This is a genomic window from Caballeronia sp. LjRoot29 (assembly GCF_964252755.1).
Classification (GTDB): domain Bacteria; phylum Pseudomonadota; class Gammaproteobacteria; order Burkholderiales; family Burkholderiaceae; genus Caballeronia.
Genome location: NZ_CAXUPU020000015.1, coordinates 57672 through 114284 on the forward strand (window position 1 = coordinate 57672; position 56613 = coordinate 114284).

54 protein-coding genes, 1 pseudogene and 1 riboswitch (1 of these 56 cut by a window edge) are annotated in these 56613 nt (G+C 60.1%); of the genes and pseudogenes, 17 read left to right on the plus strand and 38 right to left on the minus strand.

The window, feature by feature from the left end; genetic code table 11:
- Positions 1-10, minus strand: the start of a protein-coding gene (locus tag ACSQ83_RS17935) for a hypothetical protein (protein ID WP_436229063.1). Its footprint begins 137 nt before the window's first position; only the first 10 of its 147 coding nucleotides appear in the window; its start codon is at positions 8-10; the stop codon falls past the left edge of the window.
- Between the two features lie 46 nt (positions 11-56).
- Positions 57-146, minus strand: a riboswitch (adenosylcobalamin (AdoCbl) riboswitch).
- 208 nt (positions 147-354) lie between these two features.
- The gene (locus tag ACSQ83_RS17940) at positions 355-1371 is read right to left on the minus strand and encodes a porin (protein WP_436229064.1); all 1017 of its coding nucleotides are present in this window, start codon (positions 1369-1371) and stop codon (positions 355-357) included.
- Positions 1372-1740: 369 nt separating this feature from the next.
- On the opposite strand from ACSQ83_RS17940, the gene ACSQ83_RS17945 reads away from it, so the two are divergent.
- Positions 1741-2955, plus strand: a complete 1215-nt coding sequence (locus ACSQ83_RS17945; RefSeq protein ID WP_436229065.1) for a winged helix-turn-helix domain-containing protein — start codon at positions 1741-1743, stop codon at positions 2953-2955.
- Between the two features lie 14 nt (positions 2956-2969).
- Here ACSQ83_RS17945 and ACSQ83_RS17950 read toward each other — a convergent pair whose 3' ends face one another.
- The 15 genes from ACSQ83_RS17950 to phnG all read right to left on the minus strand — a co-directional run bounded on the left by ACSQ83_RS17950 (position 2970) and on the right by phnG (position 17024).
- The gene (locus ACSQ83_RS17950) at positions 2970-3857 is read right to left on the minus strand and encodes a LysR family transcriptional regulator (RefSeq protein WP_436229066.1); all 888 of its coding nucleotides are present in this window, start codon (positions 3855-3857) and stop codon (positions 2970-2972) included.
- 98 nt (positions 3858-3955) lie between these two features.
- Complete coding sequence (locus ACSQ83_RS17955; protein WP_436229067.1) at positions 3956-4756, minus strand: HpcH/HpaI aldolase/citrate lyase family protein; 801 nt, start codon at positions 4754-4756, stop codon at positions 3956-3958.
- Positions 4753-6129, minus strand: coding sequence for an MmgE/PrpD family protein (locus ACSQ83_RS17960; protein ID WP_436229068.1), 1377 nt, complete (start codon positions 6127-6129; stop codon positions 4753-4755). Before ACSQ83_RS17960 ends, ACSQ83_RS17955 begins: the two co-directional genes overlap by 4 nt.
- Before the next feature lie 21 nt (positions 6130-6150).
- A complete protein-coding gene (locus tag ACSQ83_RS17965; RefSeq protein ID WP_436229069.1) occupies positions 6151-7329 on the minus strand; it encodes a CaiB/BaiF CoA transferase family protein in 1179 nt (392 codons plus the stop codon).
- 3 nt (positions 7330-7332) lie between these two features.
- Complete coding sequence (locus ACSQ83_RS17970) at positions 7333-8496, minus strand: acyl-CoA dehydrogenase family protein (protein WP_436229070.1); 1164 nt, start codon at positions 8494-8496, stop codon at positions 7333-7335.
- Between the two features lie 28 nt (positions 8497-8524).
- The gene (locus ACSQ83_RS17975; protein WP_436229126.1) at positions 8525-9394 is read right to left on the minus strand and encodes an FAS1-like dehydratase domain-containing protein; all 870 of its coding nucleotides are present in this window, start codon (positions 9392-9394) and stop codon (positions 8525-8527) included.
- Between the two features lie 265 nt (positions 9395-9659).
- A complete protein-coding gene (locus ACSQ83_RS17980; protein WP_436229071.1) occupies positions 9660-10661 on the minus strand; it encodes an aldo/keto reductase in 1002 nt (333 codons plus the stop codon).
- A gap of 25 nt (positions 10662-10686) precedes the next feature.
- Positions 10687-10899, minus strand: coding sequence for a hypothetical protein (locus ACSQ83_RS17985; protein ID WP_436229072.1), 213 nt, complete (start codon positions 10897-10899; stop codon positions 10687-10689).
- Between the two features lie 196 nt (positions 10900-11095).
- Positions 11096-12229, minus strand: a complete 1134-nt coding sequence (locus tag ACSQ83_RS17990; RefSeq protein WP_436229073.1) for an alpha-D-ribose 1-methylphosphonate 5-triphosphate diphosphatase — start codon at positions 12227-12229, stop codon at positions 11096-11098.
- On the minus strand, positions 12223-13035 hold the full coding sequence (phnL, locus tag ACSQ83_RS17995; RefSeq protein WP_436229074.1) for a phosphonate C-P lyase system protein PhnL: 813 nt from the start codon (positions 13033-13035) through the stop codon (positions 12223-12225). The genes ACSQ83_RS17990 and phnL overlap by 7 nt, the downstream gene beginning before the upstream one ends.
- Positions 13036-13044: 9 nt before the next feature.
- Entirely contained in the window at positions 13045-13833 is a 789-nt protein-coding gene (gene phnK / locus ACSQ83_RS18000) for a phosphonate C-P lyase system protein PhnK (protein WP_436229075.1), read from the minus strand.
- Entirely contained in the window at positions 13830-14699 is an 870-nt protein-coding gene (locus ACSQ83_RS18005; protein ID WP_436229076.1) for an alpha-D-ribose 1-methylphosphonate 5-phosphate C-P-lyase PhnJ, read from the minus strand. The genes phnK and ACSQ83_RS18005 overlap by 4 nt, the downstream gene beginning before the upstream one ends.
- Positions 14696-15859, minus strand: a complete 1164-nt coding sequence (locus tag ACSQ83_RS18010) for a carbon-phosphorus lyase complex subunit PhnI (RefSeq protein ID WP_436229077.1) — start codon at positions 15857-15859, stop codon at positions 14696-14698. Before ACSQ83_RS18010 ends, ACSQ83_RS18005 begins: the two co-directional genes overlap by 4 nt.
- Positions 15859-16524 carry a phosphonate C-P lyase system protein PhnH gene (gene phnH, locus ACSQ83_RS18015; RefSeq protein WP_436229078.1) on the minus strand — a complete coding sequence of 222 codons (666 nt, stop codon included), beginning with the start codon at positions 16522-16524 and terminating at the stop codon, positions 15859-15861. The genes ACSQ83_RS18010 and phnH overlap by 1 nt, the downstream gene beginning before the upstream one ends.
- Positions 16524-17024 carry a phosphonate C-P lyase system protein PhnG gene (gene phnG, locus ACSQ83_RS18020; RefSeq protein ID WP_436229079.1) on the minus strand — a complete coding sequence of 167 codons (501 nt, stop codon included), beginning with the start codon at positions 17022-17024 and terminating at the stop codon, positions 16524-16526. Before phnG ends, phnH begins: the two co-directional genes overlap by 1 nt.
- A 217-nt stretch (positions 17025-17241) precedes the next feature.
- Here phnG and phnF point away from each other — a divergent pair, with 217 nt between their 5' ends.
- Genes phnF through phnN form a run of 3 tightly spaced genes read left to right on the plus strand, consistent with a single transcriptional unit; the run spans position 17242 to position 19309 of the window.
- Positions 17242-18000 carry a phosphonate metabolism transcriptional regulator PhnF gene (phnF, locus tag ACSQ83_RS18025; protein ID WP_414953267.1) on the plus strand — a complete coding sequence of 253 codons (759 nt, stop codon included), beginning with the start codon at positions 17242-17244 and terminating at the stop codon, positions 17998-18000.
- Positions 17997-18758 (plus strand): DUF1045 domain-containing protein, encoded by a 762-nt coding sequence (locus ACSQ83_RS18030; RefSeq protein WP_436229080.1) that lies wholly within the window; start codon positions 17997-17999, stop codon positions 18756-18758. Before phnF ends, ACSQ83_RS18030 begins: the two co-directional genes overlap by 4 nt.
- Complete coding sequence (gene phnN / locus ACSQ83_RS18035; RefSeq protein WP_436229081.1) at positions 18755-19309, plus strand: phosphonate metabolism protein/1,5-bisphosphokinase (PRPP-forming) PhnN; 555 nt, start codon at positions 18755-18757, stop codon at positions 19307-19309. The genes ACSQ83_RS18030 and phnN overlap by 4 nt, the downstream gene beginning before the upstream one ends.
- Positions 19310-19354: 45 nt before the next feature.
- Here phnN and phnE read toward each other — a convergent pair whose 3' ends face one another.
- The 3 genes from phnE to phnC all read right to left on the minus strand — a co-directional run bounded on the left by phnE (position 19355) and on the right by phnC (position 22120).
- Positions 19355-20089 (minus strand): phosphonate ABC transporter, permease protein PhnE, encoded by a 735-nt coding sequence (gene phnE, locus ACSQ83_RS18040; protein WP_436229127.1) that lies wholly within the window; start codon positions 20087-20089, stop codon positions 19355-19357.
- A gap of 95 nt (positions 20090-20184) precedes the next feature.
- On the minus strand, positions 20185-21156 hold the full coding sequence (gene phnD, locus ACSQ83_RS18045; RefSeq protein ID WP_436229082.1) for a phosphonate ABC transporter substrate-binding protein: 972 nt from the start codon (positions 21154-21156) through the stop codon (positions 20185-20187).
- Between the two features lie 64 nt (positions 21157-21220).
- Positions 21221-22120 (minus strand): phosphonate ABC transporter ATP-binding protein, encoded by a 900-nt coding sequence (gene phnC / locus ACSQ83_RS18050; RefSeq protein ID WP_436229083.1) that lies wholly within the window; start codon positions 22118-22120, stop codon positions 21221-21223.
- A gap of 544 nt (positions 22121-22664) precedes the next feature.
- Here phnC and ACSQ83_RS18055 point away from each other — a divergent pair.
- From ACSQ83_RS18055 to ACSQ83_RS18075, 5 genes are all read left to right on the plus strand, one after another.
- Positions 22665-25010: an EAL domain-containing protein gene (locus ACSQ83_RS18055; protein WP_436229084.1), complete on the plus strand. Its 2346-nt coding sequence runs from the start codon at positions 22665-22667 to the stop codon at positions 25008-25010.
- Positions 25011-25045: 35 nt separating this feature from the next.
- Positions 25046-25474: a hypothetical protein gene (locus ACSQ83_RS18060; RefSeq protein ID WP_436229085.1), complete on the plus strand. Its 429-nt coding sequence runs from the start codon at positions 25046-25048 to the stop codon at positions 25472-25474.
- Positions 25475-25513: 39 nt separating this feature from the next.
- A complete protein-coding gene (locus tag ACSQ83_RS18065; RefSeq protein WP_436229128.1) occupies positions 25514-26254 on the plus strand; it encodes a hypothetical protein in 741 nt (246 codons plus the stop codon).
- Positions 26255-26653: 399 nt separating this feature from the next.
- Positions 26654-27526: a hypothetical protein gene (locus ACSQ83_RS18070; RefSeq protein ID WP_436229129.1), complete on the plus strand. Its 873-nt coding sequence runs from the start codon at positions 26654-26656 to the stop codon at positions 27524-27526.
- A gap of 111 nt (positions 27527-27637) precedes the next feature.
- A complete protein-coding gene (locus ACSQ83_RS18075) occupies positions 27638-28030 on the plus strand; it encodes a hypothetical protein (RefSeq protein ID WP_436229086.1) in 393 nt (130 codons plus the stop codon).
- Between the two features lie 32 nt (positions 28031-28062).
- Here ACSQ83_RS18075 and ACSQ83_RS18080 read toward each other — a convergent pair whose 3' ends face one another.
- Entirely contained in the window at positions 28063-29484 is a 1422-nt protein-coding gene (locus tag ACSQ83_RS18080) for a purine-cytosine permease family protein (protein WP_436229087.1), read from the minus strand.
- A gap of 359 nt (positions 29485-29843) precedes the next feature.
- The gene (locus ACSQ83_RS18085) at positions 29844-31403 is read right to left on the minus strand and encodes a methyl-accepting chemotaxis protein (protein ID WP_436229088.1); all 1560 of its coding nucleotides are present in this window, start codon (positions 31401-31403) and stop codon (positions 29844-29846) included.
- Between the two features lie 253 nt (positions 31404-31656).
- Between ACSQ83_RS18085 and bluB the strand changes: the two genes are divergently transcribed.
- Entirely contained in the window at positions 31657-32325 is a 669-nt protein-coding gene (gene bluB, locus ACSQ83_RS18090; RefSeq protein ID WP_436229089.1) for a 5,6-dimethylbenzimidazole synthase, read from the plus strand.
- Positions 32326-32342: 17 nt separating this feature from the next.
- On the opposite strand, the gene ACSQ83_RS18095 is transcribed toward bluB, so the two are convergent.
- Complete coding sequence (locus tag ACSQ83_RS18095) at positions 32343-33893, minus strand: methyl-accepting chemotaxis protein (protein ID WP_436229090.1); 1551 nt, start codon at positions 33891-33893, stop codon at positions 32343-32345.
- Between the two features lie 453 nt (positions 33894-34346).
- Between ACSQ83_RS18095 and garL the strand changes: the two genes are divergently transcribed.
- Positions 34347-35141 (plus strand): 2-dehydro-3-deoxyglucarate aldolase, encoded by a 795-nt coding sequence (gene garL / locus ACSQ83_RS18100; RefSeq protein WP_436229091.1) that lies wholly within the window; start codon positions 34347-34349, stop codon positions 35139-35141.
- Positions 35142-35177: 36 nt separating this feature from the next.
- Positions 35178-36092: pseudogene (locus ACSQ83_RS18105) on the plus strand (2-hydroxy-3-oxopropionate reductase); the annotation flags it as partial.
- A 73-nt stretch (positions 36093-36165) separates the two neighbouring features.
- On the opposite strand, the gene ACSQ83_RS18110 reads toward ACSQ83_RS18105, so the two are convergent.
- The 5 genes from ACSQ83_RS18110 to ACSQ83_RS18130 all read right to left on the minus strand — a co-directional run bounded on the left by ACSQ83_RS18110 (position 36166) and on the right by ACSQ83_RS18130 (position 40079).
- Positions 36166-36939 (minus strand): transporter substrate-binding domain-containing protein, encoded by a 774-nt coding sequence (locus ACSQ83_RS18110; protein ID WP_436229130.1) that lies wholly within the window; start codon positions 36937-36939, stop codon positions 36166-36168.
- An 82-nt stretch (positions 36940-37021) separates the two neighbouring features.
- Entirely contained in the window at positions 37022-37750 is a 729-nt protein-coding gene (locus ACSQ83_RS18115; RefSeq protein ID WP_213768409.1) for an amino acid ABC transporter ATP-binding protein, read from the minus strand.
- Positions 37734-38387 carry an amino acid ABC transporter permease gene (locus ACSQ83_RS18120; protein WP_436229092.1) on the minus strand — a complete coding sequence of 218 codons (654 nt, stop codon included), beginning with the start codon at positions 38385-38387 and terminating at the stop codon, positions 37734-37736. Before ACSQ83_RS18120 ends, ACSQ83_RS18115 begins: the two co-directional genes overlap by 17 nt.
- Positions 38384-39133 (minus strand): amino acid ABC transporter permease, encoded by a 750-nt coding sequence (locus ACSQ83_RS18125; protein ID WP_436229131.1) that lies wholly within the window; start codon positions 39131-39133, stop codon positions 38384-38386. Before ACSQ83_RS18125 ends, ACSQ83_RS18120 begins: the two co-directional genes overlap by 4 nt.
- A gap of 124 nt (positions 39134-39257) precedes the next feature.
- On the minus strand, positions 39258-40079 hold the full coding sequence (locus ACSQ83_RS18130; RefSeq protein ID WP_436229093.1) for an NAD-dependent epimerase/dehydratase family protein: 822 nt from the start codon (positions 40077-40079) through the stop codon (positions 39258-39260).
- 172 nt (positions 40080-40251) lie between these two features.
- Here ACSQ83_RS18130 and ACSQ83_RS18135 point away from each other — a divergent pair, with 172 nt between their 5' ends.
- Positions 40252-40998, plus strand: a complete 747-nt coding sequence (locus ACSQ83_RS18135; RefSeq protein ID WP_414953284.1) for a FadR/GntR family transcriptional regulator — start codon at positions 40252-40254, stop codon at positions 40996-40998.
- 24 nt (positions 40999-41022) lie between these two features.
- On the opposite strand, the gene ACSQ83_RS18140 is transcribed toward ACSQ83_RS18135, so the two are convergent.
- From ACSQ83_RS18140 to ACSQ83_RS18185, 10 genes are all read right to left on the minus strand, one after another.
- Positions 41023-42051 carry a LacI family DNA-binding transcriptional regulator gene (locus ACSQ83_RS18140; RefSeq protein WP_436229094.1) on the minus strand — a complete coding sequence of 343 codons (1029 nt, stop codon included), beginning with the start codon at positions 42049-42051 and terminating at the stop codon, positions 41023-41025.
- A gap of 223 nt (positions 42052-42274) precedes the next feature.
- Entirely contained in the window at positions 42275-43441 is a 1167-nt protein-coding gene (locus ACSQ83_RS18145) for an IS30 family transposase (protein WP_436229095.1), read from the minus strand.
- Positions 43442-44375: 934 nt separating this feature from the next.
- Positions 44376-45461, minus strand: a complete 1086-nt coding sequence (locus ACSQ83_RS18150) for an ABC transporter ATP-binding protein (protein WP_436229096.1) — start codon at positions 45459-45461, stop codon at positions 44376-44378.
- A 13-nt stretch (positions 45462-45474) separates the two neighbouring features.
- A complete protein-coding gene (locus tag ACSQ83_RS18155; RefSeq protein ID WP_436229097.1) occupies positions 45475-46359 on the minus strand; it encodes a carbohydrate ABC transporter permease in 885 nt (294 codons plus the stop codon).
- Positions 46356-47300, minus strand: coding sequence for a carbohydrate ABC transporter permease (locus ACSQ83_RS18160; protein ID WP_436229098.1), 945 nt, complete (start codon positions 47298-47300; stop codon positions 46356-46358). Before ACSQ83_RS18160 ends, ACSQ83_RS18155 begins: the two co-directional genes overlap by 4 nt.
- Positions 47300-48535: an ABC transporter substrate-binding protein gene (locus ACSQ83_RS18165; protein ID WP_436229099.1), complete on the minus strand. Its 1236-nt coding sequence runs from the start codon at positions 48533-48535 to the stop codon at positions 47300-47302. Before ACSQ83_RS18165 ends, ACSQ83_RS18160 begins: the two co-directional genes overlap by 1 nt.
- Before the next feature lie 95 nt (positions 48536-48630).
- On the minus strand, positions 48631-50010 hold the full coding sequence (locus tag ACSQ83_RS18170; protein WP_436229100.1) for a GH1 family beta-glucosidase: 1380 nt from the start codon (positions 50008-50010) through the stop codon (positions 48631-48633).
- 289 nt (positions 50011-50299) lie between these two features.
- Positions 50300-50665, minus strand: coding sequence for a type II toxin-antitoxin system VapC family toxin (locus tag ACSQ83_RS18175; protein WP_414953291.1), 366 nt, complete (start codon positions 50663-50665; stop codon positions 50300-50302).
- On the minus strand, positions 50659-50877 hold the full coding sequence (locus ACSQ83_RS18180) for a CopG family transcriptional regulator (protein WP_414953292.1): 219 nt from the start codon (positions 50875-50877) through the stop codon (positions 50659-50661). Before ACSQ83_RS18180 ends, ACSQ83_RS18175 begins: the two co-directional genes overlap by 7 nt.
- Positions 50878-50974: 97 nt before the next feature.
- Positions 50975-52162 carry a GAF domain-containing sensor histidine kinase gene (locus tag ACSQ83_RS18185; protein ID WP_436229101.1) on the minus strand — a complete coding sequence of 396 codons (1188 nt, stop codon included), beginning with the start codon at positions 52160-52162 and terminating at the stop codon, positions 50975-50977.
- 317 nt (positions 52163-52479) lie between these two features.
- Between ACSQ83_RS18185 and kaiC the strand changes: the two genes are divergently transcribed.
- Genes kaiC through ACSQ83_RS18205 form a run of 4 tightly spaced genes read left to right on the plus strand, consistent with a single transcriptional unit; the run spans position 52480 to position 56610 of the window.
- Complete coding sequence (gene kaiC, locus ACSQ83_RS18190) at positions 52480-54162, plus strand: circadian clock protein KaiC (protein WP_436229102.1); 1683 nt, start codon at positions 52480-52482, stop codon at positions 54160-54162.
- Entirely contained in the window at positions 54159-54542 is a 384-nt protein-coding gene (locus ACSQ83_RS18195; RefSeq protein ID WP_436229103.1) for a circadian clock KaiB family protein, read from the plus strand. The genes kaiC and ACSQ83_RS18195 overlap by 4 nt, the downstream gene beginning before the upstream one ends.
- Entirely contained in the window at positions 54539-54967 is a 429-nt protein-coding gene (locus ACSQ83_RS18200) for a circadian clock KaiB family protein (RefSeq protein ID WP_436229104.1), read from the plus strand. Before ACSQ83_RS18195 ends, ACSQ83_RS18200 begins: the two co-directional genes overlap by 4 nt.
- Positions 54968-54972: 5 nt before the next feature.
- A complete protein-coding gene (locus ACSQ83_RS18205) occupies positions 54973-56610 on the plus strand; it encodes an ATP-binding protein (protein WP_436229105.1) in 1638 nt (545 codons plus the stop codon).
- Positions 56611-56613: the final 3 nt, after the last annotated feature.

Consider the following 56613-nt stretch of genomic DNA (forward strand, 5'->3'; position numbering starts at 1 on the left):
TATCGGTCATATGCTTATCTCCCGGGGAGTGCGCGCCCCAAAGTCGGAAAGAGGTATACGACGCCGAGGTCTGACTTCCGGTTTGCGCTGAAACCGGTCACAGTGGCGCGACCGCGCTGGATTTACACCAGCTTCCACGAGTCGTAAGCGCGCATTTTACTTCTGAAAACCCATCCGGCACTACCCAAGTGAGGGTTATTGGGTCATCGGCCTTGCGCCCGGCTGCGGCCATGTCCGCTTTCGACGCGCCTGTTTGTTCAAACTTTTTTCATTGCGACGCTGCCGATCGCGGAGACCGTTCGTTAAGAAAACATGTATGGACATGTATTGCACATGTCATGCCAATAACGACACCTAGAATTTATGAAACATCCCAATTGAGATGCCGTGCGGATTGGCGCCGGCATAGGCCAGCGGCAAGCCTGAATTCGCCGATCCGGCCAGCGTATAAGACGCCTGATTGTGGTTGGTCAGATAAGAAATCGTGCTGTATACGCTGGTATTTTTAGAGAGATCATACTGAGCCAGTGCGGCAATCTGATTCGCATTATTGCCAGCGGTGGTTTTATCATGCAACGCGGTATAGCCTAATGCCACGAATACACTCGGCGTGAATTGATATTTGCCGGAAACGCCGTAAACGTCCACATTCAGATTGATATTCGTCCATCTGCTGGCGGCCCAACTGGCGTAAATCGTGGCCTTCTGGATGGTGTACGAAGCGCCCGCTTCCATGGCGGTATCGGTCGAGGAATTACTGGCGTTTTTCACAGCCTGCCACGCCACCGTAGCGGCAATCGGCCCGCTGTTGTATTGAAGGTCGGCCTGATAGCTCGATCCTGCCGAGCGCAATCCACCCGCGTCGCCAAACCCGGCGTAGACGCCTGCCTGCAAGCCTCCGATGACCGGCGATTGGTACGAGACGGTATTACTCGTGCGCACAACATAGGTCATCATGTTGCTGAATCCGGACGCTTGAGTCGCGGCTCCAAATGCGTCCAGATAACCCTGATCGTAAAAGACCGGCGAGTTCTGGCGGCCCAGTCTCACCTCGCCCCAATTACCCGATAACCCGACCCACGCCTGCCGGTTGAACATCTGGCCGGCAGAAGCGAATGACCCGTCGTTTGGATTAAAGCCATTCTCGAGCTGGAAATTCACCTTGTTGCCGCCGCCGATATCTTCGGAGCCCTTTAGTCCAAAACGGCTGGCCCATTCGGAACTCGATCCAACGGCTGCGGTGTAATGATTGCCCGTGTTCACGTATTGAAAGAATTCATCCACGATACCGTAGAGCGTCACGCCAGAATCTGCGTGGGCATAATTACACGACAACAACGCTGCACATGCAGCGTATCGACCCAGCTTCATAACCCCCCCGGTGATAAAAATATCGGACGTGCCACGGCAGTGAACAAGTTACCTACCTATCCGCTTTAAAAAGTACATGTATGAACAGGATCAAAATGTAGGGTGCCATTTCTTCGCAGTCAAGCGATTTGAACGTAGGGGAAAATGCCTAGATGACGGCGAGAATAAGGGTGCATTTACGGGGCACCGCGTACTCCCTGCCCGCTCCTCGGCGCGGAACCGGGCGCCGAACGCTGATTCAGGACTGAAAGGTAAGCCTGGTCGTCGGCATGTTCGACGAATCCCGCACTGGTGCTTCGCCGTCGCGCGTCCCAGCCGGTCCTCTGGTAACGTATCCGGCCAACGTGCTTCCGCTCACGAACCCACCGTATGGAAACAATCCCCCTTTCGGCCGCTCGTACCCTGCATCTGATCGCACAAGGACTAGTTGCGCCGCCACGCCGCAAGGCGACAAAAACAGACGTGCTGGACGCAATTCGCCGCTTGGCGCAGTTGCAGATCGACACCATCCACGTGGTTGCTCGCAGTCCTTATCTCGTGTTGTTCAGCCGTGTTGGCGACTATCAACCGCAATGGCTCGACGAGCATCTGGCCGAGGGTTCCCTGTTCGAATATTGGTCGCATGAGGCCTGCCTGGTGCCCATAGAGGACTACGGTCTGTTGCGTCACCGAATGCTCGATCCCGTGGGGATGGGCTGGAAATACGCGGCGGAGTGGCATGAGAAATATCGTGAAGACATCGAGCGCCTGCTCGAGCAAATCCGTGAGAACGGCCCTATCCGCTCAGCCGATTTCGCTCGGGAAGGCGGCAACGGCGCGGGCTGGTGGGATTGGAAACCAGAAAAACGTCACCTGGAAGTGCTATTCGCAACCGGCGAGTTGATGGTCGCCGAGCGACGCAATTTTCAGCGGATCTACGACGTAACCGAACGCGTGCTGCCACAGTGGAATGATTCGCGCGACCTGCCACCTGTAGAAACGGTTTCGCAGGAACTGCTCAAGCGCGCGTGTCGGGCGCTGGGCATTAGCCGCGCCGACTGGGTGGCGGACTATTACCGCATGCCGCGCCGTCCGTATACATCGGCGTTACACGAGCTGGCCGATGCCGGTGAGTTGATACCCGTGCGCGTCGAGGACTGGAAGGCGGACGCGTTCGTGCATCGCGATCTGGCGGACAAGCTGGACGATGTGGTCGCCGGTCGCCTTGCTTCCACGGTGACCACGGTACTGTCACGATTCGATCCGGTGGTCTGGGATCGCAAGCGGGCGAGCACGTTGTTCGGATTCGACTACGTGATCGAGTGCTATACCCCTGCCGCAAAACGGAAATATGGTTACTTCGTACTCCCTATATTACATCGTGGACGCCTCATCGGACGGGTGGACGCGAAGGCTCATCGTACGCAAGGTATTTTCGAACTCAAGTCGTTGTATATCGAGCCGGGAGTGCGGGTGGGAACAGGCTTGACGGCTGATCTGCGCAAGGCTTTGCAACGTTGCGCGGACTGGCATAAAACCCCGCAGCTAGTGGCCGGCGCGGGCGTTCCCGCAGCGCTCGCTGCTGCATTGACCGGCGCTGCATGAAGGCTGGTCCAAGTTCACACCGTGCTCGTCAGCCGGTCGACCAACGCGCGTGCGAGCGGTGGCAGGTCTTTCATACTGCGCACGCAGATCTTGAGCTTGCGTTCGGCCCAAGGATCGTTCAAGCGAATCATGCGGATCTTCAAGGTCTTGCCGTGACGTATTGCCACCGACTCAGGAACGATGCCGATGCCAACGCCCAGTTCGATCATCCGGCATGCGGCTTCAAAATTGCCTACCTGGATACGCAGTTTCAGGCGCGCGCCCAGCGCGTTTGCAGCGGTGACAATGAACGCATGAATCGCACTGGTCGTTGGCAATCCGACGAAATTGTCGTTCAGCGTGCGAGCGAAATCGACTGATTTTTCGCCCGCTAGCGGATGATCCACCGACGTCACCAGCACAAGCCGGTCATCGCGATACGGCAGCATCTCGAGATGATCGGCATGCACGTTACCCGCGACGATGCCAATGTCCGTCGCACTCTCCGCCACGCCTTTGACGATCTCTCCGCTCAGCACTTCACGCAAGTCGATATTGATATCCGGGTGGTCGCGCAGAAAAGCGCTCAGTACGGAAGGGAGGAATTCGCTGATCGCGGTGGTGTTGGCCCAGATCCGCACATGGCCCTTTATGCCCTCGCCGTACTCCTGCATGTCGCCGGCCAGATGCTCCACGCGCTCCTGCACCAGGCGCGCATGATGCACAAACGCCTCACCCGCCGGGGTCAGCGTCATGCCGTGACTTGTCCGGTACAGCAGCTTGAAACCAAGTTGCTCTTCGAGGTTCTTGATACGGTTGCTCGCCGCGGGCGGCGAGATATGGCAGCGCTCGGCAGCGCGTGCGAGGTTCCTGGTGTCGGCCAGATTGACAATGAGCGTCAGATCGACGAAATCGAAATGCATGTCGGTGGCGGGCGGAAGTCCGCATAGCGGTCGCGGAAATGAACCGGGACTGCAATCTTAACGGACCACGAAACGCATCGCCAACAAAGCAAAATTTGCTACTGGTGCGCGTCCATTATTCGCCGTGCTTTCAGGATCACCGGCATATCGACCATCTTTCCATCGACGGCCACCGCGGCGCCGCCGCTTGCTTCCACCGCTTGCAGCACACGTTTCGCCCACGCCAGCTCCGCGTCCGTCCATGCATACGCGCGATACACGGCGTCGACCTGCTTCGGATGAATACAGAGCTTCGCGCCGAAACCGAAACGACGGCCGCGTCGTGCTTCGGACTCGATGAATGCGGAATCGTCCAGCACGGTCGAGACGCCATCGACTGGCGTGGCCAGGTTGGCCAATCGCGACGCGAGCACGATCTGCGAGCGAAACATATCGAGTTCCCCGCCGTCGCCCTCAATGTTCAAGTCGATCTGAAAATCCAGCGTGCCGAACACAATGCGCAGCACGCGCTGCGTCGCGCACAGCAGCGCAAGGTTAGCGAATCCGCGCGCGGTTTCCACGATCGGCAGGATGGTCAGCGACGGATGCGCATGCGCCAGCACCGTCTCTATCTGCTCGCGCGTTTCAGCTTTCGGCAATACGATGCCCGCCACGCCCGGATGACTCGCGATCGCCACTGCATCGTTGGCGAACCACTCGGTATCTGCTGCATTGATGCGCACGAACGCAGGACGGACTGCATCCAGGTGCGCGCGCACCGTCTCGCGGGCGCCCTGCTTTTCTTGCGGCTGAACCGCGTCTTCCAGATCGAAGATCACTGCGTCGGCACCGCTCGCGCGAGCCTTCTCGAAGCGCTCGGGGCGATTCCCCGGAACGAACAAATAAGAACGCTCGCTCATGCCCGCACATCCACTTCGAAGAGCGAACCAATACGTGTCTCCGATGCAATGCCCCACGCCGCATCGAGCAAACGCGATGCTTCCTCGTCCGACGCTGCGCCTGAAAATTCGGCAAGCCGGCGAAACTTCATGGCAATCTCGTCGCGCGAGAGCGTGTTGCCGGGGTCTCCCTTTGGTTCATCGACACACCCGGTCAGTTCGCGGCCATCGCGCGTGCGCACCGTGACCTTGCCGATCCAGCGCGCGGGATAAGCGCGGTCGACTTCTTCGTCGAAGACCATCTCGACCTTGCTGCGAAAATCGATGACGCGCGTCGAGGCATATTGTTCTTCGAACTCGGTAACGCCCGCATAACCGTGATACGCGACCAGCGCCAGTACGGTACCCATGTTGAACTTGGCCTGATGAACCGTCGTGGGCACGGTCACCGCGCCGAGCACATCGATCGCGCCTTGATGCACGCGCGCCGTCACGCGTTCGATGTCTTGCGGCTTGAGGCCATGCTCCGCCATTACTGCGAGCAACGCGTCAGCGGCGGGATGAGTGTGGCGACACGCAGCGTGATACTTGAATGAGGTTTCGGTGAGCGCCCAACGTTCGCCCAGGCGGTCGGTGAGGCGGGACGGGTCGGCGTCGGTGGACATGCCTGCCGCCATGCCCTTCTCGCCCTCCAGGATGCGCGTGGCGCCCTTGAAACCATCGGCCGCCAGCGTTGCAGCCATCAAACCGTTGGCGGACGCCATGGCCGTGTGAAGCTGTTTGGAATCGGCGGCGTCACGCAAGAATTCCCACAAGCCGCTCGCCTGCGTACCGGCCGAACCAAACGCGTCAAGCATCTGCACCGGCGACAACCCGAGCATTCGTCCCGCCGCGGCAGTCGCCGCCACGGTCCCTGCTGTACCCGTTGTATGGAAGACCTTGTAGTGGGAACGCCCGAGAAATTCGCCGATGCGTATCCCCACTTCGTATCCTGCTACCACGGCGGCGATAAAGTCTCGGCCCGACGCATGCGCCGCCTGCGCCAATGCCAGCGCGACAGGAAACACCACGGTTGCCGGATGAAAGACGGAGCCGTTATGCACGTCGTCCTGTTCCACGAAATGCGAGGCGGCGGCGTTCACCATCGCGGCGAAATACGGTGTTGCGCGGGTGCGGTCGATCAGCACTTCGGCTTGCCCGTTGCCGTTCGCGGCACCCGCCATGCTCGCAAATAACGCAATGCTTTCGACCGGCCGCGCGCCCTTGCCTCCGAGCGCCGACCCAAGCCAGTCGACGTACAAGTTCACCGCGCGCTCCACGACGTGCTGCGGAATATCGTCGAAGTGAAGTGATGCCGCGAAGGTCGCGAGCGTCCGGCTGAAATGATCGGTCATCGTAGTGATTGCCTGAAGAGTTTAGATGGTGCCCGTTTCGCGCAACGCCTGGATCTGCGAGGCTTCATAGCCGAGCTCTCGCAGGATGGCGTCGGTGTGTTCGCCCAGCGCCGGAACCGCGTCCATGCGCGGTGCGAAACCGTTCGGCGTGCCCGGCGGCAACAACGCGGGAATCGGTCCCGCCGATGTCCCCACCTCACGCCAGCGGCCACGCGACTCGAGTTGCGGGTGCGCCCAGACATCAGCCAGCGTGTTCATCTGCGCGTTGGCAATGCCGGCGGCGTCGAGCCGCTGCAACACCTCGGCTGCGGTCAATTTGCTGAACGCCGCGACAATCAGCGCTCGCAAGGCATCGCGTGACGCTGATCTTTTGGAGTTCGCGTCGAAGCGCGGATCGGCGGCAAGCGACGGCTGTTCAAGCACGCGCTCGCAGAACACTTTCCATTCACGTTCGTTCTGCAAACCCAGCATGATCGTTTTTCCATCTCCCGCCAGAAACGGGCCGTACGGATAGATGGTCGCGTGCGAAGCGCCGGATAAAGCCGGGGGACTTTGGTCACCAATTGCGTAGTACAACGGATAACCCATCCACTCGACCATGCTTTCGAGCATCGACACATCGATCCGGCATCCCTTGCCGGTGCGTCCGCGCAAAATCAATGCGCTCAGGATGTTCGAGTAGGCGTACATGCCGGCAGCGATATCGGCGATCGAACAACCTGCTTTCGCCGGCTCACCGGGTGAACCGGTAATCGACAGAAATCCGGATTCACTCTGGATCAGCAAGTCATACGCCTTCTTGTCCCGATACGGACCGTCAGCGCCGTAGCCCGAGATATCGCAGACAATCAGCTTCGGGTATTTCACGCTTAATGTGTCGTAGCCAAGCCCGAGCCGGTCCGCCGCGCCGGGTGCAAGGTTTTGCACGAGCACGTCGGCATCGGCGACAAGGGTATCGAGAATCTTCGCCGCTTCCGGTTGCTTGACATCGAGTGACAGGCTTTCCTTCGAGCGGTTCGTCCAGACGAAATGCGACGCGAGCCCATCGACACGTTCGTCATAACCGCGTGCGAAATCGCCCGTTCCCGGCCGCTCGATCTTGATCACGCGGGCGCCCAGATCGGCGAGCTGGCGCGTGCAGAACGGCGCGGCAATCGCGTGTTCCAGCGTAATGACTTTGATGCCGTCGAGTGGTCGCATGATTTAGAACGAGCGTGGCAAACCGAGGATATGTTCAGCGACATACGAGAGAATCAGGTTCGTGGAAATAGGCGCCACCTGATACAGGCGCGTCTCGCGGAACTTGCGTTCGACATCGTATTCGCAGGCGAAACCGAAACCGCCGTGGAATTGAAGGCATGCGTTCGCTGCTTCCCACGATGCGTCGGCCGCCAGCAACTTCGCCATGTTGGCTTGTGCGCCACAGGGTTCGTGGGCGTCGAAGCGACGTGCCGCTTCAAAGCGCATCAGGCTTGCCGCTTCGACGTTGACGAACGAGCGCGCGATCGGAAACTGCACGCCCTGGTTCTGCCCAATAGGCCGTCCGAACACGATGCGTTCCTTCGCATAAGCGGTCACCTTGTCGACGAACCAGTAGCCGTCGCCAATACATTCCGCCGCAATCAGGGTACGTTCCGCGTTGAGGCCGTCGAGGACATATTTGAACCCTTGCCCTTCTTCGCCGATCAGGTTTTCTGCGGGAATTTCCAGGTTGTCGAAGAAAAGTTCGTTGGTCTCGTGATTGACCATGTTCAGGATCGGCTGCACGGTCATGCCGTGTCCGATCGCCTCGCGCAAGTCGACGATGAAAATGGACATGCCTTCGGACTTGCGTTTGACATCGGCGAGCGGTGTTGTCCGGGCCAGCAAGATCATCAGGTCGGAATGCTGCACCCGCGAGATCCATACTTTCTGGCCGTTGATGACGTAACGGTCGCCGCGGCGCTCCGCGGTGGTCTTGATTTTCGTCGTGTCCGAGCCGGTGGTCGGCTCGGTGACGCCCATCGACTGGAGACGCAAGTCACCGCTCGCAATCTGCGGCAAATAGCGCTCTTTCTGTTGCGCCGAGCCATGACGCAGCAACGTGCCCATGTTGTACATCTGACCATGGCACGCGCCGGAATTGCCGCCGGCCCGATTGATCTCCTCCATGATCACCGACGCTTCCGTCAAGCCCAGTCCCGAACCGCCATATTCCTGCGGAATCAATGCGGCAAGCCAGCCGGCCTTTGTCAACGCATCGACGAAGGTTTCCGGATAATCGCGCGCTTCATCTATCTTGCGAAAATAGTCGCCGGAAAATTGCTGGCACAGGTCGCGAACGGCTTCCCGAATGTCCTGGAACTGATCGGAGTGAGTGGTCTGCATAAGGGCTTTTTAGATTTAGTTTTTAGTTTCAGGCGAGCGTAGCGGTAGCGCGCATCGTCAGGTAACCGTCATGGTCTTTGGCCCATAACTCGACAGTACGGCCGTCCTCCGACGGTTTGCCGCACACGGTGAACGGATTGGGCGCGAAGGTCGGGCTCAGCGCCCGGAACGCGAAGCTCGCGACGTTCGCATCGGGCAACTCGCGGCGCACGAGATCCACGAGCATTGTCGCGATCAACGGACCGTGGACGATCAGGCCCGGATACCCTTCTTCCTGCGTAACGTAAGGGTGATCGTAATGAATCCGGTGACCGTTGAAAGTCAGCGCCGAGTAGCGGAACAGCAACACCGGGTCAGTCGGAATTTCGCGGCTGAAGGATTCATCGACGGGCGCTGTGGCCGGCTCTTTTTTCGGTGCATTGGAAGCATCGGGAGCGGGTTCGTCGCGATAGACGATGTCGTGCTCCTCTTCGATTTTGAGCGCACCGTCCACTTCAATTTCATGCTGCACCGTCACGAACACGAGCCGGCCGGTACGACCCGTCTTGTCTTCGATATTCACAATGGTCGACGTGCGTGTCGCCTGTTCGCCAACCACCAGCGGTGCGTGAAATGTCAGGCGTCCGCCCGCCCACATGCGGCGCGGCAGCGGCACGGGCGGCAAGAAACCACCGCGCTTCGGGTGACCGTCGGGACCGGTCTCAGCCAGGGGCGAAACCGGTAAAAAATAGAGCCAGTGCCATAACGGTGGCACATTTTTCGTCTCTGGTTTGCGATTCACCGTAGCGGCCATGGCCGCCAGCGGGAACGCAGTGATGACGTCGTGGACGACTTGCGTTCTGTCCAGCCAGTCGTTGAAATTTTCGGTTGGAGCAGTTGGATAAGTTGAGTCGGGCACTTCGGGCACGATGGCGTCTCTCGTTGTACGTGGCAGCAGGATCGATCAGCAGCGTTGCAGTGAATGCAACTATGAACCCGTCTGCCCGTTTCGCGAAGTCGTGATTTCCGAAGCGGGGATTTTGTTTTACTTAACGCCCAAAACATTGCGCCTCGTGCGCGAGTCGGCGGAGGCCCGATCGCCATCGGCTGCTCGCCTTTCTACATGATCTGTCGTTCGGGCAGCACGAGAATAAGCCGCGTCACGCTGCCCGAATAAGCGGCTTCTAGTTTCCCAACGGCACCGGCGCATTTGCAGCTATCAAGCCATTCTGCTTGAGCAAAGCCCACAGGTCGGCAGGAATTTTGGCGGCCGCCAACGCGATATTCTCGCTAATGCGCGCGGGACGGCTTGCACCCGGAATAATGCCTGCGACCGCCGGATGTGCCAGTGAAAACTGCAGCGCCACCGATTTGATATCCACGTTGAACCGCCCGCAAATCAGCTTGATCCGCTCAACGCGTTCGATCATTGCTTGCGGGGCCTTCTGGTATTCGAAATGCTCTCCACCTGCGAGCAACCCTGAGTTATACGGGCCGCCCACAACAATCCCGAGACCTCGCGATTCGCACGCGGGCATCAGCTTTCCAAGCGCGGTTTCGTGATCGAGCAGCGTATAACGCCCCGCGATCAGGAAGCCATCGGGATCGGCGCGTTCAAGCGCGAGTTCGCAGGCTTCCACTCGATTCACACCCAAGCCCCACGCCTTGATCACCCCTTCTTCACGCAGCCGCGTGAGCGCTTTTGCAGCGCCGTTCATGGCGGTATCGAATACGGTCAGCCATTTATCGCCGTGAAAATCCTTCGCCGGATCGTGAATCCACGCGTAGTCGAGACGATCGGTTTTCAGACGCCGCAAGCTGTCTTCGATCGAACGCAGCGTGCCCTCCTCGGTGTAGTCGTACACAATCTTGTTCGGCAAGCCGTGTTCGAACAGACCGCCCTTTTCTCCCAGGTCACGCTGGGTAGGCGCCTCGAGTTCGTCCAGGATCAGGCGGCCAACCTTGGTCCCGAGCACGTACTCGTCACGCGGATGATTTGACAATGCCTCGCCCAGGCGGATCTCGGCGAGACCCGCACCGTAGAGCGGCGCGCCGTCGAAGTAACGAATCCCCGCTTGCCACGCGGCCTCGACCGTATCGAGTGCTTCCTGTTCGGGAATCTCGCGGAACATGTTGCCAAGCGGCGCAGTGCCGAAGCCAATACGATTTGGAATGGTGATGCGCATAATGAATTCCTGACAAGAAGTGGGTTTACAGGCCGCCGGGTTTTGCCGTGCCTAATGGGAATTGCGATTGAGATGTGAGGGGATCGCGGCGGTAGAGGCCGCTACTTGGCGCTGTCAGCGCGGCCAGCGGCGTCTCGCGCAGCAGTGAGGCCAGCAAGGGAGCGCCGCCGGCTACAGCGAGCGCGTAGAGGCTCGCGAGCAGACCGGTGGACGTGAAGATTGTCCGCGATAGTGCCAATGGCAATCGCGCTGACGGGCAGCGCGAGAAGAGCAAGCGACATGATGGTGACTCCCAAGCGATCTCGGGCGATTCGATAATTCGACGAACCGAAGCTTGCAAGTGTCTGCGCTTTGCTCTTTTTCAAAAACCCCGTGAAAGGCAGAAGACTCTTGATTAAGAGTCAACAATTACCGGAACAGCTCTCCCCCGACAATTACGCCACCCGTTGTCCTTCCAGGAACGTAGCCCGCGGAACCGGCAAGCGATCTGCCATGGCGACCCGCACGAAATCAGCCCTGAGACCGAGCGCAATCGCGCCGCGATCCGTCAGACCCGCTGCTTTGGCCGGCGCCGACGAGATCGTGCGAATAGCCTGGGGCAGCGACCAGCCGGCCTTATCGACGAGTTCGAACGTGGCGGTCAGCAAACTCGATGGCACGTAGTCCGACGACAAGATGTCGAGCAGCCCCGCGCGTGCCATCTCGAGCGCGGATACATTGCCCGAGTGCGAGCCGCCCCGCACGACGTTCGGCGCACCCATGATCGTCGCAATTCCGTGGTCCCTTGCCGCCTGCGCAGCCGCCAGAGTCGTGGGAAATTCGGCAAGGACAATACCGTCTTCCACGGCTTCCAGCACGTGCTCGACAGAAGTGTCGTCGTGACTCGCGAGCGGCAGGCCAAGCGCCTTGCAACGCGCCACGATCTCGTCGCGATGAACCCGCGCGTACCGCTGCTGGTCGCTAGTCAATTCACTCAGTACGGTGCTCGCGTGTTCATCGGTCCACTTGCCGTGGCGCTCCTGATATTTGCGCCATTGCACCGGATCGTGCCACTGGCGCTGGCCCGGCGTATGGTCCATCACGGAGACAAGGCGCAGCAGCGAATGCGAAACCAGCCCGTCGAATACGTCGAGTACATCCGCTGCCGCTATCTCGCATCGCAGATGCAGGAAGTGATCGACGCGCAGCATGCCGCTGGCCGTCAGCCGCTCGATCGAGCGTGCGCAGTTGGTCTGTATTTCCTTGCCGCGTACGCCCACGCCCCCGCGCGAGCCGATGCCGAGCGCATCGAAGACCGTCGTAATACCGGCCGTTGCAACCTGGGCATCGTGCACGAGGATGGCGGCGTCGTGATTCCATACCACGCCCGGTCGCGGCGCAATATGCTTTTCGATGTTGTCGGTATGCAGTTCAACGAGTCCGGGCAACAGATAATCACCGCCCCAGTCCTCCGCTTCCGCAACCGATGTCGTGCCGGGCGCTACTTCAGTAATGCGGCCGTCGGCGACTCGTACCACGCCTGTGAACTCTTCATCGCGAGTGACAATGCGCGCGTTTTTGATCAGCATGTCTGCAAGGTTTCCGTAATCGATGATGCCGAGGTCGCTGTTGTCGCCGAGTCTACTTGGCCGGCGGGAGCGTTCAGTTGGATCAGACGAGTCGTCACACGTTCACGCGTGTCCTCATCATGAAAAATACCGACAATTGCCGCGCCCCGCTCGCGTGCTTCCACGATCAGGTCCGCCACCACTTGCCGGTTCTCGGCATCGAGCGACGCCGTCGGTTCGTCGAGCAGCAGTAGCGGTTGTTCAGCAATCAGCCCGCGCGCGATGTTGATGCGTTGTTGTTCACCGCCAGAGAACGTGGCGGGCGCAAGCGTCCACAGCCGTCGCGCCACGTTGAGGCGTTCAAGCAACGCGCCCGCACGTGCCCGCGCTTGTTCTTCGTCCATGCCGCGTGAGATCAGCGGTTCGCTCACGAGATCAAGCGACGAGACCCGCGGAATCGCACGCAAAAACTGACTCACATAACCCATGGTAGACCGGCGCAAGCGGATTACGTCGTGTGGCAATGCATCGGACAGCGAAAGGTATTGCGATGACTGGCTTTCGTCGCGGATGGCGACCGTGCCGCGGGTGAGCAGATAGTTACCGTACATGCAGCGCAGCAACGTGCTCTTGCCGGCACCCGAAGGCCCCGCCAACACGACACACTCGCCGCGTTCCACATCCAGCGACACACCGCTCAGCGCAGCAATACGCACGCCACCCTGCTGATGCAGCGTAAAGGTCTTCTCGACGCCGCGCGCGCGCAGCATCAGCGTCGCGCGTTCGGCAAACGCAACTTCGTTGGAAAGATCGGCATTGGCATTCATTTTCGTACCTCAAACGGGCAGCACGGACGCAACCAACGTCTGTGTATAGGGATGTTGCGGGTCATCGAGCACCTGGTCGGTCAGTCCGCTCTCGACCACCCGCCCGTCCTTCATCACCATCAGACGATGCGCGAGCAAACGCGCCACACCAATATCATGCGTGACAATCAGGGCAGCAAGATGAAGCTTGGCGGTCAGCGTGCGAAGCAGGTCCAGCAGCCGCGCCTGCACTGACACATCCAGCCCCGCTGTGGGCTCGTCCATGAATACAAGGCGCGGCTTCGTGACAAGATTGCGCGCTATCTGAAGCCGCTGCTGCATGCCGCCTGAAAACGCGGACGGCAATTCGTCGATACGCGTGGCGTCCAGTTCAACCTGACTCATCCAGTCCGAGGCTGTTTCACGCAGACGTCCGTAGTGGCGTGCTCCGTTCGCCATCAACGGCTCGCCGATATTCGCCCCGGCCGACACGCCGTGACGCAGTCCGTCCCGTGCGTTCTGGTGCACAAAACCCCAGTCGGTACGCGCCAGCATCCGGCTGCGCGCCATGGGCAACGCGAACAGATCGAGCACGTCATTTTCGACGGTGCGATAGCGCAACGCGCCATCGTTCACGGGGGTTCGCAGCGCCAGCGCATTCAACAGAGTGGATTTGCCGGAACCGGATTCGCCGACGATGCAAAGCACTTCGCCCGGATAGATGTCGATGTCCACATCGACACAGCCGCCGCGGCCGTCATAGCGCTTCGTCAGTCCACGGCCGGTGAGCAGAGGGAGTGCGGGTGTCGATAAGTTCATGCTTCCTCCTGACCTGCGCGGCGTTCCTGGCAGTAGTCGCTGTCCGAACACACGAACATGCGCGCGCCCGCGTCATCCACAATCATCTCGTCGAGGAAACTCTCACGCGAACCGCACAACGCGCACTCGTGATCCCATTGCTGAATGGTGAACGGATGATCCTCGAAGTCGAGACTCCGTACCTTCGTATAAGGCGGAATTGCATAGATGCGGCGTTCGCGGCCTGCGCCGAAAAGTTGCAGCGCAGGGTTCATGTGCATCTTCGGGTTATCGAACTTCGGGATGGGCGATGGCGACGTGAGATATCGATCGTTCACGAGCACCGGGTAGTCGTAGGTGGTCGCAATGCTGCCGTGCTGCACGATGTCCTCGTAATACTTCACGTTGATCAGCCCATAGTCCGCCAGCGCGTGGAGCTTGCGGCTCTCGGCGACGCGCGGTTCGAGCCTGAATAGCGGCTCCGGCATGGGCACTTGATACACCAGGATCTGCGCTTCTGTCAGCGGCGTTTCCGGAATCCGGTGACGCGTCTGGATAATCGATGCATCCACCGTGCGCGTGGTGGTCGCAACACCCGCCGTGCGGGCAAAGAAGCGGCGAATATTCACGGCGTTAGTGGTTTCGTCCGATCCCTGGTCGATCACCTTCAGCGTGTCGCTGCGTCCGATGATCGCCGACGTAACCTGCAAGCCACCCGTTCCCCAGCCATACGGCAAGGGCATTTCCCGCGATGCAAACGGCACTTGGTGACCCGGCACGGCCACGGCCTTCAGCAGCGCGCGACGGATCATGCGTTTGGTTTGTTCATCGAGGTAGGCGAAGTTATAGCCTTCAGCCATGGCACTTTCTTCAGTACGCGCATTCATGCAGCGTTCTCCTCGCTGGGCTCGGGTTGCGGTTCATGCGCTTGATGTTTTTCCTGAGCAGCCTGTTCACGTTGCGCTTGTTTCTCGATGCCCGCACGCAGGCGCCGCAGCAATTCGAGTTCGGACTGGAAGTCCACATAGTGCGGCAATTTCAGATGCTGCACGAAGCCCGATGCCTCCACGTTGTCGCTGTGATAGAGCACGAATTCCGCGTCTTGCGTCGGCGATGAAACGGTCTCGCCAAGTTCTTGCGCGCGCAATGCACGGTCGACCAGCGCCATCGCCATGGCCTTACGCTCCGAGTGACCAAAGGCGAGGCCATACCCTTGCGTGAAGGTGGGCGGCACGTCGCCGCTGCCCGCGAACTGATTGATCATCTGGCACTCGGTGATGTCGATATCGCCAATCTCCACCGCGAATCCCAACTCTTCAAGCTCCAGTTCGACGGCGACTTCGCCGTAGCGAATCTCGCCGGCGAACGGATGCGAGTTTGCATATCCGCGCTGGGTCGCATAGCCGACGGCGAGCAGGAAACCTTCATCGGCACGGGCAAGGTTCTGCAAACGAACCGGCCGCGCGACTGGGAACATCAACGGCTCACGCGAGAGATCGCCGGGTTCGGGCGCGTCCGCGTGGATCTTTTCCTGCTCGATCAACCCTTCCTTGTCGAGGAGCGCAAGCACGCGCGGCATGGCTTCCTGCTCAGGTGCGATCTTCTTTGAGCTGCCGACGTTGGACGCGCGCGGACCGCCTTCCGCAAGCAAGCTGAAATCAAGCAGACGCTGCGTATAGTCGTACGTGCCGCCGAGCATCTGTCCGCCCGGAATGTCCTTGAACGCAGCTGAAATGCGCCGCTCCGCCAGCATGTTTTCCGTGTCGAGCGGCACCGTATAACCGAAGCGCGGCAGCGTCGTGCGATACGCCCGCAGCAGGAAAATGGCTTCCACCAGATCTCCGGCTGCCTGCTTGATCGCCAGTGCAGCAAGCTCTTCGTCGTAGACCGACCCTTCGGTCATCACCCGCGCAACCGCCAGCCCAAGCTGCTCGCGAATCTGGTCGACACCGAGTTCCGCGATAGCTTCATCGCCGCGCCGGTTGGCTGCGAGCAAGTCCCATGAACGTTCGATCGCGCGTTCACCGCCTTTGACTGCAACGTACATCAGGCCACCTCCACGCGAGTGGTGCGCGGCAGGCCGATGACCGATCCGCCGTGCACGAAATAACAGTCGATACCGCAAGGAAACTGGCTCGCCAATAACGCGCGCTCATGCCAGAAAGAAGGTGTTACCCCGGCGATACGGACCGCCTGGGAATCGCGAATGCCGGGGCCTCGCCATGTCATTTGCGGGCCCTCGTTAAGCGAGTCCACGCTGATGAACAACATGGCCGCGCTCTCCGGTGTCTCCGGATCACCCAGCGAAAATGCATCCAGCGGCGGCAATGACTGCGCATCGTGCAGATAGGCGAAGACCGCTTGCGCGTGATCGTTCGTCAGCGGCGCACCGGTATGAAAACGCAGCGCGTCGCTCAAGCCCCGATGCTCATGTTGCAGCAGCACGGGCGTCGAATAGTCGGCCAATGCGAGCAGCGCAGCGAACGCGGCCATGGGCACGTGGGCTGCGGCCGTGCCGCCGTCCTGCTCGAGGCTGGGCAGCACGGCGTCGATCGAAACAATCTTCCCGGGCCGCGACAGCGCGTCGAGCAGCGCACGGAACACGCCTTGCGAATCATGGACGGTGTCGTTGAAACCGGGAGTCAGGGTCGCGAGGTCGATGCTCGTGACGTCCGGCCCGCGCAAGTTGTTTGAAAGCTTGTCAGGTAACATCAATCGCCCCTTACCATCGTAAAGAATTCCACCTTGGTACCCGCGGCGCGAGCCTGTTTTTGCGCCCGGTTTTCAGCGATGCGCGCCGCGAGCGGCGCCAGCAAGTGCTCTTGCATCCGGGCTTCGAATGCAGGTGTTTGAAGCAGCGCGTCCGCCAGCGCGGCGAGCGTCGCTCGCTCCTTGTCGCGCCCCATATGAACCGCCATGCCGACCGCGGGTATCGCAGAATGGCCCTCGCCTGCCCGCAGCCGAAGCGTGGCACGCGTCACCGTCATTTCGCCCAGATTGAACGCGTCGCCGCTGCCGCCAACCCGTCCGCGCACCATGGCGAGACCGATATCGGGTGCGCGCAGCCAGTCGAATTCAGGCGGCGACGCACCGTCCAGCGCCGCATCAAGCGCGTCTTTCATGCAGGCCCGTGGCGTGCGCGCCAGGATGGCCAGCCACTCCCGCCGTGTGGCGGGACCGGAAGGCGCGGGCGTTTGCGCAGATGTACTCATGGTCTTACCTCGTCAATAAAGGGCGCTTGATTCAAGCCGCGTCCGTGATTTCATCATCCTGTCCAGCCTCAACGCTACTAGAATAGTCATCCGGTCGTCTAGACGTTTGTGCAACCGGTTAAATATTCTTCACAAGCGCCCTGCTTTCACATTTTCGCCATCGGCGGCGCACTACAATGCCGAAAACGATATTCAAACCGACAGGAATGACAGCGACATGACATCTAACGAAACTGGCACGCCGGGCCTGGCCGTGGAACGCGGCGCGGGCGTCGCGGTATGGCGTCAGATCGAACAGATTCTTTCGGCGGAGATTACGGCGAAGAGTTTCGGCGAAGACGGCCGCCTGCCGAGCGAGGCTGAGCTGGCCCGGCGTTTCGACGTCAACCGGCACACGGTCCGCCGGGCAATGCTGCGCCTGGCGGCCACCGGACTGGTTAGCGTCGAACAAGGACGCGGCACGTTCGTGCAGCCCGGTGCGATCGACTATCAGATCGGGCGCCGCACGCGCTTCACCGAAAACCTCCGGCGCAACAACCAGGCGTCCGTGGGCGTGGTCCTGTCCAGCGCGAAAGTAAAGGCTGATCCGGTGACCGCGAAAGCGCTCTCCCTTCGCGCAGGGACTTTCGTGTACGAGATCGAGACGCGGCATGATTCCGACGACGTGCCGCTGACCTATGCACGCAGTTGGTTCCCCGCCATGCGTTTCACCGACCTGCCCGCCATTCTGGCTGGCGTGGAAGGTGTCAGCGCGGCGCTGGTGGAATTCGGCGTGGTCGATTACACGCGTAAGTGGAGCCGTATCGGCTGCATCCTGCCCAGCTCGGACGTCGCGCGGCGCTTGCAGATCAATCGTGCGCAACCGGTGATGTGGGTTGAAAGCGTGGACGTCGATGAAGCCGGCGTGCCCATCAAGTACGGCATCACGCACTTCGCCGCCGACCGGGTGCAATTGCTGGTCGAGGACGGTATATGAGCGCCGAAGCGAACGACACCGTCCTGGACGCCTGGACGCCTGCTTCGCGCATCGCGCTTTACTACGCACCCGCGGCATCTTCGGCGTGGTGGCGTGCAGGCTGCGAATGGCTTGGCCGTGATGCCGAGACCGGGCTTTCGATTGAGACGCCCGAGGAAGCCGCCATTGCCGCACTCGGGCAGACCGTTGCCGCGCTGACCGGCTCACCACGCCGATATGGCTGGCACGGAACGCTCGTCGCGCCTTTTCATACTGCCGAGGGTGTTACGCCGCAGCAGGTGTTGTCGGAGGCGCGCGAGTGGGCCAGCCACGTTACCCGGTTCGATGCACCTCTCTCCGCCGTCGAGATGGGCCGCTTCGTCGCGCTGCGGGCCACGCGCGCAGATGACGACGAATCCATCCGCCGCGTTGCTGCCAGCGCGCTGTACGCACTCAACTCGCTGCGTGCACGTGCTTCGGCAGAAGATGCCGAACGACGCCTCGCGTCAGGCTTGAGCGAGCGGCAGCAGACCCTCTTGCATGAATGGGGCTACCCCTATGTGCTCGATGAATTCCGCTTTCACATGACGCTCTCCGATGCACTTGATTCAGCGTCCGTGCGTGCAGCCATTGTCTCGCTCTGGCAAACCCGCGCTGAAACACTTGGGGCTCTTCCCTTCCATGGGGCGGCGCTCTTTGTTCAACCGCAACCGGGTGCGCCTTTCACGTTATGGCAGCGCCTGCCCTTTGGGAATACCCGCTCCGAGGCCTTTGAATGAGCATCGAAACCGGTCGGCTGATCTACGTAATGGGACCGTCGGGTGCCGGCAAGGACTCCTTGCTCGGCTTCGTTCGTGAGCGCATCGGCGCGCAGGTTATGTTCGCGCATCGCTACATCACACGTCCCGTTTCCGATGGCGAAAATCATGTCGCGCTGAGCCACGAGGAATTCGCCGCGCGTCTGGCCAGCGGCGTTTTCTCGATGCATTGGGAGAGTCTCGGACTGCACTACGGTATTGGCGTTGAGATCGATGCGTGGCTCGCGCGCGGGTTGCCGGTGGTGGTGAACGGATCGCGCCAACATGCACTGGCTGCGCTCGAACGTTATCCGTTCACGCAGTTTGTCCACATCCACGCGAGTCCCACGGTTCTGGCAGCGCGGCTCGAGCGGCGCGGTCGCGAAGATTCGCGACAGATGGAAGCACGGCTTGCCCGTCAGCCCGTCATGTCGCTTCCTGAGCAAGCGCGGCTTGTCACCATCGATAATTCGGGTTTGCTGTCCGAAGCGGGTCAGCAACTACTGGCAACGATCAGTCAGCCCGATCAGTAAGCCGCGGTAAAAAAAGAACTGGCCGGCATGAGCCGGCCAACACACTCAAATCACACGCTCACGAAGCCACGCGGACCCCAGGTCGATCAGCGTGACGATCACAATCACCATCAGCAGCACGGCTGACGTTTGCGCATAATTGAACGAACGAATTGCTTCGTACAATACAACGCCAATCCCGCCTGCACCGACCATGCCGACCACCATCGCCGAGCGTACGTTCGATTCGAAACGGTACAGCGCGTAAGAGATCCACAGCGGCAAAACCTGCGGCAGAACCCCGTATAGCACTTCATCAAGACTGCTTGCGCCCGTTGCGCGTACGCCTTCCGCCGGCCGCGCGTCGATGGCTTCAACTGCTTCGGCGAACAGCTTCGCCAGCACGCCGGTTGTATGCACCCACAGCGCGAGCACACCGGCGAACGGGCCGAGACCCACCGCGACAATGAAGAGCATCGCGAAGACCATTTCATTGATCGCGCGGCATGAATCCATCACGCGTCGCACGGGCTGGACGATCCACATCGGTGCAATGTTCGATGCCGACAGCAGCCCGCACGGCACCGCGCACACCAGTGCGAGCGCCGTGCCCCAAACAGCCACCGCCAGCGTGACGATCATCTCGTGAACGTAGGTGCGCCAGTCGGCGAAGTCAGGCGGGAAAAAGTCCTTGCCGAACTGCAGCATGTTGCCGGAGTCGCTGAAGAGATCGAGTGGACGCATGTCGGCGCTGCGCCAGGACAGGCCGAGAACCGCCACGACCACTAACCATCCGGACATGGACAACCAGCTTCGCTTGGGCTGCCCCAGTTCGAGCTTCAGCGGCAGCGAACCCTCTCGCGCGCTATTGAGGGAAAAGGCGTTGGCGTTGTGCTTCACTTCGCCGCCACGCTATCCAGTTGCGCGAGCTTCTGGTCGAGCGCCGCGATCTGCGATTTCTTGTCCGAGTCGGACATATGTTCGTCGTTCTGAACCTGCTGCTTCTTTTGGAACAAGGCCATTTGACGGATCGGGATGAGCTGCGCATCGGTGGAATCCGTGAAGCCCGACAAGCCCGTGATACCCGCCATGATCGCTTGTTCGCGCGGATCGCTCTGCGCGTAGTGATCGAAGAAGTTACGCAGCTTGTCCTTGGTCGCTTGCGGCAGGTCACGACGCCATACCAGCGGGTCCGACGGAATCAGCGGCGACTTCCACAATACCCGCACCTGCTTGAGCAAATCAGGGTGATTTTGCCTCAGCGTCTCGACCATGTCGGTGTTGTTCGTCGCCACGTCGACACGGTTATTCACTACAGCAAGCATGTTCGCTTCATGGCTCGACGGCAGCACGCTCTTGAAGTCGCTGCGCACCGAGATGCCGTTCTTCGCGAACAGGTAATACGACGGCACCAGCGTGCCCGAGGTTGAGTTCGGATCGCCGAAACCAAGGTTGATGTCGTGCGTGTTTTTTAGCACCTGGTCGACGGTCTTCCACTTGCTGTTCACGTTCGTGATCAGCAGCGAGTAATAACCCGCTTCGCCGCTCTTGTACTTCACCTTCGCGAACACTTCGCCATTGCCGCGATCCACCGCTTCGATCGCGGAGGCGTTGCCGAAGTAGCCGATCTGCACTTTATTAAAGCGCATGCCTTCGATAATGCCGGCATAGTCGGTTGCGAAGAACGGCTTGACGTCGAGACCGGTCTGTTTGTTCAGGTCGTCGATCAGCGGCTGCCAGCGCTGCTTGAGCGCGGACGAATTGTCGGTCGAAATAATGCCTAGGTTAAGCGTTTCGGCGCGTACCGCCTGCGTGACAAAACAGGCAGCAAGGGCCACACCGGCCAGAAGAAAACGGGCTGATTTCATCGAATAAGTCCAGGTTTAGGAGTGTTCAAAGCGGGAGATTCAAAGACACAATGAGGGCAAGCCTTCAGGAGCTCGTGGCGGACGCCGACGCGAACGCGGCTGAGCGGGCCGACGCACCTTCCGGGCGCGCAGCCGCCCGATCCACGGCACGCTCGGCAAGCTTCTCCACGTCGCGCAACGTGCTCTCCGGGTCGGTCAGCAGCTCTTCGGCCGCCGCGCCATATAGGTCGCGCAAAAGAGAGGGCGTAAGGCTGGCGGACGGGCCGTCGTACACCACGCGGCCGTCGCGTAGCGCGACGGTGCGCGCGCAATATTTCATCGCTACGTCGATCTGGTGCAAGGACACCACCACGGTCAAACCGTGATCCTCGTTCAGCGACTGAAGCAGCTCCATCACACGCCGCGACGACTCAGGGTCGAGCGACGCGATAGGTTCATCGGCGAGCACAATGCGCGCTCGCTGCACCAGCGCACGCGCGAGCGCGGCGCGCTGTTGCTGACCGCCGGACAGCGTGCTGGCGCGCTCGTTGATGTGATCTCCAATTCCCATTGCACTGAGCGACGCCATCGCAAGCTCATGCTCCACGCGCGGAAACCGGCCGATAAGACGTCGCCACAACGGCACCCGCGACAACGCGCCAAGCAGCACATTGGTGCGCACGGTGAGACGTCCCACGAGATTGAACTGCTGAAAAACAAACGCGACATCCCGGCGGATTCGACGGACCTCGCGCGCGACCTTGCCGTTTTGCTGGATCGGCCGGCCAAGCAGCGTGACATGCGAGGGCGCCGGGTCCGATGCCGTAAAGCCGGCGATGTGCCGCAAAAGCGTGGACTTCCCTGAACCGGATGCACCAATCAGCGCGATCATTTCGCCTTCAGCAACTTTCAGGTCGATGGAGTCGAGTGCCTTGCGGCCGTTATTGAACGTCTTGCAGAGACGTTCAATGTGAATTGCATCCATGGTGTCCTCGCGTTCGCATGTCAAAGCTTTTCAGCGTCGAGAGCGATTCTAGGAACACAACATGACGTCGCGGTGACGCTTGCAAGACGTCTAGATGAATACACGAATTTGACCCGTTCGAGACGTGGGGCCGGGTGCTCGCCGACAGCTCGCAACCAGCCGCCAGGATTGACCTAAATTAAGGGCATGAATCTTTTCGGACGCGGCGGGAATCGCCACGCGGCTAGTCTTATGGGAGCTTCAGGTTGTGCGGCGCACCACGCCACACCAAGATCACCCGGTCCTAATTGCCGATTCAATGCGATTTCGGGTTGTCTGGAATACTGGACAGCCCAGCCCGAACGGCACGCATGGTTTTATTTGGCAAAACAATACGGTTGAATAAACATTCACTTGAGCCCGGTCACGCCTAGTAAGACAATCCGTTTCATCCGACGATAATCGGATCATGTGATTTAAATATCTACGGTAGTTCAAACAATTCGGCCCGACACAGCCGACAGCCATCGTCAACGAATGAGGCTGCTAAAACTAACCCGAGAACATGCTCAACGCCCTGCTCCCGCCAACCATCAAGCCTGCGCTTCGGCTCTGTTTCCACCGCCGTTCAATGGATCAGCAACGGCCGTTATCGACGGTCACCATGGCCTTTACCGTGGTGGCGTTCCTGATTTTCGTCATCGCCCGCGCCCACGTAACGGGTATCGACTTACCGCTCTGGCCGCGCCTGACATGCGCAGTCGCCCTGCTGCTGCTGGTCGCGGCCATCCCCAAGGCGCCGTCCACGTTCCTGTTCGGCCTGATCGGCGTGCTCTATGTGGTGATCCTGCAGATTGGGATTGTGATCAATGTCGAAGGCGTGGAAAAGCCGCTCTTCTGGATGCTGCCCGCCGGCATGGTCATCCCTATTTGTGCGGCGCCGCTGTGGCTGACGCCGCGGCATTTCATCCTGGGAACGATCGCGTTCTACCTCGCCGGGCTGCCCTTCGTCATGGCCGCGCCCTTCACGCACGACGACTATGTCCTATGCGCAATGTGGGTGGCTATTGGCATCCCGACAGCGACCGCGTTCCATTTCGGCTTTTATTGGTTCCGGCTTAACCACTTCCTGCTCGAAGAGAAACTACGGGCGCTCGCTGCAACCGATCCCTTGACCCAGCTCCTGAACCGGCGCGCTTTTCTCGAGCAGGCGGGACAAATGCTGAGCGAGACGAAAGGTGACGATGAAGTCGTCAGCGCGATCTTCCTGGACATCGATCGCTTCAAGTCCCTGAACGACCAGTACGGCCATGTGCGAGGCGACGAAGCGCTGCTGGATGTCACCAAAGTCCTGAATGACGCTGTGCCTGCCCACGCAGTGGTCGGCAGGCTGGGCGGCGAAGAGTTCGCGATCCTTATCAAGGCAAACGCTCCGGATCGCGCGACCGGGCTCGCCGACACGCTGCGTATCCTCATTGCATCGATACTCCGGCCCGATGGTTTTCTCACCGCCAGCTTTGGCGTAGCGCATCGCCGTCCGAACGAGACCGCCACCGAGTTGCTCGATCGCGCCGATGAAGCGCTATTGCGCGCGAAACACGCGGGCCATAACCGGGTGTTCGTCGAGCAAGCGCGGCGGGTCGAGCGCGTACGCGCCACGGCGCTGGATGAGGACACCGAGACTCCGGTCGATGAGGAGCCGGTCGTTGCCACCCGCTGGGGCGCGTTCGATTTGTTCACCCACTACCAGCCGGTGTACAGCTTGTCGCATCAGAAGCAGGTCGGATTCGAAGCCCTGCTTCGTGGCTTCGACCGCCATGGCACGCCGCTGCAGCCCGATAAACTATTTGCTCCGCAATCGAATCCCGGTATCAACGACCTGGATTCGCTGACTCATCATCTCCATCTCGCGAACGCCCGCAAGCGTCTGCCGGATGATTGCTGGCTCTTCCTGAACGTCGCGCCGTCCACCTTCATCCAGCCGGGTTATGAGCAGACGCTGGCCGCTATCGTCTTCGAAGCAGGACTCGATCCGCGTGGAGTGGTGCTGGAGATTCTCGAATCCGAAGGCGTGGGCGTCGAGGAGCTTGCGCTCGCCGCATGGCGGTATCGCGGCTGCGGGTTTCTCATTGCAGTCGATGACTTCGGCGCGGGTCACTCCAACCTCGACCGCCTGCTGCGCATCCAGCCCGACTTCGTCAAGCTCGACGGCGCGCTGATTCGCGCGAAGAGCCGTGCCTCGGATCAGCCGCTGCTTCCCACCATTGTTTCGCTGCTGCATCGGGCGGACATGCTGGTCGTGGTGGAGGGCATCGAGACGACCGAGGAGCTCATCCTGGCGGTGGAATCCAACGTCGATTTTGCTCAAGGGTTCTTGCTGGGCAGACCGAGCGCCACGCTGCCCTCAGCGACGGCGGTCACACGGCGCATCGATCACGCATTCGATGTCATTGCCGAAGGCCGCGCCGTGCGCACCGCGCGCTTCGAAGCGCAGTTGGCACCGTATCTCGGCATACTCACCACTGCGGCGACGGCGTTGACGGACGGCGCTACGGTGGAAGACGCCATCGCGCCCATGGCGAAGATGGACCTGTGCAAACGCTGCTTTGTCCTCGACGATACCGGGCGCCTTTTGGGGCAGGAAATTACCGGCCACGCGGAATCGGGCGTGGACTTCCGGCTCGGGCCGTTGTTCGCGGCGCAATCGGGACGATGGGATCATCGGCCGTATTATTGGAAGGCGGTGGCGAACATGGGAAAGGCTGTGTTCTGCCAACCGTATTTATCGCTGACCAGCGGGCGCGCGTCGGTCGGCGTGACCATGGCGTTCACGTGCGACGCGCGAGTGATGGTTGTTGGAAGTGAACTGGACTGGACGTCGCCGCACCTGGCGTGGCCGACGGCGGAGTGATGACGGAGTGACGGCGGAATAAAGGCGAAAGTGCGATGACGACGAATGACGCATGGCTATTTCAGATCAGAATCACGGTCTCACCCGAGGCCGCTGCCATTTTGCGTGGAGATCCACAGCGGATGCCCCCTGCGCTAAGTGATTTACTGCATCGGCATGCCGCTTCGTTGAAATGCCAGTTCGACGCATTTTTCGACTATGTCAATGAAGCGGAAAGACTTGGCCCGGAAAAATATCCGCTTTATCAATGGACCAAGGAGACAATCGAAAATCCTGAGAAAAAAGCTAAATATCTGCGGTCCTTCACCGTTTATTCGGAGGGTGAAGAGGTGTATCCCGGAGCGATCGCAGATCTGCTGCAAACTGACTTGTTAGCGCTGGCAGCGGCCACCGGAATCGAGCGAGTAGTCAAGATCGACACTAATCCCGCAAACAATCCGCAACCGCCTAAGCGCGAGCAATAGCGCGCCGCTTCGCCTGGCAGTCCAATTACAATGCCCTGGATGAATTCCCCTCCTCTACAGCATCGCGTGCGAGACCTGCTCACCTCCTATTTCTGGAGTGGCGATGTCATCCGTAGCCGGCCCGTAAGCGACATCGTGCTAACAGGCACAGTCGACGTGCCTGTGCCCCCCGCGCGTCTGCTTGCAGATTGGGAACGCGAGACATCGTCGCGCATGGATCTCGAAGCCGGGGAAGTCGAAGCAATGCCTCTGGCTCGATCGCTCATGCGCTGGCCGGACTACAAGCGTTGCGTTGGGGCGGTGTCCGACTGGACCTGCGCGCTCGGACTGGGTGACGTACTTGCAGAAAGCGACGTAGCGCTCATGGCCTGCCGAGGAGCCAAGTACCATCATGACGGTGCGCAATATGGCGGCGCGGCCTTTTGCAATCTCTTCATGAGCGAAGACAAGGGCCTGGACTTGCATTTCCCCTCCGCGGGCCATCGAATTCCCCTGACCCGGGGGACTGTTGTGATATTCGACACCGGCCAGCCTCATGGCGTCATCCAACGCGGCAGCAGCGGTTTTAATGCGGCCGATTTCGCGCCTGACCGGGATTGGACGCAGATATTCCTGACCTGGGAGCTTCCAATTGAAGATGCCCATGTTGGGAACGCGCTTAAAGTTACCTTCGACGTCGACCCTTCGACCTCGATGCAACTCGACGAAGAGCAAATCCGGGTGAACGGCGCGAAGGCCAACGTGTGCCCGGATTCTGGCCGATGGTGTCCGGTCGATTAATCATCAGGACCACTGCGCGCTTTTGCGGCCCTTGACCGTTGACTGAGATCAAGCTTGGCTATGCTTGCCGTGTTCATCGTGAGAAAAATACCTCAAGACCACGCGCATCGGCGTGAGGTTTCCACACGCAACAATTCATGTCGAAATATGTCACGGGGCATTTCGTCCGCTCGGAAACCCCCGTCTGGCGTGCCTCCGCCGCGGTGACACCGCGTGACATATCTTCGTTGATGATAAAAATTTCGCGCACTCCTATAGTCCGTTCATCGCCACGCCGCAGTGATCGAAGTGGCCTCGAACCAAATCGGAGATTGTGTGAATACTCGCTCGTTCGTCCCCCCGACTACCGCATCCGTACGCGGCGCCCTGCGCAAACTCGTGCTTGCCGCAACCGTCGCCATGCTGGCCCTCAGCAGCGCTTCAGCTTTCGCCTGGTCGCAACACGGCGCCGCTTACACATCGCATGGCACCTATAACGGTGCCCGCTACGGCTCATGCGGCGGCGGCAGCTGTTCGCATGCAGGCGGCGTCGCCGGCCCCTACGGTGGCTTCGCGTCCAACACGGGTACGGTCACCCGCAACGCGCCGGGCGAGTTTTCGAATTCGGGCACCGCGACCGGACGCTATGGCAATTCCGTGCAACACGCCGGCGACACCAACTGCGCGGGCGGCACCTGCTCGCACACGGGCACCCTCACCGGACCGGACGGCAAGACGGCCTCCACATCCGGCGACGTGACGAGAAACGCTCCGGGCCAGTATTCATCGTCCGGGTCGATCACCGGATCGAACGGCAACACGATCGATCATTCGGCATCGGCGAATTGCGCGGGCGCTACGTGCTCCCGTTCGGGCACAGTGACCGGTTCGGACGGTGGGAGCGTCTATCACTCAGGTTCGGCAACGCGGGTTGCGCCGGGCGTTGTCACGACCTCGGCCAGCGCAACAGGTACCTACGGCCACACCGTAACAACAAGCGGAGTGGTGACCACCACGGGCGTCGTCACCACGGGCGGCACGACGGTCGTCGTCGCGCCCAAGCCGGTGGTGGTTGCTCCTCCGCCCGTGTATGTGCCGCCGCCTCCGGTCGTGTATGTGCCGCCTGCCCCTGTCGTCTATGTGCCGCCGCCTCCGGTTGTCTATGCACCGCCCCCGCCGCCGCGCGTGTACGTTGCTCCGCGCGTTGTGTACATGACGCCTGCGCCGCGCCCTGTCGTATGGGTACCGGCTCATTGGGTCGGCAACGTCTGGGTACCGGCGCACTGGTCATGAGCGATAAGGTGAAAGGCGCTTTAGCGAGTGTCGACTGCCGGCTTAGCGAGAAAATCTGGCATTCTATAGCGACCACACAACATGAACGCCGCCGCGCCCGCCTGATCCCCGATGCCAAATTATCTCGATGCTTCAGCCCTCGTCAAAATCGCATTGCACGCAAAGTCGCTAGCCGCAGGGCCTTGCAATTGCACACGCACGCCGCTTGACGGCTGGAACTCCCAGCCGGTTTCTCTCGACGAACAGCGCCTTGAGGAAATCGGTACGCTGATCGCGGACGACGATCCTGAGCCTGGTTATCAGGAGCACTTGCCGGGCAATATTGATTATTGGTCCCCCGAGGCGCCCATCGCTCCGCGTTTTTTTCCGTATAACCGCTGCACCGTGTGGCAATGCACGCAATGCAGCCGCGTTTATCTTCGATACACCGAAGGCGGAGGTTACTTTGTTGACCGTCGGATTCGCGCGGTAAATTCGGCCTTGATCCAGGACGTTCCTCTCTAGCGCGCGAGGGGCTGCCGAACCCGCGCCCTCCGCTACTTCGCTTGAGACGTCGGCTGGGCAGGCAGGATCAAATGCGCGGGCGCGGCGTGTGCCTTGTGGCGAGCGGCAAAGTAATACACCAGAGCCGGTACCGCGAGCCCGACGATCCACGAAATGTCGGCGCCGTCGAGCTTGTCCACCAGCGATCCGGTATAAAACGCGCTCGAAATGAAGGGGAGTTGCACGAGCACCCCGATTGCATACACCACGATACCGGTCACGTTCCAGCGACCATATCGGCCATCGGGATCGTAAAGCGCGGGGACGTCATAACGATCCTTCGTAATGAAGTAATAGTCCACCAGGTTGATCGCGCTCCACGGCGTAAAGAACGCGAGCAGAAACAAAATGAACGATGAGAATTCCTTTAGGAATGCGTGACGTCCGGCGAGCGCGAGGCCCATCGCAAGTCCAACCATGGCGACAATGTAGACCGCGCGGTTACGCGTCGACAGACGCTGCTCACCGCGAAAGCCGCTGACCACCGTCGCAATCGACATCACGCTGCCATACGCGTTCAGCGTCGTAATCGTGATCTTGCCGAACGCAATGACACAGTAAAGCATCGCGGCTATGGCCCCGCTCCCGCCGAGGCTGACGACGAACGACACCTCGTGATGAGAGAACTCTTTGCCAGCGAGCGCGGCAGCGAACACGCCGAACACCATGGCCACTTGCGCGCCGATCACCGAACCAAGTCCGATGGCCCAGAACGACTTGCGCGGCGACGTGGACGAAGGCAAGTAGCGAGAATAGTCGGCAACGTACGGGCCAAACGCAATCTGCCACGAGGCGGACAGCGACATCGAGAGCAAAAAGCTGCTCAATGTGAAGTGCCGGTTGGCAAGCAAGGAACCAATGTCATGACCGGTGAGCAGCCGCGCGAACATGTACACGAATGCCAGCACACCGATCACGCTGGCGACGCGGCCAATCGCGTGAATCACGCGGTACCCGAATACCGTAAAGCCGACGATCACCGCTGTGAAAACGATAATGCCGACTGCGTCGTCCACGTGCAGCAACTGCGCGACGGCCTGTCCCGCGAGCACGGAGCCGCTCGCCGAGAAGCCCACGTACATCAGGCAGACCAGCGCGATGGGAATCACCGCGCCGTACACGCCGAACTGCACGCGGCTCGATATCATTTGCGGCAGTCCGAGTTGCGGACCCTGGGCTCCGTGCAGCGCCATCACACCGCCGCCCATGAGCTGTCCGATCATCAAGCCGATCAGGGACCAGAACACGTCGCCGCCGAGCACGACCGCCAGCGCGCCAGTCACGATCGCGGTGATCTGGAGATTGGCTGCAAGCCATAGCGTGAACTGGCTGAGAAGACCGCCATGGCGTTCGGCGTCGGGGATGTAGTCGATGGTGCGGCGTTCCGCAATGGCGCCACTCTTTGATACGGACATAAATTCCCTCGAGTCAGTGGCGTCGCATCAACTGCGTATCGCCAGCTTCTTTCACTTTCAAACCGTCGTCGCGCGAGACGGCAATTCGCGATTCAGTGTGACTGTAGGGGAATCAATATGTATAGACAAGTCTGTGATTATCGATGTTTACCCGTAACTCATTGTTAGTAAAAAATCAGGCTATACAAGCCAAAGTAACTTCAAATCAATAGGTTGTAGTCGGTTTTTCCTGACAAGCACGTCGCTTTACATCAATGCATATTTTTTAATATGTATAGACAAGATGTAAGGTCGCCCGCTCTTTCTCGGTAAGCCACCGATCCCTCACCGCGCAGTGCGAAACGGCCAAAACTGCATCGTCACGCAATGGCTGTCAGACGGAACAACGCCACCGCGTCGTTCAACTGCCGGCTCTGCTCTTCGAGCGACACCGCCGCCGCAGAAGCCTCTTCCACCAGCGCCGAGTTCTGCTGCGTCATTTCTTCCATTTGCGCCACCGTCACGTTGACCTGCTCGATTCCCGTGGTCTGCTCGCCGGAAGCAAGGCTGATCTCCGCCATGATCGCGCTGACGCGTCTGACCGCTTCGACGACTTCGACCATCGTCGCGCCCGCATGAGCCACGAGTTGGCTGCCGTCCTTCACGCTCGACGTCGACGTACCGATCAACTCCTTGATCTCTTTAGCCGCCGATGCCGAACGTTGCGCCAGGCTTCGCACCTCGCTTGCCACGACTGCGAAACCCCGGCCCTGCTCGCCTGCCCGCGCAGCTTCCACGGCCGCATTCAAAGCGAGGATGTTGGTCTGGAACGCGATCCCTTCGATCACGCCGACAATGCCGACGATCTTGTCCGAGCTGCCCGAGATCGCGTCCATGGTCGCGACCACGCGGTTCACTACATCGCCGCCACGCAGCGCAATGTCGGATGCACCCGCCGCCAGCTCGCTCGCGTTGCGCGCGTTGTCGGCGTTCTGCCTGACGGTCGCGGTCAACTGCTCCATGCTCGATGCCGCCTCCTGAAGCGACGCAGCCTGCTGCTCCGTCCGCGCCGACAGATCGAGATTGCCGCCGGAGATCGCATGCGCGTCCCGCACAATTGTCTCCGCGCTCGAACGCACTTTGCGCACCGTCTGTGCAAGCCCTTCCTGCATGCCCTTCAATGCATTGAGCATGTAGCCCATCTCGTTGTTGCGCTGGACCGTCACAGTGCTGGTCAGGTCACCGGCCGAAATCCGCCCGAAATAATCGACGGCCATATCGATCGGCCGCACGATCGCCCGGGTCAAGATCCGCTGCGCGAAAAAGCCGATGACGAGGGCCACGACCGCGGCCGCGCCGAGGGTCCAGAGCATGGCTTCGAAACGTGCATCGGTGGTGTCGAAGCGGGCTTTCTGGCGCTCGACCTGGAAATTTTCCAGCGCGGTCAGCGCGCTTTGATAATCGGCGAAGAGCGCGGGCGGCGCTTCCCGCTGAGTCGTGAGGAAATCGACCAGATTATCCTGATCGAGTTCGGTCAGCGCCTTCTGGAACACCTGGGCGAGCAGTTGGTCGCGCCGCGTCTGCATTGCATCGATAAGCGCCTTCTCCGCCGGCAACGGCGCGTGAAGCTTCCGGAAAGCGTCCAGTTCCTTGTTGCTCTCATTTAGAAGCGCATGCTGACGGGCAATTTCGCGCTGGGCGGGCTTGCCGGCGCTAATCAGTTGCTCGACTTCGCCGAATCCGGCGCGCAGCAACAGCAAGCGCTCCGAGCTGGTTTTAAGGTGCAGCACGGAAGCTGTATCGTCTCGATACATCTCCCTGAGCGCTGAATTGCTGCCGTACAAACCCAGGATGCCCACCGCGATGACCGCAATGAGCAAGACGGTGTAAATGGAGATCGTCGCGACCAGGCCGCCGCGAATGGTCATGTGTTTGCGCATAAGGGCTAGTCCCCACTGCGTCGCGGTAGTACGCGGCGCAACAGGTCTGTATCCTCCGGATATCTGGGGCGAACCGTGAAGGGAACCACTGGAATCAAGCGTCGATTGATCAGATAACGGCAGCGCGAGGTCTGAGGATTTATCGGAAGGCGACGCCGATATGGCGTATAGCGACATCGAGGCGCGTTCGTGGTGCGTGGTCCCGTCCTTCACCGGTTGTTCGCCCCTAGGGCACTTTTTTAAGCATGGATGTATGACTGATTCGACCTTCAAGCGCTTTTCCGAACCCGAGATTGCCGCGGTCTACCGCGCGATCCACGAACGCCGCGACATGCGGCATTTCACCAACGCCCCCGTCGACGGCGATCAAATGGCGCGCTTGATCGACGCCGCGCACCATGCGCCGAGCGTCGGCTTCATGCAGCCCTGGCGCTTCGTGCGAGTGACCGACCGGACCCTGCGCACCGCGCTGCATGACGTCGTGGAAACCGAGCGGTGCGCCACCGCCGAAGCGCTCAACGAACGCAGCGACGAATTCATGCGGCTGAAGGTCCAGGGCGTCCTGGACTGCGGCGAGGTCGTGGTCGTCGGCTTGATGGAAAATCGCGAGCGTCATATTTTCGGGCGCAGGACGCTGCCGGAAATGGACCTGGCATCGGTCGCGTGCGCGATCCAGAACATGTGGCTGGCCGCACGCGCCGAGGGACTCGGCATGGGTTGGGTGTCGCTGTTCGACGTGGAGGCAGTCCAACGGCTGCTGCATATGCCTCCAAACGCCAAGCCGGTTGCCATCCTGTGCATCGGGCATGTGGAGTATTTCTACGACGAACCCATGTTGCAGGCAGAAGGTTGGGCCAGGCGTGTGCCGACATCGAATTGCGTTGAAGAGAACCGCTGGCCCGAGACCCTTGCGGATGCCTGACGCCGCTACGCGTCTCGCTAAACTTCTGCCAGTTTGAAAAGCGCGACGGCCGCGTTCATCTGCGCTGCCTGCGTTTCCAGCGACGCCGCCGCTGCGGCCGCCTGCTCAACCAGCGCCGCGTTTTGCTGCGTCACCTGGTCCATCTGCGCGATCGCCACGTTGACCTGCTCGATACCGGTGGTCTGCTCCTCCGACGCCACCGTGATCTCCCGCATGATGTCCGTGACCCTGCCTACCGCGATAATGATGTCGCTCATCGCGCTGCCCGCGTTCCGAACCAGCACCGAGCCGTTGCCAACACGCTCCACCGACGTGGTGATCAGTTCGCGAATCTCCTTCGCTGCCCCGGCCGAACGCTGAGCCAACGCGCGCACTTCGCTTGCGACCACCGCGAATCCGCGGCCTTGTTCGCCCGCACGCGCCGCTTCAACTGCTGCGTTGAGCGCAAGGATATTGGTCTGGAACGCGATCACTTCAATCACGCCGATGATCTCGGATATTTGCTTCGAACTGCTATTGATACCGTCCATGGTCGACACCACGTCGGCTACGACCTGACCGCCGTGACCCGCTGTTGCCGATGCGGTTTGCGCGAGGCCGCTCGCTTGCCGGGCGCTGTCGGCGTTCTGGCGCACCGTGCTCGTCAGTTGGCCAATGCTCGCTGAAGTTTCTTGCAACGATGCCGCTTGTTCCTCGGTTCGTTGCGACAGGTCGATATTCCCCGACGCTATCTCGCGCGTTCCCACGGCCATCTGTTCCGTGCCGTTGCGAACGCCGCCGACTATCGTGCTCAAGCCGCGTTGCATCGTCGATAAGCCTTCTATCAGGCGGCCGATTTCATCGTGCCTGCGCGCGTTTAGCCGAGTTGCCAGGTTGCCGCCGGCAATCTCCGTGCATGCGTCGACCGCTGCACGCAGCGGCACGATCACGATCCGCTCCAACGCAACACGGGAGAAGAACGCCAGCACAAGACCGGCCGCAAGCAGCGTTGAAGCAATCCACGTAACCGTGCGGGTGCGTTGTTGCGATGATTCAAAGCGCGTCTTGCCGTGCTCGAATTCCATGGCGACAAGCGGCTGCAGCGCGGCATCGTAGGTGCTGAATGCGTCCTTGATCTGGTTCTCGTTGAACTCGCGGACATCGCTCGCGCGCTTCGATTCCAGCGCCTCCACTGCCGGCAGCAACGTCTGCTGCACGAGTTGCTTGCGCGCAATGTCCGCGGTCTGCATGAGCGTTTGCTCTTCGTGTCCGCTAGCCAATACTGCAAACGCTTTCCATGCGGCATCCGCGCCTTCGATTGCGCCTCGAGCGTCACGCAGCAACGCGAACGACGCCGCACTGCCCGCACGCGGATCGTAGTCCTGCAACGCCGTGCGCGCGATCAGCAAGCGGATCGTGTCCTTGGCGAGCAGGTCCAGACCACCGGTGTCCTGCATGTAGAGCGCGCGCATGGATGCGTCCGCCGTTCGCGCCGCGTAGATGCTGTAGCCGCCCGTGGCCGCCAACATGATGGCGAAAGCCGCCACCAGGATACTGAGCCATGCCTTGATGCTTACCGCTGTTTTCATCGAATCTCCATACGATGCGCCGCTTCGCGCGATGACATCGGCCCGTGCCGACCCTTTCCTTACGGCGTGCGGGTGGATAAGTTTAGCCGAGCAAGTGGGCGACGCAGATTGCAGCCAGGCGCCGCAAAGCCTTGTTTTATAAGGCTCTGGCGGGAGTGATGCTGGACTGGACGGAGATTTTGCAAATACCGGTTATACGCGTGGCAACACGGTTTTGACTCTTGATGGCAGAAGGTTTGTCACTTCAATACTGGCATGCATGCCTTCGGCCTCACGTCGATCACTACAACAACTTCGCGCGTATCGTAGGCGAATCTGCGTCACCGGCCTTTTCATCGCCAACGCACTTGCAGTTCCGAAAAGCCACGATGTAATATGACGTCTGATAACGTATGAGATTGCCGGGATATTTCGGCGTCCAACTCAAGGCGTCAAGCCAGAGGAAGCCCAGCCATGACACCGTCTTCGCCGCACCAGCCTTACCAGCCGTTGCCCAACACGTTTCGCCAATCGGTCTTGAAGAGCGAAACGCAAATTGGATGCTGGGCCTCGCTCGGCAGCCCTATTACGACCGAACTGCTCGGCGTGCTGGGCTTCGACTGGATCCTGCTCGACGCTGAGCACGCGCCCAACGATGTCCTTACGCTCATTCCGCAGTTGATGGCGCTCAAGGACAGCCGCAGCGCCCCCGTGGTGAGGCCGCCAGCTAATGACAGTGTGATAATCAAACGGCTGCTTGACAGCGGCTTCTTCAACTTCCTGATCCCTTTTGTCGACAGCGCCGCCGATGCGGCTCGCGCCGTCGCCGCGACGCGTTATCCGCCGCAGGGAATTCGCGGGGTATCGGTGGGTCATCGAGGAAACCGTTACGGGACTGTAAGCGACTATCTAAGCACCGCGAACGACAATATTTGCGTCGTGGTGCAGATCGAAAGCCGGAAGGCGGTTGAAGCGATCGACGAGATCCTTGCCGTCGAAGGCGTTGACGCCGTGTTCCTCGGCCCGTCGGATCTTGCGGCATCGTATGGACACCTCGGTAATGCGAATCACCCGGATGTACAGAAGGCCATCGCGCACGTATTCGATCGAGCCCGCGCCGCAGGCAAGGCAAGCGGCACATTGGCTCCGGTGCAGGCCGAAGCGGAACGGTATTTGTCGATGGGCTGCCAGGTGATCGCCGTTTGTGCCGACATGGGCCTTCTCAGGAATGCGGCGCAAGCCGTGCAGAAACATTTCATGCAGACGTAGCTTGATGCAAGCAGGACGCAAGCAAAAGCACCCCGACAACTTGTGGAGATAGACATGCAAAAAGCAGGCTTCATCGGTCTTGGCATCATGGGCAAACCCATGGCCGAGAACCTCATCAAGAACGGCGTGGCGCTGACGGCGTTCACGCGTAGCGGCGTGCCGGACACGCTGACCCAGGCTGGCGCGGTTGCATGTGACAGCCCGGCCGCGGTCGCGGCGCAATCGGATGTGATCTTCATCATGGTGCCGGATACGCCGGACGTTGAGCGTGTCCTGTTCGGCGAAAACGGCGTGGTCGCCGCGTTGCGCGCGGGTCAGGTCGTGGTGGACATGAGCTCAATCTCGCCCATCGCGACCCGCGAGTTCGCGGCGAAGGTGCGCGAACGTGGCGCGGAGTATCTGGACGCGCCCGTATCAGGTGGAGAAGTCGGCGCTAAAGCCGCGTCGCTCACGATCATGGCCGGCGGCTCGCAAGCCACCTTCGACAGCGTGAAACCGCTCTTCGACATGATGGGAAAAAACGTCTCGCTGATCGGCGAAGTTGGTGCGGGGCAAGTCTGCAAGTTGGCGAATCAGGTGATCGTCGCGGCGACGATCGAAGCGGTCGGCGAAGCGTTGTTGCTGGCGTCCAAAGCCGGGGTCGATGCAGAGAAAGTGCGTACTGCATTGATGGGCGGTTTTGCGTCATCGCGCATTCTGGAAGTGCACGGCGAACGCATGACCAAACGCACGTTCAATCCGGGCTTCCGCATTGAATTGCATCAGAAGGATTTGAACCTCGCGCTCTCGACGGCGCAGTCGCTTGGCGTGTCGCTGCCCAACACCGCGACATGTCAGGCGCTTTTCAATGCTTGCGTGGCGCATGGCGGCAAAGCCTGGGATCACTCAGGCATGGTTCGCGCGCTGGAGGTTCTGGCCAACCACGAAATCGGTCAGACGCCGGCTGGCTGACGATCTGAGATTGAGCAAATAAAAAGGGCATCGCAGTCAACATCGCGATGCCCTTTTTTCATGCCATTAAAGCTTATCCCTTCGTCACGCTCGCCGGCAAATCGCGGCCGTGATACTTCTTGTAGATCGTGTTGAGCGCGCCACTTTTCTGGTTCGTGCTCACCCAGTTATTGACCCATTCCTTGAGCTTCGGCTCGTCCTTGCTCATCGCAATACCCAAGTCGAAATCCTTCTGCGGGAACTTCAGTTCCAGATTGCGGTTTGGCGCGCGCTTGACCATTTCGGCGAGGTTCGACGGTGTGCTGGAGAAGATGTCGACCTGCCCCGTCACCACCGACGTAATCAGCGTCGCGTCGTCCTCATAGCGCTGAATTTGTGCGCCCTTTGCCAACTGCGTCGTGATGGTGTCGTTGACGGTGGCACGCGTCAAGCCGATTGTCTTGCCGTTCAGGTCATCGTAATTCCTGACGCTCACGTTTTTCGTGCCGCCTACGATGATCGTGATGACCGCATAGGGAATCGAGAAGTCCACGACCTTCGCGCGCTCAGGCGTGATCGACAAATCCGCGATCACCAGATCCGCGCGCTTGGCTTGCAAGGTCGGTACGCGCGCTGCATTCGTGATCTGAACGAGTTCGAGTTTCACGCCCAAGTCTTTCGCTAACGCCACGGCCGTGTCCACATCGGAACCTGCCGGTTGAAGGTTGGCATCGGCGTAGCTGAAGAGCGGCGTGCCCATTGCAATCGCCACACGGATCTTGCCTGCTTTCTTGATGTCGTCGAGCTGGTCGGCCATCGCGCTGTGCGCTACGCCTGCGAGCAACAAAGCGGCCACGCAGCCGCGCATGATGAATCGGTTTGTCTTCAAAGCAGTCTCCATTTTTCTGGTCGGTTCAAAATTTATTCAGACTTGTGCTGCTAGTTAAAAGCTACAGGCCGTTATTCAGGAACGTTCGCAACTCGGGTGTCTGCGGTGCGTCAAGCATGTCGCCGCTGCCCACTTCCCAGACCTTGCCCTGGTGCATATAAATGATCCGGTCCGCCATGCGCTTGGCGAACGCCATCTCGTGCGTGACCAGCAACATGGTCATGCCGTCCTTCGCCAGATCCTCCATCACGCGCAGCACTTCGCCGGTCAGTTGCGGATCGAGCGCGGACGTTACCTCGTCGAACAGCATGACCTTCGGCGACATCGCGAGCGAACGCGCTATTGCCACACGCTGTTGCTGTCCGCCTGAAAGCTGCTCCGGGTAGGCATCGGCTTTTTGCGCGAGGCCGACCTGGTCGAGTACCTTCATGGCGACGCGGCGCGCTTCATCGCGTCCGAGTTTTTTCACGTGGCGCAGCGCCAGCATGATGTTTTCTTCAACGGTCAGATGCGCGAACAGGTTGTAGCTTTGGAATACGATGCCCACTTCGCGGCGCAACTGGTGCAGGTCCACCTTCGGGTCATCGACACGAATGCCGCATACCTCGATCGTGCCCCGGTCGATGGTTTCCAGACGGTCAATACAACGAAGTGCTGTGCTCTTTCCCGAACCGCTTGCGCCGATCACGGCGATCATTTCGCCTTTGGCCACTTCCAGTGACACGCCCTTGAGCACCTGATTCGAGCCGAAGCTCTTATAGACGTCCCCGAGCTTAACGATTGCCGACATTGAGCTTTTTCTCCATCGATTGGCTCCAGCGCGAGAGCGGATAACACAGTACGAAATAGAAGGCCCCGACCAGCCCGAACACGAGGAACGGCTGAAATATCGAGTTGTTGATGATCTGGCCGGCACGGGTCAATTCAACAAAACCGATCACCGAAGCAAGCGATGTCATCTTGATGACCTGCACCAGGAAACCCACCGTTGGCGGCAGCGCGAGACGCAGCGCCTGCGGAATGATCACGAGGCGCAAGGTCTGCCAGCGCGTCAATGACAGGCATTCGGCGGCTTCCCATTGAGGCTTGGGCATGGCGTTAATACAGCCGCGCCAGATGTCGCCGAGATACGCGCTGGTGTAGACCATCAGCGCAAGGCCGGCCGCGACCAGCGCCGGCACCTGGAAGCCGTACACGGACAAACCGAAGTAGACGATGAACAGCAGGATCAGCAGCGGAATGCCTTGAATGGCTTCGATATACACCATCGCCGGGCGGCTAAGCCAGCGGCGTGGCGAGATGCGCGCGAGCATCACGCCGAAGCCGCCGATGCTGCCCAGCACGAACGCGAGCGCCGAGAGCACGAGCGTCCACCAGATCGAGTGCACGAGATAAAACAGATGTGCCGTCGTGAAGCCGCCGGTCATGCCGCACCTCCGGGGATCACCGTATCGATCCGTCCTTTATCCGGCACCGGCTTGCCAGCCCGTTCCGCAGCTTGGCGCATGACCCGCCGACGCTTGAACGCGACCTCGCCGACGGCCCACGCAATCAGCTTGATCAGCAGCGATAACGCGAGATACAACAGCGCCACGACAATGTAGGTTTCGAGCGAACGAAAGGTATCGGATTGCACGGTATTGGCCGTTGCAGTGAGCTCTTCCGCGGAGATTTGCGACGCGATCGCCGAGGCCTGCATCATCAACAGGAACTGGCTGGTCAGCGCGGGATAGACCTTTTCGATGGACGGTTGAAGCATCACATGCCAGCCGATCCGCCAGCGCGACAGCCCCAGGCATTCAGCCGCCTCGATCTGCCCGCGCGGCACCGATTCAAGGCCTGCACGAATGATCTCGGCTGCATAGGCGCCGATGTTGATCACCATCGCGAGCGCAGCGGCCGTGAACGTCGGCATGCGCACGCCGAAGCCGGCAAGCCCGAAGTAGAGCAGGAATATCTGCACGAGAAACGGCGTGTTGCGCACGGCCTCGATATAGATCGAGCAGAGCCACGATAAAAGCCGGTTCTTGCCGCGCTTCGCAAAGGCGACCAGCGTACCCAGGATCACACCGAAAAACACCGCCACGGTCGTCATCTTCAACGTCAGCCAGGCGCCTTTCAGGAAGACGGGCCAGTACGGAAGCAGCGGGCTGAAATCGAGAGAAAAAGTCATCGCAGCAAGGTCTAGGTTGTACATGCATGGCGCAGTCGTTCGTCCCCACCCGCCCGCGCGCGGCGCCGCCCGTTACCGGGCTGGCGGCCTTATTTCAACTTCTTCTCCAACTTAATTCCCCACTTCATTCGAACGGTCCGGTGGTGGTGAACGCCCCGCCCTGCAGCACCGCAACGGCACTGCCGGGCTCAGGCGCCGGCTGCGCGTCGATCTTCGCCCGGAAGGGCTCCGACGAGTCGCGCGGCACGAAACCGAGCTTCGATGCAAACCGGTTATCCCACCATGTGACCTTGTTGTCTGACATCCCGTAGACCACGGTATGGCCGACATCCGGTGTAAAGAGGCTGCGTTGCAGGAGCTCGAGCAGGTCGTCGTAGCTGAGCCAGCTCGCCATCATCCGGCGATCCTTCGGCTCCGGAAACGCCGAGCCGATCCGGATGCTCACCGTCTCGATTCCGTAGCGATCGAAGTAGAACTGGGCCACGTCTTCACCGAACGATTTGGACAAGCCGTAGTAACCGTCGGGACGACGCAGCGCATGCGCGTCGATCTTCTCGTCCTGCCGATAGAACCCGGTGACGTGATTGGAACTGGCGAAGATGACACGCTTGAGGCCATGCCGGCGGGCGCCTTCGTAGAGGTTGTAAACCCCCTTGATATTGGCTTCCAGCACTTCTTCGAAGGGCCGTTCCACCGATACGCCGCCGAGATGGATGACCGCGTCACAACCCGCAACCAGGGCGTCGACTGCCTGCTTGTCCGAGAGATCGCAAGGGATGACTTCTTCGTGCGGCGCCGCGTCCGATGGCAGCGCAGCCGGCAGATCCGAGACCCTGATCCTGTCCGCGAATGCGCTCAAGCGCGAACGAATGGCTTTGCCTACGCCGCCGGCTGCGCCGGTCAGCAACAAACGCTTGAACGGAACTACGTGATCTTGAGTGGCCATGTCAGCCTGTCTCCAATAAGCGCGGCTACCGGGAGCTTTCGTGCCCCTTTCGGTCGGATCACCGCTTGATTTCATCTTTTATTGTACGTTGTCATATGACTACAGCGTGCATATAATCATTCGCAAATCCGTTTGTCAACTTTGGTGAAACATTATCCCAACCGAGGTAGCCGTGCAGAGACCGACTCGTGCCGTCTTCGAAACCCCGGCCTACCCTCATGTGCGGCGTAGCCTGACGACTGAACTCGTCGATGCGCTGCGTCAGCAGATCGAGACTGCCGAACTCAAGGTGGGTGCCCGGCTCGCGACCGAAGCGGAGATGGTGCAGCGCTTCAACGTGAGCCGCACGGTTGTCCGTGAGGCATTGTCGAAGCTGCAGGCTGCCGGACTCGTGGAGACGCGGCATGGCATTGGCACCTTCGTCTGCGAGGCGCCGGGCAAGGGGCTCTTCCAGCTCGACCCTGCGGACGTGGCAGGTTCCATCGACGCCCTCGCCGTGCTCGAGCTACGCATCAGCCTGGAGACCGAGAGCGCCGGGCTGGCCGCGGCGCGATGCGATACCGCGCGTATAGCGGCCATGCGGCGCGCGCTGAGCGACTTCGAGCGCAACGTGGGCGAAGCGAACGGGACCATATCGCCCGATATCCGCTTTCACCTCGAGATTGCGCAGGCAACCGGCAACCGCTATTTCGTGGACATCATGACGCACCTTGGTACCCACATGATCCCGCGTACCCGCCTCACCGCCACGCAGATTCCGCCCGACCAGTACGCGGATTATTTGACGCGCGTGAACCGCGAGCATGAACAGATCTGCGATGCCATCGAGCGAGGCGACGCGGACTCGGCGCGTACCGCCATGCGGCTGCATTTGATCAATAGCCGCGAACGTCTGCGACGCGCGCAAGAAGGCGTTTGAGCGCGGCGCCGACGTCACCTCACGCTACTTCAGAAGCGCATTTGTTTTGCGTGGAGCGGCAACGGAAGCGCGGTTCGTGACCGTCACGGGAAACTCGCGATAGATCGTGTATGCAGTCCCGTAGCACGCGTTGAGCAGCCATCGAACGGCGTTTTGCGTGAGGTCGGCGGTCGGGATGTGGACCGATGTCAGGCCCGGTGCGGAGAACGCGGCGGAGTAATCGTCGTCGTAGCCTACTACCGACATCTCGTCCGGCACCGAGATGCCTGCTTGCTGCAAGCACGACAACGCGCCGATGGCCATGGTGTCGTTGGCGCAGAACAGTCCGGTGAATTTTTTCTTCGACGCCAGCAGGTCCTTCACCGAGTCAAATCCGCCGTCTGGTGAAAAGTCCGATTCGATCAACTGAACCTCGGCCCGGTCGATGCCGTTGCGCGCGAGTTCGTCGAAGAAACCGGTGATCCGTGCCTGATTGTCGGACGCTTGAAAAGGCCCTGAAATCACGGCTATTTTCTTGTGTTTGTGCGCAAGCAGCGTCTGCGCTGCCAGCACCCCGCCGCGATGATGATCTGCACAAAACGATGCTTCCGGCATCTGTGCGAAGTCTCGATTGAGGAACACCATTTTCGGATGCATGTGGTGGAGCTTGATGAGGTCGTCGTCGTGGAGGTCGTGGCTGGTCACGACTACGCCATCGCAGTCGCGGCCGATCAGGAATTGCACGGCTTCGATTGCCTGGTCGCGGGGGGAGTCGTCGCCGCAGCCTGTTGCCACGACCACGTGGCGATGGACCTTGCGCAGCTCCGTGTCGGTCTGTTTGAGGATGGTGCCGTAGTACGGGCCGAAGAACGTTGGCACGAAGATGCCGATCATGCCGAGGGATTGCGTTGACAACGCGCGGCCGATTGAGGATGGCCGGAAGTTCAGCTCGGCGATGGCGGCTTGCACGCGTGCGAGTGCATCGGCGGAGACAGGTCCGCGGCCGGAGATGGCACGCGATGCGGTGGACATGCCAACGCCGGCTAGGGCCGCAACGTCCTTCAGGGTCGCCACTGGTGTTGCTCCGGGGTTTTGAGGTGCACTTTTTTTGTTCGCTCGCGCTTGGTGGGGGTTGGTCGGTTCTGGGGTGCGTGCTCGGGGTTGATGCCGGGTTGCACGGGTTCTGCGTTAGCGGTCGGGTTCATTGCCGGGTCGCTGCTTTTCAGGTCTTCGCGGGTTTTATGTTGGCTATTTTCTTTATCACTATTAGCCACTGTGCGTGGCGGCACGGGCGGATTCAACTGGTGATCGCAACACCTATAACTTCTGCAAGTTTATTGGCTGGCGTCATGAAGTCGAGGGTTTTACGTGGTCGTCCATTCAGAAGTGCGGCGACCTTGTTCAACTCGGCTTGTGAATAACCATCCAGGCGTGTGCCTTTAGGGAAGTACTGACGTAGCAGGCCGTTCGTATTCTCGTTGCTACCGCGTTGCCAAGGACTGCGCGGATCGCAGAAATACACGTCGACCTCGGTGGCAAGAGTGAACGTCTTGTGACTTGCCAGTTCGCGGCCACGGTCCCACGTGAGCGTTTGGCGCAACTCCTTAGGCAGCTTCTTCACCTGCTTGATCAGAGCCGACACGACGCTTGCAGTGTCTTTGCCTTGGACTTTCACCAGCATCACAAAGCGCGATTGGCGTTCAACCAGGGTGGCAATATGCGAATTGTTCGAGCCCGATATCAAGTCACCTTCCCAGTGCCCGGGAACCGCTCGGTCTTTCACTTCTGCGGGACGTTCGCTGATTGATACAGCATCGATGATCGCCCCTCTATTTTGTCCGCTGCCCGTTGCTTTTTTAGCACGCCGCATCACGCGATTGGTGCGCAAATGCTCCATCAGCTCCTTTTTAAGGACACCCCGAGCTTGTACATACAGGCTTCGGTAGATCGTTTCATGTGACAGTTGCATGAGCTTATTGACTGGAAACTGCCGTTTAAGCCAGCCCGATATCTGGGCAGGTGCCCATTGTAGTTTGAGCTTGCTTGCCACGAGCTGGCGTAATCGCGCCCGGTTTGAAAGTGCACAGGCTTTGGGCCGTAGCGCATTCTTCCAGGCGTTGGCGTCGGCCTGTTGTGCGCGGTACTTTATCGGCCCACCGTTGCGTTCGATCTCCCGGCTGATCGTCGATGGCGCTCGGTTCAGACGCGCTGCAATGCGGTTTGAAGACCAGTTTGCGCTCAGCCCACGCGAGATCGCTTCGCGCTCCTCGGGCGTCAGTGCGCGTGGCGAGCGCTTTCTTGGCAGTGGCGCGATGCCACCGCGCTTAGCAAGCATCCGGTGCACCGAGCCCACTTCACGCTCAAGCGCCCGCCCGATCTCGCTGACGGACTCCGCTGCGCGCCAGCGCCTCCAGATCTCGCCCTTCTGGGTCGACGTCAACCACGGTTTCGCTTGTCGTTTCATAGCTTCATCCTCCGATTTCCCTATTGGAACAGAGGTGTTGCATCGACCGGTTGAATCCGCCCGTCATTTCTTTGTCCAAAGCGACAAAGAAACGAAGCAAAGAAAACGCTTTCACCGCTCTACCCTAAGTGTCCACAGCGTGCAGTTCCATTTCATGGGTGCCCCAAAAGCACGGTGCTCGCCAGAGCCACGGATGTGTGAACCCCTCTTTCTCCGAACACGGATACCCCACGCTTCGCCACCAGTGTTTGAACCTGCCCAAGGCACACCCCGCGCTATCCGCCTAGAACCCACCACCGAATTTGTACGCACTTCGAACCACGTCGCCAACCCACCTTAAAACGAGGCCTCCGAAATGCGTGGGGCCGTACTCAACAAAACGCCCATACGACCAGCCAACAGAGTCACCAAAATTTCGAGCAGTAAGTACACGTCAGCCTTTGATTGCGAAGTTTGGGCGCGCGTCCGTAACGCGTACCTCTCAGCCACGCTACTAAGAAACGAAGCCTCGAAAGCTCGTCAAGCCGTGCGGGTTTCCTTGGCAATTGTGCTTGCCCGAGAGCGTACGGGGCGAAGCGTTTTACTGTCAGGATTCGCGAGAAGGAGGGTTTCAAACATCCGGTGCTCTTGCGAGCACCGTGCTTTTGGGGCGCCCATAAATAGAAACTGCACGCTGTGGACACTTAGGGTAGAGCGGTGAAAGCGTTTTCTTTGCTTCGTTTCTTTGTCGCTAAGGACCAAGAAATGACGTGCCGCCACGCACAGTGGCTAATAGTGACAAAGAAAACATCCAACACTAAACCCGCGAAGACCTGGAAAGCAGCAACCCGGCATTGACTCAGACCGCTAACCCAGGAACCGACCACCCCCAACATACCCCCGCCCACAAACACCCAGACCAAAACCTCCCGCTAACCCCAAGCGCCAGCGACCCTCACATCCGATCGCCACCAACCTCATCGAACAACGAAATACGCTCGCTATTAATAGAAAACCCAGTCACCTCATCCACCGCCGCCAACGCAGTATCCTGCGCAATCGACGCAATCTGGACACCATGATAATCGAGCCAAATTACCCGATGATTTCCCATCGGCTCAACCAGCGATACCGTCCCCCGATGCCCAAACCCCGGATCGATCGACACGTCCTCAGGACGCACACCCAACACGCATGACTGATTCTCCGACGGTGACCGAAGAAACGGATACTCCGACACATCAATGTCAACGTGCTCATTGCGAAACCGCATTTCCCCACCCTCGCGATGCAACGCCCCCTTCAACAAGTTCATACCCGGCGAACCAAGGAACGTGGCAACAAACAAATTGTTCGGATGCGCATAAACCTCCGCCGGCGTGCCGATCTGCTGAATCGCCCCGCTACGCATGACCGCCATGCGGGTCGCCAGCGTCATCGCTTCCACCTGGTCGTGGGTCACATAGATCATCGTGGCGCCCAGACGCTTATGCAGTTGCTTCAACTCACGCCTAAGCTCCGTACGCAACTTTGCATCGAGGTTCGACAGCGGTTCATCAAAGAGAAACACGTCCGCTTCCCGCACAATCGCCCGCCCGATTGCCACGCGCTGGCGCTGCCCGCCCGACAACTGCGCAGGCCTGCGTTTGAGCAAAGGCCCAAGCTGCAACATCTCGGCCGCGCGCGAAACGCGCCGCTCAATCTCGGCCTTGGGCGTGCCCGCAATGCGCAAACCGAACGAGAGATTTCGCTCCACATTCATGGTCGGATACAACGCGTAAGACTGAAATACAAGCGCGATACCGCGATCTTTCGGATCGGCCCATGTCATGTCCTGACCACCAATTTCGATGCTGCCGCCGCTCACATCGATCAGCCCCGCAATGCTATGCAGCAAGGTGGATTTGCCGCACCCCGAGGGGCCCAGCAAGACAAGGAACTCCCCCGGTTCAACTTCAAGGTCCAGCGACTCGATAATCGTATTCGAGCCAAGCTGGATCTCCAGGTCGCGGATTGAAACGTTCGACATGACTGTAGACATGAAAGAGCCCTGGCTAACCTTTGACCGCACCGGAAGCAATGCCGCGGACGAACCAGCGACCCGAAACGAAATAGATGGCAAGCGGCACCATGGACGTAAGAATAGTCGCCGCCATGTTAACGTTATAGAGACGCTCACCCGTTGTCGTATTGATAATATTGTTCAGTTGTACTGTCATCGGCAGATTCTTCGTGCCCGCGAAAACAAGCCCCAAAATGAAGTCGTTCCAGATACCGGTGACCTGCATGATGATCGCGACCACAATGATCGGCGTGGACATGGGCACCATCAGTTGCAAGAAGATGCGCCAGAATCCGCCGCCATCCACACGCGCCGCCTGAAAAAGTTCATGCGGCAGCGCTGCATAATAATTGCGGAACAACAGGGTCATCACCGGCATGCCGAAAATGGTGTGGATCACCACAATGCCCGGCAACGAGCTGAACAAATGCACCGTTGCAAGTACCCGCACGAGCGGATAGACCATCACCTGCACGGGGATGAACGCGCCCACGAGCAAGATTGCAAACAGCGTAGTGGCGCCGCGCGGCTTCCAGAACGACAAGGCGTAGCCGTTGACCGCGCCGACCAGAATGGAGAGGACCGTACTCGGCACCACAATGCGCACCGAGTTCCAGAAGCCAACCTGAATGCCCTGGCAATCCAGTCCCGTACATGCCGAATGCCACGCAATCTTCCATGCGTCGAGCGTGAAATGCATCGGCAGCGACAGGATATTGCCGAGACGAATTTCCGTCATTGGCTTCAGCGACGTGACGATCATCACGTACAACGGCAGCAGGAAGAACAGCGCCGAGGTCAGTAAGAACGCGTACACGCCCAGGCGCGCGGGCGTTACGCGCGACCTGCGTTTTAACGGAGGACGTGGCGCGTTCATCGGGAATCCCTGAGCCGCAGGGCTCGGCTGCGAATATAAAAGACCGGCGCAAGGATCGCGAGCACGGTAATGAGAAGAACAATGGATGCCGCCGACGCCAGTCCAAGATTCGCGCGTCCGAACAGATAATCCATGATGAACTTCGCGGGCACTTCGCTCGCCGTGCCGGGACCGCCTTGCGTCATGGCGACCACCGCATCGTAGAGTTTGATGACCATCACGAACAGCAGGATAAAAGCCGTTGAAATGGACGCGCCGAGCATGGGGACGACAATGCTGACATACACACGCCAGCGCGGAATGCCGTCTATGCGCGCGGCCTTCCAGATCTCTTCATCAATGCCACGCAACCCCGCAAGCAACAGCGCCATCACAAGCCCCGACGCTTGCCAGACGGTCGCTATCACTAACGTGTAAATCACCCGATCCTGATCCACGATCCAGTTGAAGCGTGCATGCGTGAAACCGATCCGGTGCAGCACCTCCTGAATGCCCAGTTCCGGATTCAGGATCCACTGCCACACGAGACCTGTTGCGACGAACGACATCGCGTACGGGTACAGGAAGATCGTGCGCAGCGCGCCCTCCGCCATCACCTTCTGGTCGATGAACACCGCCAGCAGCAATCCAATCGCGAGGCATATGACGATGAACAAAACCCCGTAAATCACGATGTTTTGCAGCGACAGCATCCACCGGTCGTTATTGAAAAGCCGCACGTATTGCGACACGCCCGCAAAACTATTCGACGCGAACGTGCGCGAGTTCGTGAACGACGTGCGCAAGCTCCATAACATCGTGCCGAGATAAGCGAACACCACCGTGAGCGCCATCGGCAATAACGCAATGTAAGCCGCCAGCGCAAACCGCTTCCTCAGCGGTTTGCGCTTCGCGTGACCGGCCGGAGCGCGCAGGGTTTTGCCGGCGGGCGTCGTCACCATCAGCTCTTGAGTCCGCTGGCGAAGGCCTTTTGTGCATCCTCCACCGACTGGTTCTTGTTCCAGAAGTTGGTGATGACGTCCTGCAACGCACCATTGATATCAGGCGGCGTCAGCATCTCCGGATTCGGCAACTGCCGCGACTTGTCCTTCATGATCGCGATACCCTCCTTCGCGCACATGTCGAGACTCGAATCGTCGATGTCCGAGCGAATCGGAATCGAACCTTTCTTCGCGCTGAACGCAACCTGCGCAGCCGGCGATGTCATGACGGTCGCCAACAGTTTTTGCGCCTTGACCGCGTTGGCGTCGTCGGTCTTCGGGAAGACGAACGCGTCGCCTGCCACCAGATACGGCGAATGCGGACCGAAGCCCGGGAAGCAGCCAAAGTCCTTGCCGGCCGATTGATTGGCCGCGACGAACTCGCCCTTCGCCCAGTCACCCATGATCTGCACGCCGGCCTTGCCGGAGATCACCAGCGCGGTAGCGTCGTTCCAGTTGCGGCCCGGTGAGCCCGGATCAATATAATTGTGCAGGCGCTTGAACTGCGTCAGTACCTTCTTGAACGCGTCGGACTTGACAGCATTCACATCGCGATCGCGATATACCTTCAAATAAAGGTCTGGGCCACCAACGTCGGCGAACACGGCATCGAAAGTAATTTTCTCCTGCCAGGCCTGACCGCCGAGCGCCAGCGGAATCACGCCCGCCGCTTTCAGCTTGTCGAGATCCGCGATGAATTCATCGTAGCTGGCAGGCTCTTTCGTGATGCCGGCTTTCTGGAACGCCGGCTTCGAGTAGAAGAACCACGCCGGCATGTGAATGTCCACGGGCGCCGCGTAGTAATGCCCGCCCGACTTGATGCTTTCAATAATCGACGCCGGGAAGATCTTGTCCCAGTTCTGCTTGGCCGCGACGTCATCCACATTGTTCAGGAGTCCCTGATCGATGATGTCGTGGAATTGCTTCGATGTATTGAACTGCGCGGCGGTTGGCGGATCTCCGCCCATGATGCGGTTGATCGCCGTGGAACGCGCCTGGTCGGCGCCGGCCACGGCCTGGTCGATCCATAGGCCACCGGCCTTGTTATAGGCATCGGCGAACTGCTTGATGGCCGCTGATTCGCCACCCGATGTCCACCAGTGGATCACGGTCGCCTTCAGCGGATCCGCGTGTGCTGCGCTCATCGCCGCGACGGCTGCAACGACACTGACCACCAGTTTTTTCATGCTGTTCATTAAGTCTCCTCCGGGCTATATCTTCTATTTGGCCCTGCAATTGACACACTCAAACACAGGGCCAACGACTTCGGCATTGAAAATCGAACTGCGGGTCAGGCGTTTGCGTTGCGTTCCTCAAGGAATTTCGCGACCAGTTCAGCACTGTGTTTCATGGTGCGTTTCTGCGTCTTGTAGTCGACATGAAACACGCCGAAGCGACGTTCATAACCAAACGCCCATTCGAAGTTATCCATCAGTGACCAGATGAAATATCCGCGTATGTCGACACCGGCGTTGATCGCGCTGTCCACGGCGGCAAGATGGCGCTTGAGGAACGAGATGCGCTGTGCATCGTCGACGCGTCCGTCGACCACCTTGTCATCCGACGCCATGCCGTTTTCAGTGATATAGATCGGCGGCAGCGATGCATACGTCTTGTTGAATCCGATCAGCAAGTCGCGCAAGCCATCGGGATGAATCTCCCAGCCCATCTGCGTGCGCTCGACGTCCGGCAGCGGCACCTCGGTAAAGCCACGCGCGCCGTCGCTTTTCACGTTGGTACGGAAGTAATAGTTGATCCCGAGGAAGTCGAGCGGCGTGCCGATGGTTTCCATATCGCCGTCGAGCACCAACGGTTCGGTGCCCGGCCAGAGTTCAAAAAGGTCCTTGGGATAGGCCTTTTTCAACAATGGGTCGAGTATCCACGCGTTGTGCTGGACTTCAAAAAGATGCGCGGCGCGCACGTCGGCTTCGCTGTTGGTATCGGCGGTACCGCGGCCAACATTCGCCACAATGCCCTTGAGCGACGCCGGATCGTTCGCGCGCAAGACCGGCACGGCCGTACCGTGCGCGAGCAGCAGGTGATGCATGGCTTGCGTCGCAAAGCGGTCGTTTGCCAGACCCGGCGCATGATGGCCGTTGCCGTAACCGAGGTACGCGGAGCACCAGGGTTCGTTGAGCGTGGCCCAGGCATCGACCTGACCGCTCAGTTCGCGACTCATCAGGTCGGCGTAATCGGCGAACCGATACGCTGTGTCGCGATTCAGCCAGCCGCCGCGATCTTCCAGATGTTGCGGCAGGTCCCAGTGATACAGCGTGACGAAGGTCTTGAGCCCCTTCTCTTTCAACCGCCCGATCAGGCGCTTGTAAAAGTCGATTCCTTTCTGGTTCGGACGCCCCGCTTCATCCATCACGCGCGGCCATGCAATGGATAGCCGGTACCCATCCACGTTAAGCGCGGACAGCAAGTCAAGGTCCGATTCCCACCGATGATAATGATCGCAAGCGACCTCGCCGGTGTCGCCGGCCAGCACTTTGCCGGGCGTGGCCGAGAACGTGTCCCAGATGGACGGGAGCCGGCCGTCTTCGTTGACGGCGCCTTCTATCTGATAGGACGCGGTGGCTGCGCCGAGCAGAAAATCCCGGCGCCAGAGGGCTGAATCGGATGGTGGGGAAAACGGATCGCTAGAAACAACGGATGCGTCGAGTGCCACGAAAACTCCTGTTTAGCGTTGGAGTGGAAGCGCTTCCACAAATTCCTGCGAACGATAGCAGCGCCGAATTGGCGCGGACAATCCGGGTTTGTATGGAGAGGGTTTGGAAGGAAGGCTTGGAGTTGCCGCGCCAATCGCGCAACTTTGGATGGTGCTAAATCAAGTCACTTCCAACTATGGCGAGTGCCGTGTCGGTCAGCGAACGTCTTGGCGGGGGCGATTGGCGGGGGCGATTGCAACACGCAACCGCGAAGCGCCGCTGCCAGCGGCACTGTATTTACGCATTCCGTCAGAGCAAGTAAGGAACACGAACCCCTGGTTGATCAGCCGGAAAATCCTTGGTGTTGCGCGAGACCAGCAAAAGCGAATGCGCTTGAGCCGATGCCCAAACAATTGCGTCAGGGAGCTTGATCCGATACTGCTTACGGATGTCGACCGCTCTGGCGGCAATCGATTCATCAATGGAAATAATGCGAAATGTGTCAAGCCAGGCGCGAAGTAGTTGCTCATCGTCGGGCGTCGCGCCCACCATGATCTCCATCCACGTAATCAGGCTGATCGCACAAGATTCGTAACGGGTCATCTCGACTTTTGCGGCTTCGACCTTGGTCAAATAGTCGATGAGGATACAGGTGTCAAACAGCGCGCTTACCATTCAGAGCGCAACGTATCTTGGTAGTCCAAACCATCGATATCCTTGTCTTTCCACAACCCGAATATGTCGACGCCAAGAACAGGTTTGCGCTGCGCTATATATCCGTCAAGCGCGTCGCGAATCACGGCCGCCCGCGATCGCTTGTCAGCGTCGGCAATCAGCATCAAATCGCTAAGTTGAGAATCGGGTACGTCGACAAGAATACGCGTCATGGCACCCTCCATATATGATATACATATAGTATATCACTCTAATCAAAGAGGCAACGACGGGCTGTATTCACATGGAAGGCCTCGGCGTGGCGCTGCGTTATCCACACGGGATCCGAGCCACAAAACACGTCCCCATCGCCGCCGATGAACTCACGCTCAACGTACCGCCGTGCGCTCCGACGATCTGCGAGCAGATATAGAGTCCCAGTCCAAGCCCGCCGCCCGGCTGGCTGGTTGCCGGCCGCCAATACGGTTCGAACACCTGATCCAGGTCCTGGGGCGCGATCGGTCTACCCAGATTGGCGACGGAGATCGCCAGTTCACCCGCGTCCACCGATATCTGGACCCGCACGGGTTGATCCGGCGAGCCGTGCGTCAATGCGTTAGCCAGCAGGTTCGACAGCAACTGCTGGATGCGCCCCCGGTCGCAGTGAACGCGGCCTTCCACCGCAATCTGTTCCAGGACAACACGCCCCGGATTCGCATCGCGCAATTCCGTGACCACGTGGTGCAGCGAGTCGGCGAGATCATCGACTGGAGACAGCGATACGCCCATGCCCGCGCCAAGCCGGCCGCGGGCGAAGTCGAGGACATCATCGATTAGCCGCGACATGCGCCGCGTGGTCGCCCGCAAGCGCGTGCCGATGGTCACCAGTTCCGGCTGGGTGCTACGTCGCGTCAGCCATTCCGCGGTGGCGCCCACGGCGGCAAGCGGATTGCGCAGGTCGTGCCCGAGCACGGCGATGAACTGCTCGCGCAACTCGGCGGTTGTCCGCTCGTTGAGCAGCGCGGCTTCCGTCTCCGAGCGCTTGTTCTCGCTCTCCAGCTGCAGTGCGATCAGTTCCGAGAAGAGCGTGAACATGGTGAGGGTGCGCGCATCCGAGATCATTGCCGGACGCGGATCGATGGCGCACAGGTTGCCGAAGTACTCGCCGTTGGGCAGGATGATCGGCACTGAGATATAACTCTCGATATTGTAAATACGGGGCGTATGGTGTTCGCGGTAGACCGGATCGGTGCTCGCATGGTCGATAACAACCGGCCGGCGCATGGCGCGAGCCTCGCTGCACAGCGTGGTGTGGACATCGAGCCGGCCACCGGGCAACAGTCCGAACTGGATGTCGTCCTGCACGGCACAGGCGGTCCAGGTTCCCTCGGTGACGCGCGCCACCGCCGCGAAGCCGAGGCCGGTGTTTTTGCAGATCACGCGCAGCATGGACGGAACGGCGCCGATCCGGCCGATAGTGGCCACGTCGCGCGCAATCGCTTCATCGCTGTCGTCCATGGTGACCTGCAAAGCGCCAGAAACAGGGTTCAAAATACTACCTCTCAGTACTCGATATTTTTGTTCGATGCCGCGCTCAATTGTACGGGTCAGATTGCTCGCGCCAAAGATTCAAAAATGGGGGCCTGTTTCCGGAGATCGGCGATTCGAATTGATTCCGATCCTCTGGATTGCATAGAGCGTACCGCGATGCCAAGATGCGCTGTCGCCTCGCTGTTGGCACACTGTCGCCATTGACCAACTGGCGCAGATATCGAGCCCGGGGTCGTGGTGCCTTCCTCGCTGGTGTCTTCTGTTAAACCTTACAAAGAAAAACGATGACTGGAGCAGTGCTTTCAAAATCGCCAACAGGCATTTCAGGCTTCGACGACGTCACCCTTGGCGGCTTGCCATCGGGCCGCCCGACCCTGATGTGCGGGGCGGCGGGATGCGGCAAGACCTTGTTCGCCATGACCTTCCTCGTGGAAGGCGTACTGAAGTACGGTGAACCCGGGGTGCTTTTGAGCTTCGAGGAACCGGCGGAGGACCTGGCGGCAAACGTGGCGTCGCTCGGCTACGACGTGATGTCGCTGATCGACCAGAAGAAGCTCGCCATCGATCACGTCAAGATCGACCCGGCGGGAATGGAAGACACCGGCGAATACGACCTCGAAGGCCTGTTCGTGCGGCTCGATTACGCCATCAAGAGCGTGAACGCAAAGCGCGTCGTACTCGATACGCTCGAGGCATTGTTCGCCAGTTTCCCCGACGCCGTCCTGCTGCGCGCCGAGTTGCGTCGCCTGTTCGACTGGCTGAAGGAGCGCGGCGTAACAGCCATCGTGACCGCGGAGCGCGGCACCGGCGACGGCAACCAGCTGACGCGGCACGGCATTGAGGAATACGTCTCCGACTGCGTGATCCTCCTCGACAACCGGGTCGAAAACCAGGTCACGACGCGCCGCATGAGGATCGTTAAATATCGCGGCTCGGCGCATGGGACCAACGAATACCCGTTCCTCATCGATACCACCGGCATCAGCGTCCTCCCCGTTACATCAGCGGGCCTGGCGCATCTGACGTCGAGCGAAGTCATCTCCACCGGCATTGCCGATCTCGACGCCATGTTGGGCGTGGGCGGATATTTCGTCGGCTCCAGCGTGCTCGTGTCGGGCCTCGCGGGAACGGGCAAAACGACCTTTGCCGCTAAATTTGTTGAGGCCCGGTGCAACCTTGGCGAACGCACGCTGTGGTTCGCCTTCGAAGAGTCGCCCGAGCAGATTGTGCGCAACATGCGCTCAGTGGGCGTGGATCTTGCGCACCATTTGGGGAGCGTGCTCAGTATCGAATCAGCACGGCCCAGTTTCTTCGGGCTGGAAATGCACTTGGCGCGGATGGTCCGCGACATTGACCTGTTCAAGCCGACCGCTGTGGTGATCGATCCAATCTCTTCGCTGCGCGGCGTGGAGTCCGAAGTGCACGCCACGCTGTTGCGGCTCGTCGACCTCCTCAAATCGCGTGGCATTACGGCAGTTTTTACAAGTCTTAGCAGCATCGACCAGGCATCCAGCATAAATGACCGCAGCATCTCGTCACTCATGGATACCTGGATTTCGCTCTCGCATATTGAAACAAACGGCGAGCGCAACCGCCTTGTCTACGTGCTGAAATCGCGCGGCATGGATCACTCGAACCAGGTCCGCGAATATCAGATCAGCAATGGAGGAATCGCCATGGTGCCCGCGTACATAGGCGCAGGCGGCGTGCTCACCGGGACCGCGCGGCTGGCGCAGGAAGCGCAGGAACGCGACGAATACGCCGCGCGCAACGAACTCGTGATGCAGAAGAAACGCGACCTCGCGCGGCGCCGCAAAGCGGTCGAGCAGCAGGTCGCCGAACTACAGTCGGCGCTCGATGCTGAAGCGTCGGACCTCGATGCGCTCATCGAACAAAGCGAAGAGCATAAGCGCCTGCATGAAGCCGACCGTACCCGGATGGCGCAACTGCGGCGATCCAAAGAATGATCGAACACGACTCGTCCACGCCAGCGCAAAACGAAGCGGACATGGCGGAATTGCCCCTCGCCGCTGACCTGCCCGTTTCGGCTGCTTCGGCTGTCCCGGCCGCATATTCGCTGCGCTTGTATGTAGCGGGGGAAACGCCGAAATCGATGGCCGCGATCCGCAACCTGCGCGCGCTCTGCGCCATGCACCTGGCAGGCCAGTATTCGATCGAAGTCATCGATCTGCGCGTCAATCCGCAACTTGCAGCCGAGGACCAGATTCTCGCGATTCCAACCGTCGTGCGGCATCTGCCCTCGCCGCTCAGGAAAGTGATCGGCGATTTGTCGGATACTGAGCGCGTGCTGGTCGGTCTCGACATCCGGCAGAGGGCCCCTTCGTGAGTGCCCTGCCCGTCGAAGCCGACGGCGGAGGTGGCGGGGGCATGGGATATGTCACACCGCCCCCGGCGCAATCGGACATGCTTGTACTGCGCCTGTACGTGACCGGCAATACGCTGCGTTCCACGCGCGCCGTGGACAACGCGCGGCGCCTGCTGGAAACGTACACGGCGGGTCGCTTCGAGCTTGAAGTAATCGACATCTACCTGCATCCGGAAGCTGCGATCGCGGCGCAGATCATTGCCGCGCCAACGCTGGTCAAACTTCGTCCGGGACCGTTGCGCCGGGTGATCGGTGACCTGTCGGATTCGAACAAGGTGCTGGCCGCGCTCGGCGTGACGGTGTCGAACGTAGCCGAAGGTTCGTCCACAGGTGCCTCCGCAAGCACGTCCTCCACCGCGCCAGCGGTCGCGTCCATCAGACCCTGAAGCGTATGTCCGATCAATCACATTCGGCGTCACTGGAAACCGCATCCATCGAGGAGCTGCGTGAGCGGCTGCGTGAAGCGGAAGATACCCTCGACGCAATCCGCAGCGGCGCGGTAGACGCGGTGGTAGTCGGCAGCGATGACGACCGCCGCATCTATACGCTCGAGAGCGCGGACCGGCCGTATCGCGTGCTCGTGGAGCAGATGCAGGAAGGCGCGGTGATGCTTTCCGCCGACGGCACCATTCTCTACGCCAACGAACGTGCCGGGCAGTTGCTCGGCGCTCAGGTCGAGCACGTGGTTGGATCGGCGTTCAGCGTTTTTGTGCTCGATAGCCAGCACGCGCGGCTGCAGGCGTTGATCCGCGAAAGCACGACCGGCACTGCCCGCGATGAACTGACGGTGTTATCGGCCGATGGGGAAACACCCGTCTATTGCAGCTTAAAGGCGCTCGAAGCCGAGCGCGACCAGGACCGCCTGATCTGCGGCGTCATCTCCGATCTCTCGCAGCAACGGCAGATGGAAGCCCGCCTGCATCAGGCGCAAAAGATGGAAGCGGTGGGTCAGTTGACCGGTGGCCTGGCCCACGATTTCAACAATCTGCTGCAAGCCATTCACGGCAACCTGGAACTCGTGAAGCGCTCGCCGTCAGACCCTGAACGCGTACTGCGCTGGACCGGCAATGCCATTCGAGCCGTCAGCCGCGGCGCCAAGCTTACCGCGCAGTTGCTGGCCTTTTCACGCTCGCAGAAACTCGAATTGAAACCGGTTGGACTGGCGCAGCTCGTGCACGGCATGGCCGATTTGTTCGACCGCACGCTGGGCGCCGGGATCGACTTGCGGCTGGAACTTGGCGACGACGACGCCCTGGTCGTGGCGGATGCAACCCAGCTCGAACTCGCGTTGCTCAACCTGGCAATCAACGCGCGGGACGCGATGCCCACCGGCGGCATGCTGCGCATCAGCACGTTAGCGTGGACGATCACGGACGACGCCGATCTCGCCGATGGCGACTACGTGGAACTGAGCGTCGCCGATACAGGCACCGGCATGCCCCCCGATGTCGCGGCCCGCGCGTTCGAGCCGTTTTTCACCACCAAGGAACTGGGCGCGGGAACCGGTCTTGGTCTCGCGCAGGTGTATGGAATCTGCCAGCAGGCGGGCGGCCATGCGCAGATCGAGAGCAGTCCGCGCGGCACCCGGGTGTCTTTGTTTCTGAAGCGTTCACCCGCTTCAGCCGCCGCACCGGACCCGTCGGCAGCGGCGATTGTCAAGGCGAGTGACCGGGGCGCGCCCCGGATCCTGGTCGTCGATGACGATCCGGATGTTCGTACCTTCATGGTGGAAACGCTGGTCGCGCTGGGGTATCGCGTAGACTCGGCGGCGGGCGGACGCGCAGCGCTTCATATGATGGCGAGCGATCCACCCGATTTGCTCGTGTTGGACTTCGCGATGCCGCATCTCGATGGCGCAGCGGTCGCAAAACTGGCGAGGTCTCAGGGGATGCATATGCCCATTGTCTTCGCGAGCGGGTACGCGGACAGCTCCGCCCTCGACGCCGCGATGGGGAACAATATCTCGCTGCTTCGGAAACCGTTTACGATCGGGAATTTGTCGGCGGTTGTTGCGGCGGCGCTGGCGTGAAGC

Bases quoted from the DNA above. Each gene is read 5' to 3' on its own strand.
- ACSQ83_RS17940 (WP_436229064.1), bottom strand. From the start codon at position 1,371: ATGAAGCTGGGTCGATACGCTGCATGTGCAGCGTTGTTGTCGTGTAAT.
- ACSQ83_RS17945 (WP_436229065.1), top strand. From the start codon at position 1,741: ATGGAAACAATCCCCCTTTCGGCCGCTCGTACCCTGCATCTGATCGCA.
- ACSQ83_RS17950 (WP_436229066.1), bottom strand. From the start codon at position 3,857: ATGCATTTCGATTTCGTCGATCTGACGCTCATTGTCAATCTGGCCGAC.
- ACSQ83_RS17955 (WP_436229067.1), bottom strand. From the start codon at position 4,756: ATGAGCGAGCGTTCTTATTTGTTCGTTCCGGGGAATCGCCCCGAGCGC.
- ACSQ83_RS17960 (WP_436229068.1), bottom strand. From the start codon at position 6,129: ATGACCGATCATTTCAGCCGGACGCTCGCGACCTTCGCGGCATCACTT.
- ACSQ83_RS17965 (WP_436229069.1), bottom strand. From the start codon at position 7,329: ATGCGACCACTCGACGGCATCAAAGTCATTACGCTGGAACACGCGATT.
- ACSQ83_RS17970 (WP_436229070.1), bottom strand. From the start codon at position 8,496: ATGCAGACCACTCACTCCGATCAGTTCCAGGACATTCGGGAAGCCGTT.
- ACSQ83_RS17980 (WP_436229071.1), bottom strand. From the start codon at position 10,661: ATGCGCATCACCATTCCAAATCGTATTGGCTTCGGCACTGCGCCGCTT.
- ACSQ83_RS17990 (WP_436229073.1), bottom strand. From the start codon at position 12,229: ATGCTGATCAAAAACGCGCGCATTGTCACTCGCGATGAAGAGTTCACA.
- phnL (WP_436229074.1), bottom strand. From the start codon at position 13,035: ATGAATGCCAATGCCGATCTTTCCAACGAAGTTGCGTTTGCCGAACGC.
- phnK (WP_436229075.1), bottom strand. From the start codon at position 13,833: ATGAACTTATCGACACCCGCACTCCCTCTGCTCACCGGCCGTGGACTG.
- ACSQ83_RS18005 (WP_436229076.1), bottom strand. From the start codon at position 14,699: ATGAATGCGCGTACTGAAGAAAGTGCCATGGCTGAAGGCTATAACTTC.
- ACSQ83_RS18010 (WP_436229077.1), bottom strand. From the start codon at position 15,859: ATGTACGTTGCAGTCAAAGGCGGTGAACGCGCGATCGAACGTTCATGG.
- phnH (WP_436229078.1), bottom strand. From the start codon at position 16,524: ATGTTACCTGACAAGCTTTCAAACAACTTGCGCGGGCCGGACGTCACG.
- phnG (WP_436229079.1), bottom strand. From the start codon at position 17,024: ATGAGTACATCTGCGCAAACGCCCGCGCCTTCCGGTCCCGCCACACGG.
- phnF (WP_414953267.1), top strand. From the start codon at position 17,242: ATGACATCTAACGAAACTGGCACGCCGGGCCTGGCCGTGGAACGCGGC.
- ACSQ83_RS18030 (WP_436229080.1), top strand. From the start codon at position 17,997: ATGAGCGCCGAAGCGAACGACACCGTCCTGGACGCCTGGACGCCTGCT.
- phnN (WP_436229081.1), top strand. From the start codon at position 18,755: ATGAGCATCGAAACCGGTCGGCTGATCTACGTAATGGGACCGTCGGGT.
- phnE (WP_436229127.1), bottom strand. From the start codon at position 20,089: ATGTCCGGATGGTTAGTGGTCGTGGCGGTTCTCGGCCTGTCCTGGCGC.
- phnD (WP_436229082.1), bottom strand. From the start codon at position 21,156: ATGAAATCAGCCCGTTTTCTTCTGGCCGGTGTGGCCCTTGCTGCCTGT.
- phnC (WP_436229083.1), bottom strand. From the start codon at position 22,120: ATGGATGCAATTCACATTGAACGTCTCTGCAAGACGTTCAATAACGGC.
- ACSQ83_RS18055 (WP_436229084.1), top strand. From the start codon at position 22,665: ATGCTCAACGCCCTGCTCCCGCCAACCATCAAGCCTGCGCTTCGGCTC.
- ACSQ83_RS18060 (WP_436229085.1), top strand. From the start codon at position 25,046: ATGACGACGAATGACGCATGGCTATTTCAGATCAGAATCACGGTCTCA.
- ACSQ83_RS18065 (WP_436229128.1), top strand. From the start codon at position 25,514: ATGAATTCCCCTCCTCTACAGCATCGCGTGCGAGACCTGCTCACCTCC.
- ACSQ83_RS18070 (WP_436229129.1), top strand. From the start codon at position 26,654: ATGCTGGCCCTCAGCAGCGCTTCAGCTTTCGCCTGGTCGCAACACGGC.
- ACSQ83_RS18075 (WP_436229086.1), top strand. From the start codon at position 27,638: ATGCCAAATTATCTCGATGCTTCAGCCCTCGTCAAAATCGCATTGCAC.
- ACSQ83_RS18080 (WP_436229087.1), bottom strand. From the start codon at position 29,484: ATGTCCGTATCAAAGAGTGGCGCCATTGCGGAACGCCGCACCATCGAC.
- ACSQ83_RS18085 (WP_436229088.1), bottom strand. From the start codon at position 31,403: ATGCGCAAACACATGACCATTCGCGGCGGCCTGGTCGCGACGATCTCC.
- bluB (WP_436229089.1), top strand. From the start codon at position 31,657: ATGACTGATTCGACCTTCAAGCGCTTTTCCGAACCCGAGATTGCCGCG.
- ACSQ83_RS18095 (WP_436229090.1), bottom strand. From the start codon at position 33,893: ATGAAAACAGCGGTAAGCATCAAGGCATGGCTCAGTATCCTGGTGGCG.
- garL (WP_436229091.1), top strand. From the start codon at position 34,347: ATGACACCGTCTTCGCCGCACCAGCCTTACCAGCCGTTGCCCAACACG.
- ACSQ83_RS18110 (WP_436229130.1), bottom strand. From the start codon at position 36,939: ATGCGCGGCTGCGTGGCCGCTTTGTTGCTCGCAGGCGTAGCGCACAGC.
- ACSQ83_RS18115 (WP_213768409.1), bottom strand. From the start codon at position 37,750: ATGTCGGCAATCGTTAAGCTCGGGGACGTCTATAAGAGCTTCGGCTCG.
- ACSQ83_RS18120 (WP_436229092.1), bottom strand. From the start codon at position 38,387: ATGACCGGCGGCTTCACGACGGCACATCTGTTTTATCTCGTGCACTCG.
- ACSQ83_RS18125 (WP_436229131.1), bottom strand. From the start codon at position 39,133: ATGACTTTTTCTCTCGATTTCAGCCCGCTGCTTCCGTACTGGCCCGTC.
- ACSQ83_RS18130 (WP_436229093.1), bottom strand. From the start codon at position 40,079: ATGGCCACTCAAGATCACGTAGTTCCGTTCAAGCGTTTGTTGCTGACC.
- ACSQ83_RS18145 (WP_436229095.1), bottom strand. From the start codon at position 43,441: ATGAAACGACAAGCGAAACCGTGGTTGACGTCGACCCAGAAGGGCGAG.
- ACSQ83_RS18150 (WP_436229096.1), bottom strand. From the start codon at position 45,461: ATGTCTACAGTCATGTCGAACGTTTCAATCCGCGACCTGGAGATCCAG.
- ACSQ83_RS18155 (WP_436229097.1), bottom strand. From the start codon at position 46,359: ATGAACGCGCCACGTCCTCCGTTAAAACGCAGGTCGCGCGTAACGCCC.
- ACSQ83_RS18160 (WP_436229098.1), bottom strand. From the start codon at position 47,300: ATGGTGACGACGCCCGCCGGCAAAACCCTGCGCGCTCCGGCCGGTCAC.
- ACSQ83_RS18165 (WP_436229099.1), bottom strand. From the start codon at position 48,535: ATGAACAGCATGAAAAAACTGGTGGTCAGTGTCGTTGCAGCCGTCGCG.
- ACSQ83_RS18175 (WP_414953291.1), bottom strand. From the start codon at position 50,665: ATGGTAAGCGCGCTGTTTGACACCTGTATCCTCATCGACTATTTGACC.
- ACSQ83_RS18180 (WP_414953292.1), bottom strand. From the start codon at position 50,877: ATGACGCGTATTCTTGTCGACGTACCCGATTCTCAACTTAGCGATTTG.
- ACSQ83_RS18185 (WP_436229101.1), bottom strand. From the start codon at position 52,162: ATGGACGACAGCGATGAAGCGATTGCGCGCGACGTGGCCACTATCGGC.
- kaiC (WP_436229102.1), top strand. From the start codon at position 52,480: ATGACTGGAGCAGTGCTTTCAAAATCGCCAACAGGCATTTCAGGCTTC.
- ACSQ83_RS18195 (WP_436229103.1), top strand. From the start codon at position 54,159: ATGATCGAACACGACTCGTCCACGCCAGCGCAAAACGAAGCGGACATG.
- ACSQ83_RS18205 (WP_436229105.1), top strand. From the start codon at position 54,973: ATGTCCGATCAATCACATTCGGCGTCACTGGAAACCGCATCCATCGAG.